Below are 55,209 nucleotides of genomic sequence, written 5' to 3' on the forward strand. Positions count from 1 at the left end.
ACACCCAGACAACAAAAACAGACGATCACCCAGCCAATCAGCCAGATCATCCATCCACTCGCTGCCAGAAAAGACAACAACGCCAGCCCGCCGAACCGAAGTCCCCGCTGGCCGCCGCCGATGAACAGCGATATACGGACCGATAGATCAGACGTCAACCGCGAAAATCGAGGGATGTCGGGTTTCCGAGCCGGCTCGCCATGTCGTCTCCCCTCCCCTGCCGTGTCTCTTGACCGGTATCGCCCTTCGGGTCCGGCGGGTCGGCTGGTCCCTCAGCGTCGGCTGGCGAACCGACGCCTTGCCCATTCGCGCAGAAGCTCGCGTTCATAAGGGAAGCTGCCCGACTGCGCGGCCCGGGCGCCGAGCAGGAAGTTGATATCGCTCACCCGCTCCTCGTTCGACGCAAGGCGCTGCCCCCGCTGGTTCAGCAGCGTGTAACGCAGGCGAAAGGAGGGTGGGGTCGCATCGGTGACGACCCGCAGGCCGTAGGGGAAATTGGCGCCCGGATTGGCAAATCCCGCCAGGTCCACGTCCAAGACGTCGACGACCAGACGCTCGCCGGGGGCAAGGAAAGGCGCCGCCGCCTGCTCCATCAGCCGGCGCAGCTCGGCCAGGGTCGCCTCAGGTCCGATGCTCGAACCGAACCGGTTGTTGGCGTCGACGTAACGGTCGGGCTCGATGAAGCGGACCTCCACCGATCCGACGGGCGCGGCGATCGCGGAGCCGGCAAAACCGACGAGGACGAGGGCGAGCTTCGGGATCGACGCGCGCAAGGCTCAGTACCCCCGTTTCACATCCGCCAGGGCACGCGTCAGTCCCTCGGCGATCCGCTCGCGGACGGGGGGCGATGCATCGCGGGCCACGACAACGAATTCCCGGCGCGAGACCAGAGTCAGGGTCTGGAGCCCGTATTCCTCGTCCTCGACCCTGGTCAGTTTCGTCCAGAGGGGATTGAAGCGCCATTCGCGCCGCTCGCCGCGATGGGTGACGCGCGCCAGCATCACCTCGATGGGCGAGATCATGACTTCCTCGAAGGAGCGCCCGCGCTTCAGGCTTGTCGTCAGCGCCACGTAGAGGGCGATCATGTCGAGGCCGAAGAAGCCCGCCACCGGCCAGAACCCCGCCCGGACGCACGCGATCGAGGTCACCAGCGAAACGGCGCCGCAGCCGATCATGACGTTCCGGAAACCATGATGGGTCAGCGATTGATGCGGACGGATGGTCGCCTGAAACACCGGGACATCGATGCTGTTCGGGTCGAGCCCGTCGGGATGGGATGGGATCATATCGCGAACCGTGTTGCCGCTCTCCATGGGACACATATAACCCACCGATGAAGACCCGACAGTCGAAGCCCCGCAAGAAGTCCGCGACCGCGACGACATCGCCCGCGCCGAAGGTTCCCCGGGCGGCGAGGATCGGCGCCACCGTCGCCGCCCCCCTCGTCGCCGGAGTGGCGACGGCCCCCTCCCCGGTGGATGAAGCCACGCTCGCCGAGATTTTTTCGCGATTGCGTGCCGCCAACCCGGAGCCGAGGGCGGAACTCGACTACCTAAACCCGTTCACGCTCCTCGTGGCGGTGGTGCTGTCGGCCCAGGCCACCGACAAGAGCGTGAACCTCGCCACCGCCCCTCTCTTTGCCATCGCCGATACGCCGGCGGCGATGCTGGAACTGGGCGAGGAGCGGGTCCGCGGCTTCATCCGCACCATCGGCCTGTTCAACACCAAGGCGAAGAACGTCATCGCGCTCTCCCGCATCCTGGTGGAGGAGCATGGCGGCGAGGTGCCGGCCTCGCGCCCGCATCTCGAAATCCTGCCGGGCGTCGGCACCAAGACCGCGAGCGTGGTGATGAACGTCGCCTTCGGCGTGCCCACCATCGCCGTCGACACCCACATCTTCCGGGTCTCGAACCGCATCCCCCTCGTGGTCGCGCCGACCACGGACAAGGTCCAGGCGGGGCTGGAAGCCATCGTGCCGGAGCAGTTCCGCCTGAACGCCCACCACTGGCTGATCCTGTTCGGCCGCTACGTGTGCAAGGCGCGACGGCCGGAATGCCCGACCTGCCTCATCGCCGACCTCTGCCGCTATCCGCACAAGACCGTCGCGGCCTGAGCGGACCTCCCGCCACCCGCCATGCATATCCGACCCGTCCCGCACGGCCGGGCTGCGGGCGGGTGCGTTGTACTGCAAACCCGCTTCGGGTAGTTTGCGCCACGGTCGTCGAGGCTTTCGACAAACGATGTGTTCTCGCGGCCCGGTCTCATCGAGGCCGCCACGCCGCGGATTCCGCACATCGACTGTCCGAAGGAGTCACGGCCCATGGACTTCCTCAAACCACGGTATACGCCTATGAACCGCCGCCGTCGCATCTACGAGGGCAAGGCGAAGGTCCTGTACGAGGGACCCGAGCCGGGAACGCTCATCCAGCATTTCAAGGATGATGCCACCGCCTTCAACGCGCAGAAGCACGAGGTCATCGACGGCAAGGGTGTGCTGAACAACCGGATCTCCGAGTTCGTTTTCCAGCACCTCAACGATATCGGCGTGCCGACCCACTTCATCCGCCGCCTCAACATGCGCGAGCAGCTGATCCGCGAAGTCGAGATCATCCCCCTCGAGGTGGTGGTGCGCAACGTCGCCGCCGGCTCCCTCGCGACGCGCCTCGGCCTCGAGGAAGGCACGCAGCTGCCGCGCTCGATCATCGAGTTCTACTACAAGAACGACGCGCTCAACGACCCGATGGTGTCGGAAGAGCACATCACCGCCTTCGGCTGGGCGACCCCCCAGGAGATCGACGACATCATGGCGCTCGCCATCCGCGTCAACGATTTCCTGTCGGGCCTCTTCCTCGGCGTCGGCATCCGTCTCGTGGACTTCAAGATCGAGACCGGCCGTCTCTGGGAAGGCGACCTGATGCGGATCGTCGTCGCCGACGAGATCTCCCCGGATTCGTGCCGCCTGTGGGACATCAAGAGCCAGGACAAGCTCGACAAGGACCGCTTCCGCAAGGATCTCGGCGGCCTGATCGAGGCCTATACGGAAGTGGCCAAGCGTCTCGGCATCATGTCCGAGAACGAGAAGGTCCAGTCCGGCGGCCCGCGCCTGGTCCAGTAGCCGACATCACCGGGACGCCATGAAAAAGGGGCCCCGCGCGAGCGGAGGCCCCTTTTTCATGCGCCGTCGATCCTGCGTTCGTGGCCGACCGCTATTGCGCAGCCTCGGGGGCCGCCTCGGCGGGGGCGGCCGCACTTGCCGCAGCGGGCTTGCGTCTGCGCTTCACCGCGGCCTTGCCGGGCGCCCCGTGCAGCGAGACGCCGATCTCGTAGCTCTCGCTCAGGGGGCGCGGCACCACGAGGTTCTCCTCGATCACCGTGAACAGGCCCTGTGCCTCGCCCGGTCCGATCGACACCGCCACCTTGCGCGCCCGCGTCGCGATGATCTGATCACCGGCCTTGATCGTGAAATGGACCGGAGCCTCGAACCGTCCGGGCCGTCCCTGGGGTCCGAGGAGAACCTGCCCCTCGACGCCGACCTTTACGCTCACCGAGCCATCGGCCAGGCGCGCACATTCGCGGGCGAGACGCCCGAGGGTGATCTGGCTGCGCAGGCTGGCATTGTCGTCGGCCCGGCCGCCGTAGCTGCGCAAAGCGGCGCCGTTTTCCGCGACATCGACGGTGGGGCAGTAGACCTCGCCGAGATCGGGGGGCTGCGACGGCGGAACCGTGGTCCCGCCGTATTTCAGCATGTTGGTGAACCAGTTGCCGTCCTCGGCCGAGGCCGCCCGGGGCATCATGGCCGCCACGGGCAGGAATCCCGCTACCAGGGCGATTCCGACCGTCATCGCGCGTGTCCGCATCGTCAGATCCCGCTGAACCTCCGGCACGGGGCGCCGGAACAGGTCTATTTCAGGCTGGCGAACCCGTCGCCGAAGCCCTTCATCGAGAGGGGAATGCCGACTCCCTCCTCCGGTGTCTGGAACACGATGAACGTGGCCTGCACCCCGGCGCTGAACTGCTTGATAAGGTTGTCGTCCATGACCACCTCGGCGACGCAGCCCGTGGTGAGGCAGCGCACGAACCCGGCCCGGCCGACATCGGTCTTGTCGATCTTGAGGCCGAGGCCGGAGGGCAGAAGCACGCCGAGCGGCGCCACCACGCGCAGCAGGTAGCCGCGATTGTCCGCCGTCTTGAGGACGATGACGACGAGGGTGAGGTTGGGCCGGTCCTCGGCGGCGAGGTACTGGACCAGGGCGCATTGCTCGGCTTTGGCACCCGCCGGCGTCTCGCAGCGGAGCTGCCAGTCCCCGAAGGTGTTGCGCACCATGCCCTGCGCCTCGGCGCGCCCGCCCCCGGCGAGTCCTACGCCGACAAGTGCGGCGAGGCAGACCAGGCCGATCCGCGCCGGGCGCCCGAGAGAGGTCGCCCGATCCTCGGCGACCCGCATCGCACGCCTCAGCATTGCTCGAAAACCCACGCGCCGATCCCTCTCGCCCCACCCCTCATGGCAAGGGGCACCCGATGAAACCCGCGGTGTTCCGACCATGCGCGGCTATTCTGTGTCAAGCGTGACCACTAGTTTACCCTCACGGACTATCGTTACCCGGAATGACGCCCTAATTCAGAGGGCAAAGCTTCCTGCGCCAACGGACCGAGCCCATGCGATTCCATGCCACCGCCGCGTTCCTGATCCTCGCCGGGATCGTTCCCGCCACGGCCGAGTCCCTGCCCGTCGACCAGACGACCTATGTGGAGCGGTCGCTCAACCGCGACGGGCCGCTGGTGATCGAACACCGGCCGATCCGGCGCATGCCGGGGGGGCGGATCAATTCCAATTCGGCCGAGATCGCCGGGTTCTGCCGCGACGGCGGATATGTCCGCCGTCTCGACGAGTTCGGCAACCCGACGATCCTGCGTCAGCGCGAAGTCTGCGACAGCGTCGCGCCCCGTACCTTGCGGCCAGGCGATGTGGATGCCCGTCCGACCTGGCCGGTCGAGCGGGTGTCGCGGGAGCGCGTCCTGCGCGCCCGCGGGTAAGGCGGACAGAGCCGAACCCAGCCTCATCCGTAGCGGTGGAGGCTGGCGCCGTTGCGCTTGAGCCAGCGCTCTGCCTCGTCCACATGCGGGCACAGGGATTCCACCAGGGACCAGAACCGCTGGGAATGGTTCATCTCGCGCAGATGCGCCATCTCGTGCGCCACGAGGTAATCGAGCACCAGGGGCGGCGCGAGGATCAGGCGCCAGGAGAAATTCAGTTCGCCGCGCGCGGTGCAGGAGCCCCAGCGCGAGCGGGTATCGCGGATGGTGATCCGTTTCGGTCCCTGACCCAGCTTCTCCGTATAGACCGCAACCGCCCGGGCGAGATCCTTGCGGACCTCCCGCTCCAGGAAGTCCCTGACCCGGCGCGGCAGGTGGGGCGCCTCGCACGCCACGGAGAGCGCCGGACCGCCCTCCTCCTCCGTCACCAGGGTCACGCCGCCCCGCTCGCTGCGATGGACGATGCGATGGCCGACACCGCGCAGGGGGAGTTCGGCCCCCGCCTCGAACGCCACGCGATCGGGAACCTTGGCGAGCCGCATGGCGATCCAGCCGCCATGGCTCACCGCGAAGGTGCGGGCGACCGCCAGGGACGTCCGCGCAGGCAGCGTCATCACCACCTCGCCGGTGGCGCTCGACACGCGCAGGGTCAGCCTGCGGGCCGCCGGGCGGCGGCGCAGGGCGACATGGAGCTTCACGCCCTCGTGGAGGATGTCGATATGGTCGGGATCGGACCCGCGCAGCAGGGCGACTCTCATCACGCCAGCTTAGCCGCAGCCTCCCGCCACCGCCATCGGCGCAGAGGTCACGTCCAGAACTTTCGCGGGGTCGCCCCCCCGCATCACGCCGCCGGGCGCTGCTCGATGGCCGGCAGAGCCTGCATCTCGCGGATGAAGGACGCGATCCGCGGGGCGATGACCGTGCGATAGCGCGAGCCGTTGAACACCCCGTAATGCCCGACGCGCTCCTGCAGGTGATAGGCCTTGCGCTCAGGCGGCAGGTTCGGGGTCAGGTCGAGGGAGGCCTTCGTCTGCCCGACGCCGGAGATGTCGTCGTTCTCGCCCTCGATGGCGAGGATCGCGCAGGTCCGGATCGCCGCAAGGTCCACCCGCTCGCCGCGATGGAGCATCTCGCCCTTCGGCAGGGCGTGGTCGACGAAGACGGTCTTGATCGTCTGCAGGTAGAATTCCGCCGTGAGATCCATCACCGCGAGGTACTCGTCGTAGAATTCCCGGTGCTTCTCGGCGGAATCGCCGTCGCCGGTGACGAGGTGGTCGAACATCTCGGTATGGGCGTTGACGTGGCGATCGAGATTCATCGCCATGAACCCGCCGAGCTGGAAGAAGCCCGGATAGACGCTGCGCAGGGCACCGGGATACGCCAGCGGGACGATGGTGATGCAGTTCCGCTCGAACCATGCGGTGCCGCGCTCTTGCGCCAAGCAATTGACGGCGGTGGGCGAGCGACGGGTATCGATGGGACCGCCCATCAGGGTCATGGAGCGCGGCACCGGCGCCGTGCCCCGCGCTTCCATCAACGCCACGGTGGCCAGCACCGGCACGGCCGGCTGGCACACGGCCATGACGTGAAGGTCCGGACCGAGGGCGACGAAGATCTCCTCGAGGTAGTCGATATAGGTGTCGAGATCGAACCGCCCGTCCGTGATCGGCACGAGGCGCGCATCGGACCAGTCGGTGATGAAGACCTGATGGTTGGGGAGCATGGCCTCCACGGTGCCGCGCAGGAGCGTGGCGTAGTGCCCCGACATCGGCGCCACGATCAGGAGCTTGGGCTGCGGCTCGGAGGGGCCGCGCGCGAAGGAGCGGTCGAAGGTCACGACCCGGCAGAACGGCTTCTCCCACACCACCCGTTCGCTCACCGGCACGCTCGCCCCGTCGATCCAGGTTCCGGTGAAGCCGAAGGCCGGCTTGGCGTAGCGCCGGGTTCCGCGCTCGAACATCTCGCAGGCGGCAGCCATGGACTTCGCATAGGGCGAATAGGCGAGGGGATTGGCCGGATTCTGCAGGCTGTGCTTGACCATGTCCGCAGCGAGGCGCGCCGGCGCCGTCATCATGCGACCGAACTCGTACCAGGTGTAGGCCAAGCTCATATCCGCCCCTCCCTCGTGGTCCCGCGCCTCTGCCGTCCCGCGCGATCGGGCGCGGTAGAGAACGCCGCGCCTCGTGAAACGTTCGGTTCGGGAGATTCGTAAGGGTGCGGAGTGCGCAGGGTTGGGCGCAATCGGCGGGCGAATCATGGATTCCGGCCCGCCGAGCGCTATCGTTGAGCGGACATGATCGACATGAGCACGAATGGCTTCGTTCGCGATGCCCGGCATCTCCGCCTCGACACCTTCGTGCGCCTTCGCTGGCTCGCGATCACCGGGCAGAGCGCGGCTGTCGTCGGCGCGCAGTTCGGCCTCGGCCTGCCCCTGCCCTTCGGCTGGTGCTTCCTCGTCATCGCGGCGTCGTCCTGGCTGAACCTGGCCCTGCGGATCCGGTTTCCCGCGAGCTACCGCCTCAGCGACGATTCGGCGGCCCTGCTCCTCGCCTTCGACATCATCCAGCTCGCCGCGCTGCTCTTCCTCACCGGGGGCCTGCAGAACCCGTTCTCCCTGCTCTTCCTCGCCCCCGTGCTGATCTCGGCCACGGCCCTGCCCCCGGAGCGGACCCTGGCGCTGGGGCTCCTGGCGGTGGGACTCGCGACCATGCTGGCGCTGATCCACCGGCCGCTGCCGTGGTTCGCGGACGGGCGGCTCGAACTGCCGTTCCTCTATGTCTCGGGGGTGTGGACGGCGATCCTCCTCGGCACCGCCTTCACCGGCGTCTATGCCTGGAAGGTCGCGGAAGAAACGCGGCAACTCGCCCAGGCTCTGGCGGCCACGGAACTCGTGCTGGCGCGCGAGCAGCACCTGTCGCAGCTCGACGGGCTGGCGGCGGCGGCGGCGCATGAACTCGGCACGCCTCTCGGCACGATCATGCTCGTCACCAAGGAACTCACGCGCCAGCTCGCCCCCACGGCCTCGCCCGCCGTGAAGGACGACCTCGACCTCCTGCGCGACCAGGTGGACCGCTGCCGCGGCATCCTGTCGAAGCTGACCTCCCTCGACGGCGACGAGGCCGGCATCCTCCAGACCGTGACCCTGAGCCATCTCGTGGAGGAACTGGTGGCGCCCCAGCGCGCCATGGGCATCGAGCTCGACGTCACCAGCCGCGGCGACGGCGTCGAGCCGGCCTGCCGGCGCAATCCGGGGGTGCTGTTCGGCCTTGCCAACATCGTCGACAACGCCGTGGACTTCGCCATCAGCCGTGTCGTCATCGAGGCGCGCTGGACCGCCGAGCGGGTCTCCCTTGAGATCAGCGACGACGGCCCGGGCTTCTCCAGCGAGATCCTGCTGCGGGCGGGCGAGCCCTACGTCACCACCCGAAGCCCCGACAAAACGCGCGGCGGGAACAGCGTCGGCGCCGGCCTCGGCCTCGGTCTCTTCATCGCGAAGACCCTGATCGAGCGCTCCGGCGCCCAGCTTACGCTCTCCAACGTGTCAGGCCACCAAGCAACCGGAGCCGTCGTCCGCGTATCCTGGGCGCGCCACATCTTCGAACGGGACACGCTTCCCAGGCGCGGTACGCAATTCAACGCCGAGGTGCCCCTGATCGAACGCGGTCCGGCTCCTATATAAGTTACCAACAACTCGATTTTGGAAAATGGAGGAGCGTCGGATGCTGACGCAGAGTGGAAGTCCGGCGCCTGCCGCCGACGTACTGCAGACGTCGGACTCCGACCCGCTTGCGGCCTATGCCGACCGCACGCTTCTGATCGTGGACGACGACCGTCCCTTCTCCACCCGCCTGGCGCGGGCGATGGAAGCGCGCGGCTACGAGGTCCAGGTGGCCGAGAGCGTGGCCGAGGGCGTGTCCCTGGTGGAGACCCGCGCGCCGGCCTTCGCCGTCATCGACATGCGCCTCGGCGACGGCAACGGCCTCGACGTGATTGCGCGGCTGAAGGAGAAGCGCCCGGAAGCGCGGGGCGTCATCCTCACCGGATACGGCAACATCGCCACCGCGGTCACCGCCGTGAAGCTCGGCGCGTTCGACTACCTCGCCAAGCCCGCCGATGCCGACGAGATCCACGGCACGCTGATGGCGCAACCGGGCGAGCGGGCGGACCCACCCGAGAACCCGATGTCGGCCGACCGCGTGCGGTGGGAGCATATCCAGCGGGTTTACGAATTGTGCAGCCGCAACGTCTCGGAGACGGCACGCCGTCTCAACATGCACCGGCGCACGCTCCAGCGCATCCTCGCCAAGCGCGCACCGCGCTGACCTGTCCCTGACGACCCCGGCGGCGCGATGTTGCACGGAACCGGACCGGCGCTGTAAAGCTCCGCCCGCCCGTCGCAATCGCTGCACCGGGGCCGACGGAGAAGCATCCCCGTGAACACGCGCAACCTGATCACGATCGTCAGCATGATGGTGCTGGTGGGCACCGAAGTCTTCGCCGTCGCCATCGCCGCCGGCTGGGCGCTCGCCGGCCTGTTCGATCTCGGCGATACAGTGGGCCATGTGCTCATGGTGCTGTTCAGCGCGATCGCCGTCTGGATCATGGTCCAGCTCTGGCGCCGGGCGGTGAGCATCGAACCGATCCGCGACGCCGCGCCGGCCGCCCGTCGCTGATTCGGGGGTAGGATCGCGGATTGCGCTTGCGCCCGACGAAGGCGGATCGGGCAGGGAGACATCCCCGCCGCGATGGGGCCGCCGCGTTGCAAGCCCGGCATTTCCCGACTATCGCCTGACGGGCCGAGCCACAGCATCGAGTCCGAGCCCATGAAAGCCCGTATCATCGTCACCCTGAAGACCGGCGTGCTCGACCCGCAGGGTAAGGCCATCGAATCCGCCCTCTCCTCTTTCGGCATCTCCGGCATCGAGGGTGTCCGCCAGGGCAAGGTGTTCGACCTCGAGATCGCCGATACCGACCCCGCCAGCGCCGAAGCGACTCTGAAGAACGCCTGCGAGAAATTGCTCGCGAACACCGTGGTCGAGAACTACGCGATCGAGATCGTCTGATGCGCGCCGCGATCGTCGTCTTCCCCGGCTCCAACCGCGACGGCGACGTCGCTCGCGCCCTGCGCCTCGCCGGCGCGGACGTGGTCAAGGTCTGGCACACCGACACGTCACTCCCCGCCGGCACGGATCTCGCGGTTCTGCCCGGCGGCTTCTCCTACGGCGACTATCTCCGCTGCGGCGCCATCGCCGGCCGCGCTGCCGCCATGGACGCCGTCCGCGACCATGCCGCCCGCGGCGGTCTGGTGCTCGGCATCTGCAACGGCTTCCAGATCCTGTGCGAATCCGGCCTCCTGCCGGGCGTGCTGATGCGCAACGTCGACCGGCGCTTCATCTGCCACCGGCAGCTGCTCCGGGTGGAGCGTGCCGATACCCGCTTCACCTCGGCCTATGCCGAGGGACAGGTGATCGACGTCTGCGTGGCCCATGGCGAGGGCAATTACTTCGCCGATGCCGAGACGGTCGCCCGCCTCGAAGGCGACGCCCGCGTGGCCTTCCGCTATTCCGACGCGTCGGGCGAGCTCACCGTGGACGCCAACCGGAACGGCTCTCTGAACTCCATCGCCGGCATCTACAGCGAGAACCTCAACGTGCTCGGGATGATGCCCCATCCGGAGAACTTCGTCGAAGGCCTCATCGGCGGGGTCGACGGGCGCGGGCTGTTCGAAAGCCTGGCGGCTTAGTGCATGTAAACCCTCTCCCACGTGCGGGAGAGGGTGCCTGCGGAGCGGGTGGGAGAGGAAACCACCTCTCCGGATGATGGCGTTGTTCTCATTCGCCCCGCGGATGCGGGCCACCTGCTCCCGCAAAGGGGTGAAGCAAGCGCCGCGCCCTCAATGCCCGTCGAATTCCATCAGGGTCCGCACCGGCACGTCGAGGTCGCGCAGCTTCTGTGCCCCGCCGATCTCGGGCAGATCGATGACGAAGCAGGCCGCCACCACCTCGGCGCCGATCTGGCGCAGGAGGTTCACCGCCGCGCAGGCGGTGCCGCCGGTGGCGATGAGGTCGTCCACCAGCAGCACCTTGTCGCCCGGCTTGATGGCGTCCACGTGGATTTCCATCTCGTCGGTGCCGTATTCGAGCGCGTAGGCGATGGAGACGGTCTTGTGGGGCAGCTTGCCCTTCTTGCGGATCGGCACGAAGCCCGATGAGAGCTGGTGCGCCACCGCGCCGCCGAGGATGAAGCCCCGCGCCTCGATGCCCGCCACCTGGTCGATCCGCCCGCCCGCGAAGGGGTGGACCAGGGAATCCACCGCCCGGCGGAACGCACGCGGGTCGCTCAGCAGCGTGGTGATGTCGCGAAAGACGATTCCGGGCTTCGGGTAATCCGGAATCGAGCGGATCGAATCCTTCAGCGCGGAGTGGCGGCGGGCTTCCATGCGGGCGGCTCTCTTCAGCAAATTCTGTCGCGGCTTAGATCAGATGCGGTGCCCCGGGACCAGGGGGTCATGCCTGCCCGGTCGCCGATCCCGGCGCCGCGTGGCGTAATCGCGATCCTACTCCGAGATCGCCGGCCGGATTGCCCATGGGGAATGCACGGATGGCGTCTCCCCGCCCTCGGCAACCCCTTCTCGTGGACGGTCGGAACGGCTTAGGATACGCGAGCGAGGTGAACCATGACGGATTTGCTGGAGAAAGCGGTCGAGGCGGTCCGGCGGATGCCGCCCGCCGATCAGGACACGATCGCGCAGGCCATGATCGGCATGACGGAGATCGGGAGCGCCGGCGATATCGACCCGGATCATCTCCAGGACGTGCTGGATGCCATGGCGGAGATCGAACGCGGTGAATACGCCTCGGCAGAGGAGGTGTCGGCGGCTTTTCGAAGCTTCGAACGGTGAAGCTCCTCGTCTCCGCAACGGCCACGCGGAGGCTGCGAGAAATCGCCGAATATATCCATGACCGTCATCCCGCTGCCGCGCGTAGCGTGGGTCGGACGATCGAGGATGCGTTCGACCTCGTCGCCCGCTATCCCGAGGTGGGGCGGCGTCTGCCGAAGCGCGTGCGTCGGTTCGCGGTGCCGCGCCTGCCTTACCTGATATATTACACCGTCGACGAGCGCGCGGACGCGGTCATCATTCTGACAGTCAGACATGGAGCCCGGCGCCCGAGCTCCTGACCCGTTGACGACTGCGCAGCCTCAGGCGTTGGCGCGGCGCAGGAGCTTCACGAGGTCGCCGTGCAGGCTCTCGTTGCCGGCGGCCACCGAGCGGGCGGCCAGGGGTTCCGCGCCGCCATCGGCGCTGGTGACGAAGCCGCCGGCCTCGCGGACGAGGATGATGCCGGCCGCGATGTCCCAGGTCTGGAGGTCGCGCTCCCAGTAGAGATCCGAGCGGCCGCAGGCGACGTAGGCGAGGTCGAGGGCGGCCGAGCCGAAGCGGCGGGCGCCGCCGGTGACGGCCATCACCGCCGCGACCTCGCGCAGGAGCTTCGGGTGGTCGCCGCGGCCGAGATAGGGCGAGCCATAGGCGACGAGGGCGTCGGCGAGATCGGTCCGGCCGGAGACGCGCAGGCGGCGGTTGTTGAGATAGGCGCCCTTGCCGCGCTCGGCCACGAACAGCTCGTCCTTGGCCGGATCGTAGATGACGCCGGCGACGATCTGGCCGTCGCGTTCGAGACCCACCGAGATCGCGAAATGCGGGATGCCGTGGAGGAAGTTGGTGGTGCCGTCGAGGGGGTCGACGTGCCAGGTATGGCTCTTGTCCTGCCCCTCGATGTTCCCGGATTCCTCGAGAATCAGGCCGTAACCGGGGCGCGCCTTCATCAGGGCGTCGCGCAGAACCTCCTCCGCCTTGCGGTCGGCGGCGGAAACGAAGTTGCCGGGGCCCTTGCGCGAGACCTGGAGGTTCTCGATCTCGCCATAGTCACGCTTGAGGCCACGGGCGGCCTTGCGGACGGCGTCGACCATGACGGTCATGAGGGGTGAGCTGATCATCGATGCAAAGGTCCGGGTCGATTCAAAGAACGGTCTCGCGCGGCCATAGCATGTTTGCCGCCCGCCTCACCCCTCGCCGATGCGGGGCAGAGGAGAAACGCGCGCAGGCGTCCAGGGATGCCGCCCGCGTGACGCGGGCGGACGACGATGTGTCCTCCTCCTCGTCGTCCGGTCTCACTCCACCTTCATCCGCGCCTCGGCCAGACGCTCGGCCCGGCTGCGCTCCTCGGCGGTGAGGCCGGCGAGGGTCTCGTCGAGCTTGGGGTCGGAGCGTCCCTGGGCGGCGGCGGCGAGGTTCCAGGCCGCCGCCTCCACGAGGTTCTTCTGCATCCCCCGTCCGAGGGCGTAGAGGATGGCCACGCGATTCTGCGCGATGGCGTTGCCGCGCGACGCGGCGTGCAGGAAATAGCGGGCCGCGCGGGCCTCGTCCTTCTCGACGCCGATGCCGTTGAACAGCAGGATCGCGAACTCGACCTCGCCGGCGAGATCGCCGTTATCGGCGGCGCGGCGAAACCACTCGGCCGCCTGTTTGGGATCCTTCTGCACCCCCCTCCCCTGGAGGTAGAGCACGCCGAGATCGTGCTGGGCGGGGCCGATCTCGCCCTCGGCCGCCTTGCGGAACAGGACGGCGGCCTTCACCTCGTCCGGCTCGGTTCCCGTCCCGATCAGGATCAGGGCGAGGTTGTAGGCGGCCGTCGTGTCGCCCTTGGCGGAGGCCTGTTCGAGCCAGGCGCGCCCGGCCTTCGGATCCTTCGTGCCGCCGCGGCCATCGATCGACATCAGGCCGAGGGAGGCCATGGCGTGGGTGTCGCCCTGGTTGGCGGCCAGACGATACCATTCGGCCGCCTTCACCGGGTCCTGCTTCACCCCGAGGCCCTGGTTGTAGAGCTCGCCGAGCAGCGTCATCGCCGCGGCGTCCTTGTTGTCGGCGGCGATCCGCTTCGTCGCCTCGCGGAAGGCGGTGGTGTACTGGCCGCGCTGATAGGCGCCGAAGGCCACATCCGGCTCGGACTTCGAGCGGGGCGGCACGGCGCCGATCGCGCCGACGGAATACGGGGTCGGAAGGTCCCGCATCTGCCCCTGCAGCATCTCCTTGGGACGCGACGTCACGGACTGGGGCACGGCCGGATCGGTCGGCATCACCTTCGGCGCCTCGGCCAGTGCGGGGAACACCAGGCCCTCCGCCACGGCGAGGGCGAGGGCGAGGGCGAGGGCGGCCCGGCGGACCCGCCTCACGTATCCGCCTCCGAGGCCGAGACCGAGGCCTGGATGGCGGCGACATCGGCCCCCTCACCCATCCAGAGGGCGCTCTCCAGCCCGAGGAATTCCGCCCCCGTCGCCAGAAGCCCTTCCACCTGGGCCACGTCATGGGCGACGGCGATGCACGGGGTCTCGAAGATCTCCACCCACCATTCCGCGCGCTCGCGCACGGTATCGGCGTCGGGGGCGACCCCATCGGCGTAGAGGCCGCCGAACATCACGTAATCGACGCCGGCCTCGCCGGCCTCCATGGCCGCGTGCTTCTGCTCGTAGCCACCGGTCCCGAGGATACGGCCGTCGTCGAGGCGCTCCCGGAAATCCTTCAGAACTCCATCCCGCGCCTTGTCCACATGGACGCCGTCCGCCCCGCCTCGCGCGGCGACGCTGACGAGGTCGCCGGAGAAATCGGACACGGTGACGACGAGGGCGGCACCGGTGGCCTGCGCCGCCGGGGCCAAGCGCTTGACGAGGTTCACGAGGCTGCGCTCATCCGCTGCTGCGAGGCGCAGGATGACGGCCGCCACGTCCCCCGCCGCGCAGGCGGCATTCAGCGCCTCGGCGAGGGCATCGGCCTGATGGGCCTCGACCCTGTGGGGGGACAGGAGGGCGAGGCGGGTACGGGGTTCGGCCATTCTTCTCGTCCTAACAGCATCATCCCGAGACGCGGGCTTCGCATCTCGGGGACAGACGATGCGAGATCACCGCGTCACGCATGGTTCCGGATTCGATCCGGAACCATGAAGCAGGGGCTCAGGCAGCACCGATCTTGGGATCGAGAGAGCCGTTGGCGTAGCGCTTGGCCATCTCGGAGACCGAGATCGGGCGGATCTTGGAGCCCTGGCCGGCGGTGCCGAATTCCTCGAAACGCTGGCGACAGAGCTTCGTCATCGCGTCCATGGCGGGCTTCAGGTACTTGCGCGGGTCGAACTCGGCCGGGTTCTCGGTGAGCACCTTCCGGATCTGGCCGGTCATCGCCATGCGGTTGTCGGTGTCGATGTTGATCTTGCGCACGCCGTGCTTGATGCCGCGCTGGATCTCGGCCACCGGCACGCCCCAGGTGGGCTTCATCTGGCCGCCATAGGAATTGATGATGTCCTGCAGGTCCTGCGGCACCGAGGAGGAGCCGTGCATGACGAGGTGGGTCGTCGGCAGGCGGCGGTGGATCTCCTCGATCACGTTCATGGCGAGCACGTCGCCGTCGGGCTGGCGGGTGAACTTGTAGGCGCCGTGGCTGGTGCCCATGGCGACGGCCAGCGCATCGACCTTGGTGGCGGTGACGAACTTCACGGCCTCTTCCGGGTCGGTGAGGAGCTGGTCGTGGCTGAGCACGCCCTCGGCGCCGTGGCCGTCCTCGGCCTCGCCCTGGCCGCTTTCCAGCGAACCGAGCACGCCGAGTTCGCCTTCCACCGAGACGCCGGCCCAATGGGCCATGCGGGTGACGTTGCCGGTGATCTCGACGTTGTAGGCGTAGTCGGCCGGGGTCTTGCCGTCGCTTTTCAGCGATCCGTCCATCATCACCGAGGTGAAGCCGTACTGGATCGCCGTGGCGCAGGTGGCTTCGTTGTTGCCGTGGTCGAGATGCATGCAGACGGGGATGTGGGGGTAGATCTCCACGAGGCCGTCGATCAGCTTGGCGAGCACCACGTCGTTGGCATAGGCGCGTGCGCCCTTGCTCGCCTGCAGGATCACCGGCGAATCGGTGGCATCGGCCGCCGCCATGATGGCGAGCCCCTGCTCCATGTTGTTCAGGTTGAAGGCCGGCACGCCGTATTCGTATTCGGCGGCGTGATCCAGGAGCTGCCTCAGGGTGATACGTGCCATTGGTGTCTCCTCAGAACGATGGGGCCGGCCCGATGGGCCGAATACGCTGAAATTCGTCTGCCTTGTCGGACCTTACCGGGTCCATCGCAACTCGAAATGGGAGGGGCCGCCAGTGGTTCCTCACCATTTCCCATCCCCTCACCTCATCCCGAAGTGCCGGAGCGGTGCGAGGGCCTCGAAGGAGCCTCCTCCGAGGCCCGCCGAGGCGGGCGCCTCAGGGCGAGGCGGTGGGACGGGTGACGGAACCGGTCACCCCCTGACGCGCAGGGCCTCGACACCGGGCAGGACCTTGCCCTCCAGCCATTCGAGGAATGCTCCGCCGGCGGTGGACACGTAGGAGAAATCGTCGGCGACGCCGGCATGGTTGAGGGCGGCCACCGTGTCGCCGCCGCCGGCCACCGAAACGAGCTTGCCGGCCCTGGTGCGCTCAGCCGCGTGGCGGGCCGCCGCCACCGTGGCGGCGTCGAAGGGGGTCAGTTCGAAGGCGCCGAGAGGGCCGTTCCAGACCAGGGTGGCGGCCTCGTCGATGGCGGCATCGATCTCGGCCACCGAGGCCGGGCCGGCATCGAGAATCATGCCGGTCTCCGACACGGCGTCGACACTCACCGTCTCGTGCGCCGCGTTGGCCTTGAACGCGGAGGCGACCACCGCGTCGACGGGCAGGATGATGCGGCACTTGGCGGAAGCGGCGGCGTCGAGGATGCGCAGCGCCGTCTCGGCGAGATCCTTCTCGCACAACGACTTGCCGACGGCTTTCCCCTGCGCGTGCAGGAAGGTGTTGGCCATGCCGCCGCCGATGACGAGCATGTCCACCTTGGCGACGAGGTTCTGCAGGAGGTCGATCTTCGAGGATACCTTGGCACCGCCGACGAGGGCGATGACCGGGCGGCTCGGCGCCTCCAGCCCCTTGGTGAGCGCGTCGAGCTCGGCCTGCATCAGCCGGCCGGCATAGGCCGGAAGCACGTGGGCGAGGCCCTCCGTCGAGGCATGGGCGCGGTGGGCGGCGGAGAAAGCCTCGTTGACGAAGACGTCGCCGTTGGCGGCGAGGTCCGCCACGAAACCGGCCTCGTTCTTTTCCTCGCCCGCGTGGAAGCGGGTATTCTCCAGGAGGAGCACGTCGCCGTCCTTCAGGGCCGAGACGGCCGAGGATGCGGCCTCGCCGATGCAATCCTCGGCGAAGGCGACCGGACGGCCGAGATGGTCGGACAGGGTGGCCACCACCTGCCTCAGCGAATCGGCCGCCACCGGCTTACCCTTGGGGCGGCCGAAATGCGCCAGCAGCACCACGCGCCCGCCGCCATCGGCGATCTCGCGGATCGTCGGGACGATCCTCTCGATGCGGGTGGCGTCGGTGACGCGCTCCCCCTCCATCGGCACGTTCAGGTCGACGCGGAGAAGCACGCGCTTGCCCTGGAGGGAGCCGGCATCGTCGAGGGTGCGGAAAGCGGTCATCCTGGCCTTCAGTGTCGTCGAGAGAAATGTCAGCGCGGGGTGATGAGGCCGTCGAGATGGAAGCGCTGGGCGGCAATGGTCAGCACCACGGTGAGCACGGCCGTGATGATCGCCGTCAGAACCAGGGCCCCGGAGCCGGGCAGCCGGCGCGTGCGGTCGGCGACGGCGCGGACTTCGCTGCGCAGGGCGGCGAGGTCGGACTGGCGGGCCGCCTCGCTCATGCGGGTGGTCGCCCCCTCGATCTTCTCCTCGACGCGGGAGAGCAGGGCCTCGGAGCGGGCGTACTTGTCCTCGATCCGCGCGCACTTGTCCTCGATGCGAGCGAGCTGGTCGCTGCCGGGCGAGGATGGGGACAAGGGCTCGGCCTTGCCGACCGCGAGCGGCGGTGCCGCCTTCTGGTTGGCGATCGCCTGGGTCTCGGGCACCGGCGACGGCGCCGTTCCCGCAAGATCCGGCGTCTTGCTCTCAGACATCTTGGCGCCCGGGATGAAGCTGGTTCCGGTCGACGGGGTCGGCGAAGGCTCGGTCATGTCGGACGCACCATTGCTGGTCGATCACAGGGTGTCGTTCACGGGGCAGTGCGGGCGGCCCTCGGGCCGCCCGGAAACGTCGCTCTCAGAGCAGCTTTCCCATCGCCACGGCGGTGTCCGCCATGCGGTTCGAGAAGCCCCACTCGTTGTCGTACCAGGACAGGATACGCACGAACGTGCCGTCCATCACCTTGGTCTGGTCGAGGTGGAAGGTGGACGAATGGGGATCGTGGTTGAAGTCGATGGAGACGTTGGGCTGGTCGGTATAGGCGAGCACGCCCTTCAGCGGGCCGTCGGCGGCGGCGCGGATGGCGTTGTTGATCTCCTCGACGGACGTCTGGCGCTTGGCCGTGAAGACGAGATCGACGGCCGAGACGTTGGGCGTCGGCACACGGATCGAGGTTCCGTCGAGCTTGCCCTTCAACTCCGGCAGGACGAGGCCGACGGCCTTGGCCGCGCCCGTGGAGGTCGGGATCATCGACAGGGCGGCGGCGCGGGCCCGGTAGAGGTCCTTGTGCATCTGGTCCAGCGAGGGCTGGTCGTTGGTGTAGGAGTGGATCGTCGTCATGAAGCCGCGCTCGATCCCGACGAGATCATTGAGCACCTTGGCCACCGGCACGAGGCAGTTGGTGGTGCAGGAGGCGTTCGAGATGACGAGGTGGTCGGCGGTCAGCTTGTCGTGGTTGACGCCGTAGACCACGGTGAGGTCGGCGCCGTCGGCGGGGGCCGAGACGATGACGCGCTTGGCGCCGGCGTCGAGATGGGCCTTGGCCTTGTCCTTCGAGGTGAAGATGCCGGTGCATTCCAGGGCGATGTCGACGCCGAGCTCGCGGTGCGGCAGCTCGGCCGGGTTGCGCACGGCGGTGACCTTGATGCGCTGACCGTCGACGACGATGAACTCGCCGTCCACCTCGACCTTGGCGTTGAAGCGGCCGTGGATCGAGTCGAAGCGCAGCAGGTGGGCGTTGGTCTCGACGGGGCCGAGATCGTTGATCGCGACGACCTCGATGTCCTTGCGGCCGGACTCGTGGATGGCGCGCAGGATGTTGCGGCCGATGCGTCCGAACCCGTTGATGGCAACCTTCACCGACACGGCGTGAATCCTTCTATGTACCGGGCGCCGACCTCGCGGAACCCGTGAGCAGCAAGAGCGAGACAGCGGGCCGGAGGGGCGGAGCCGCCATTCGGCATCGCTGTGTCATGTGCACCGTTGAACGTCAGATGAACCGCATGGTCCATCCTCGGACCCTCATGTGTCCGCGAACGGACCGATGCGGGATCGATGGTCGAACGGGTCACGGGCTCGAATTCCCAATCTGGCGGTCGGTTCGAGGAGCGCGCGGTCTCTAACATGGGGGAAACCGCTGGCAAAGGTTTTGCCCGATCGATTCGTTTCCCTCCCCCGCATATGATGGCAAAGCGTCGATTTCGCGCGCGGATCGGTCGAGGTTTGGCTACAAATCCGCTGTTCCGAAACAGATGCGCCAGCCCCTTCATGATCCGGCGGACCCTAGAACGATGAGCCAGACGCCAGACCGGCCGAACGTGGACCATGCCCTTGCTCGGCTCGATACGGTGCTGACCCGCCTCGAAGCCTCGGTGGCCCATCGCCTCGAGGCCGAGCGCGAACCCGGCGACCTGGAGACGGAACTCGCGATCATGGCGGAGGATCGCGCGCGCCTCGCGGCGGAACTCGACGCCGCCAGCGCGCGCCTCGCCACGGTGGAAGCGACCACGAGCGATGTCGGCCACCGCCTGGGGCGGGCGATCGAAGCGGTGGAGGGCGTACTGGCCCGTCCCCCCGCCTCACGCTAATCTGACACCTCTCACACCAGCCCTGTCGGACATGCCCCAGATCAGCGTCACCATCGACGGCAAGAGCTACCGGATGGCCTGCGCCGAAGGCGAGGAGGCGCATCTTTCGGCGCTGGCCGCGGAGCTCGACACCCGCGTCACCGAGATGCGGACATCCTTCGGCGAGATCGGCGACATGCGCCTGCACGTGATGGCGGCGCTGCTGCAGGCCGACGAACTCGACGAGACCCGGCGCCGCCTCGCCGCCCTGGAGACGGAGACCGCCGCCCTGCGTGCACAGGTAGAGACCGCCGATGCCACCCGCGCCGCGGAGGAGGCCCGCATCGCCGCCGGCCTCGGCCGTTGCGCCGACCGGATCGAGCGCCTGGCCGGGGCGCTGGCGGCCGGATGAACTGAACGGCGCCCCGGTCCGGGCGTTCCGTCGTCAGGCCGCGCGCAGGCCGGTGAGAAGATCTTCCAGTTCCCGCCGCAACTCGCCGGCGCCTTCCGACAGGGCCCGCGCCGAGTCGACCACGTCCCCGGCCACGTGACCGGTTTCACCGGCCCGCACCTGGACCTGCGCGATGCTGGCGCTGACCACACCCGTCCCCGTGGCGGCCTCGGCCACGTGGCGCACCACCTCCTGCATCGTCGCCTGCTGCTGCTCGATGGCGGCACCGACGGCGGCCGTCGTCGCGCTCACCCGGTCGAGGGTGCCGCTGATGCCGCCGATCGCGGCGACGGAATCCTGCGTCGCCCGACGGATCTGTGCCACCTGCACGCCGATCTCGTCCGTCGCTTTGGCGGTCTGACCGGCGAGTTCCTTCACCTCGGCGGCGACCACGGCGAAGCCGCGCCCGGCCTCGCCCGCCCTGGCCGCCTCGATGGTGGCGTTGAGGGCGAGCAGGTTGGTCTGGCTGGCAATGGCGTGGATCATCGCCATCACGTCGCCGATCCTCTCCGCTCCCGACGACAGACCCTGGACGGTGGCGTCGGCCATGCGGGCGTCGGCGACCGCGGCCCCGACGAGATCGGCCGTGAGGGCGGTCTGGTTGCCGATCTCGCGGCCGGACGCGATCATCTCCTCGGACGCCGCCGCGACGGTGGCGACGTTGCCGGAGGTCTGCCGCGCATTGGCCGCGACGGTGAGGGCGCGTTCATTCGTGTCCTGGGCCGCCTGCGCCATGGTGGCGGCACGGGCTTCGAGGGAGGTGGCGGCCTCGGCGAGGGTGGTGACGAAACGGCCGAGGCGATTCTCGAAATCGTCGGCGAGACCCGCCGTGGCGGCGCGGCGCTGGGTCTCGACGCCGGCGCGGGCGAGGCCGGCTTCACGCATGAGATCGGCGTTGTGCACGAGACCGGCCTTGAACACGGCCAGGGCTCCCGCCATGGCCCCGATCTCGTCGCTGCGGTTCTCGTAAGGGATGGCGACGGTGAGTTCGCCACCGGCCAGACGGACCATGCTGGCGGTCATCCCACCGAGCGGACGCAGCAGCCGATAGATCACCATCGTGCTGGCACCGGCCGCGAGGACAACCGCAACTACGAGGAGGCCCGCATTCCAGGCGAGGTCCCAGCGGGCCTCTTCCAATCTTGCGAGGGCGGCGGCTTCGAGTTCCGCGACGGCGGCCAGGGGGACTTCCGCGATCATGTCGAGGGCGGGGGTCGATTGCCTGCGCGATTCGAGGACGGTGGGACGCGGCTGGCCGGGATCGGACAGACCCGCGACGAGCGTGCGGGTGCGCTCGGCGAAGGGACCGGTGAAGTAGCCCGCCAGCGCCGCGTCGATGGCGCGCTGCAACGCGGGCGGGGCCTGGCCCGAGAAGGCACCCTGCACCATGCCGAAGGTGAAATCGGCCTGACGGGTCCAGGCGGCGAAATCCTGCATCTCGGCCGGTGTGATCGCCCGGTTCTGCCCCAGCACGGCGTTGATGATCGTATGCGAGTTGCCGGCGAAGCTCCGTGCCGACCAACTCATCGACCGGGTCAGGATCAGCTTGCTCAGGGTCGTGTCGATAAGGCCGATCTCCGCCTCGGTGGCGGCCATTCCCGCTTCGAAGGCGGCGATGAGGGCCTCGCCCGTGCCGTTGATCCGCGCAGCCAGAACCCTGTCCCGCGCCGCCGCCGGCTGAAGCATCGCGGCATCGAAGGCCTCCCTGGTCTGGCGCCAGGCATCATAGCTCTGCGTCAGGGCTTTGCCGGCCTTGGCGAGGATGGGCACCGCCGGGTCGGCCAATCCGGACAGGCCCGCAGGCATCATCTGCTCCATGGCGGCGCGGCGCTTGGCAACGTCCTTGAGGTTCGCCGCGGCGGCCTCCCTGTCGAGGGATACCACCGACAGGGCCGCACCGCGCTCGAACCGCAACTCGGCCAGCGCTCTGAGCAGGGACCGATCCACGGAACTCAGGTCTGCGACGCGCTGCGCCGCCGCGGCGGTCGACCACGCGACGTAGACGTTCCGCCCACACAGGGCGATGACGATGATTCCCAGGGTGAGGATGACGGAGATCAGCCACCGCTTGATCGGCATGAACGTTTCCTGGAAAGACAGATGAGACAGCACTCCGTCTTCCACGACAGCGCCGATAGACAATCTAGCAGGAGACAAATTGAAGATCAGTTACTCCTTTGTCCGGGAGTGACTGTAAAAGCGCCGCCGTATCGGCAATGATGGGGGTGAGCCGTCCGGGGCGCGTGTATCGGGATTCGCGCCCGCCCCCCTGGCGCGGACATCGCAGCGACGCTACATGAGGGGTGCGGTGCTGCGGGGTTCGTCAGGAGTACTTTTCCCCGGGGCCTTATCGACTCCCCAGGGAGCTGTCCCTGGCCCTGTCCCTGGACTTGGCCAACACGGCGCCCACCTACACTGTAGGTTTCCCGGGATCGCAACTCCAACGGCTCACGTGGCTCCGCACTCTGACTTCCCCGCCCTGAAAGCCGAGCTTCGCAAGCAGGCCCTCGCCCGCCGCGACGGTCTCGCCCCCGAGACCCGCCGGGCCGGCGGCCTGCGGATCGCGCAGAGCGTGATGCGGATCGGGCCGCTGTCCGACGCCGCCATCGTCGGCGCCTTCTGGGCGATCCGCAGCGAAGTCGACCCCCTCCCCCTCATCGAGATGCTGTTCGCCCGTGGACAGCGGGTCGCCCTGCCCAAGGTGACGCCGGACGGCCTCGTCTTCCGCGAATGGCGGGCGGGTGAGGCACTGGTTCCGGGCTCGTTCGGCCTCAGCGAACCGCGCGACGACCTCCCGCCCCTCGATCCCACCGCCCTCATCGTGCCCCTCGCCGCCTTCGACCGGCGCGGGCATCGCATCGGCTACGGGCGCGGCTATTACGATCAGGCCATCGAGCGGCTCTCCCGCAACGGCCCGGTCCTGACGATCGGCATCGCCTTCTCCGTCCAGGAGGTCGAGACCGTGCCGTCCGAGCCGCACGACCAGCCCCTCGACCACCTCATCACCGAAGCGGGGCCGGTCCCGCTCGTCCGGGACTGACAGCGACACATGCGACTTCTCTTCCTCGGCGATGTGGTGGGCCGCCCCGGCCGCAACGTGGTGATGGACCGGCTGCCGAAGTTGCGCGAGCGCTGGCGCCTCGATTGCGTGGTCATCAACGGCGAGAACGCGGCCGGCGGCTTCGGCATCACCGAGGCCATCTGCGACGAGCTCCTGCAGGCGGGGGCCGATGCGGTGACGCTGGGCAACCATTCCTTCGACCAGCGCGAAGCCCTCGTCTTCATCCAGCGCCAATCCCGCCTCGTGCGGCCGGCGAACTACCCGCCCGGCACGCCGGGGCGGGGCGCCACCGTGGTGGAGACGCGGGGCGGCGCGCGCGTCCTCGTCCTCAACGTCATGGGCCGCATCTACATGGATGCGCTGGACGATCCCTTCGCCTCCGCCGAGCGCGAACTCTCCGCCTGCCCCCTCGGCGAGGTGGCGGACGCCGTCATCGTCGACGTCCATGCCGAGGCGACCAGCGAGAAGCAGGCGTTCGGGCATTTCCTCGACGGCCGCGCCAGCCTCGTCGTCGGCACCCATACGCACACCCCCACCGCCGACCACCGCATCCTCCCCGGCGGCACCGCCTACCTGTCCGATGCCGGCATGTGCGGCGATTACGAGTCGATCCTCGGCATGCAGAAGGACGAGCCCCTGCGCCGCTTCCTGCAGAAGACCCCCGGTGCGCGCCTGGAAGCGGCCCAAGGCAAGGGCACCCTGTGCGGGATCGCCGTGGAGACCGACGACTCCACGGGGCTCGCCACCATGGTCTCTGCCGTGCGCCTCGGCCCGCATCTCGAGGAAACCTGGCCGCGCGCCTGGGATTAGGCGACGCGCGCGGACGCAACGCGTTTCCACCTCATTCTTCGCGTTCGTGCCTTCGCGACTACCTTGACGAGCAGCCCGCCCTCAAACACAACTTGAAGGAGTTATTTCTCGGATCTCTTCGGGAGGTTGTAAACTTGGCCGAGCCTGACTTTTCTCGCATCAATGCAGCGATCCGGCGCGCGGGTGCCCAGTGGGATTCGGGGCCGACGGCTCTGAGCGCATTCTACGATGTGACTGGGCCCGCGACCGAGCGGTTTGGACTGTCCTTCGATCCGGAACGCGCGAAGCGAGACGTCCTTGAGACACGAAACGCCGAATCGGCGCTGTTCAAAGTGGTCGCTCCTCCCCCGTCGCATCTCGACTGGCGTAACATGAGCGGGAAAAACTACGTCACGCCCATCAAGGATCAATCGAATTGCGGCTCTTGCGTCGCCTTTGCGACATGCGCCTCCATCGAGAGCCGCATTCTGATCGGCACCGGTCGTCCCGACAGTTCCATCGATCTGTCCGAAGCACACCTGTTCTATTGCGGCGCGCCGAATTCTTGTGATCTGGGCTGGTTCTACACCAAGGCCCTGGCCTTCGCGAAGAAGCCGGGAATCGGCCTGGAAGTCGATTTTCCTTACGTGCCGGGCAACCAGCCGTGCCGCAACATCCGGCCCGTGGCGACTGTCCCACGCTATCAGACAGCAGCATCTCAAATCGCCCGCAAGCAGGCGCTTCAGAAGGGCCCGGTCATCGGAGGTTTCCGCGTCTATCAGGATTTCTATACCTACCGCAGCGGCATCTACACCCATGTCACCGGCGAGGTCCTCGGTTGGCATGCCGTCTGTATCATCGGCTACGATGACATTCAGCAATGCTGGATCGCGAAGAACAGCTGGGGAACGGGTTGGGGTGAGCAGGGATTCTTCCGCATCGGTTTCGGTGAATGCGGCATTGATTCCGATGTCCTGTTCTACGATCCCGAGATCGCTCTTCTCAGAACCGGCACCGCGGCACCGAAACCGCCTCGGCGCCGTTCGAGGGTCTCCTCATGAAGACCGGGGCTGAGGCCTCCGGCTCGAACGAGGGACTTGTCTGCGGGCAAGCCGGTACGCGATAAGGGATCGCACTGGAGTGAAGCTTTATGGAGCTTGAACGGCGCGTCCCCATCAAGGCGTGCTCTGGCGAGACGATCGAGGTGTCCGCCCCCGGTGAGGGAATCGGCGGTTTTCTCTGGCATGCCGAGGTTTCGCAGCAGGCGGCGACGATCGTGAGCGAAGCCTTGGGACCGGCGGGAGAAGGCGTCGGGGCGACACGGGAGAAAGTCTTTCGCGTTCGCCTGGAGCAGCCCGGTGACACGACCGTCCGCCTCGTCCAAAAGCGTCCCTGGGAATCGACCCCGAGCCGCATCATCGAGGTGCCGATTCGGTGTGCCTAACGACCCGATCGCCCGATCGGGATGAACTGTGGGATCATCGACCCGGTTCGCCACGGTGGATCCCGTGTCCCGCCTCGTCTATTCCGTGCATAGGCCCCATTCGATCGATCCGGGGAAGTCGTGCCGCTTGATCGCGGACGGCGATGCGTCGAATGTGTGTGTCGCTCAGCTTGAGCGCACGCCCGGTGATTTTCGTTTCCGCAGTTCGACGCATGGTCCGAGACCGGCGTCTTCAGAGTCCCCGACAGCCCATGGCGACCCGCTCCGCGACTGCCCCCCTGAGCCGCCCGGGCATCTACCTGGTCCGGATGCTGGTCTTCCTGACCCTCGTCGGGTTTCTCGCCTTCGTCCTATACCGGCAGATCACGCCGGCCTTCCTCGCCAATGCCGGGTTGAACGGGCTGATCCTCGGCGTCCTCCTCATCGCCATCCTGCTCGCCTTCGGGCAGGTGATCCGCCTCTTCCGCGAGGTCGCTTACGTGAATGCGGTCGCGGCCGGCGAGGGATCGGCGAAGCCGCCCTCGCTCCTGGCACCCCTCTCCCCGGCGATCCTGGCGCGGCGCGAGTGTACGACGCAGGCCGGCATCCGCTCCTATCTCGACACGGTGGCCGCACGCCTCGACGAGGGGCGCGAAATCCTGCGCTACATCGCCGGTCTGCTGATCCTGCTGGGCCTGCTCGGCACCTTCTGGGGCCTCATCGACACGCTGAGTGCGGTGGGGAGCGTGATCCAGAGCATGCGCGGCGGCGGCGAGGCCAGCGCGATGTTCGACGAGTTGAAGAACGGCCTCGCCAAGCCGCTCTCCGGCATCGGCCTCGCCTTCTCGGCCTCGCTGTTCGGCCTGTCGAGCTCGCTCGTGACCGGTTTCCTCGACCTCCAGGCGGGCCAGGCCCATGCCCGCTTCCACAACGAGTTGGAGGATTGGCTGGTCTCCGGCGAGGAGCAGACCGCGGCGGCGCGCCCCGTCGCGGTGCAGGAGCCGGCCTCCGCCCGCGAACTCACCGAGGCGGTGGATCGGCTCTCGGCCATCGTCTCGGAGGGGGCCAACGGCCGCGTGGCGACCCAGGCGATGACCAACCTCGCCGAGGGTATCCAGGGCCTCGTCCAGCATATGCGGGCCGAGCAGCAGATGATCCGCGACTGGGTCGAGGCGCAGGCGACGCGCGAGCGTGAACTCAAGCAGGTGCTCGACCGGCTCGGCCGCGAGAAGACCTGATGGCCTCGCTGCGCACGCGCCGGGACCGGAGCCTCAACGTCTGGCCGGGCTATGTCGACGCCCTGGCGACGCTGCTGCTGGCCGTCGTCTTCCTGCTGACGATCTTCGTCGTCGGTCAGTTCTTCCTGTCGCAGGAAATCACCGGCCGCGATTCGGTGCTGAACCGGCTCAACCGGCAGATCGCCGACCTCACGGACCTTCTCGCCCTGGAACGCTCCAATCGGCGGGCGCAGGAGGAGAAGGCCTCGAACCTGCGCACCACGCTCCTGGGCACCGAGGCCGAGCGCGACAAGCTGAAGGAACAGGCCGGCGTCGCCGCGAGCGGAAACGACCGCCAGGGCGAGCTCGACAAGCAGTTGGTGGCCGAGCGCGCCACCAACGCCCGCGCGGCGTCGCAGATCGATCTCCTCAACGAGCAGATCGGCGCCATGCGCCGCCAGCTCGCCGCCCTCGAGGACGCGCTCGCCGCGAGCGAGAGCCGTGACCGGGAGAGCCAGGCCCGGATCGCCGATCTCGGCAGCCGCCTCAACGTGGCCCTCGCCCAGAAGGTGCAGGAACTGGCGCGCTACCGCTCCGACTTCTTCGGCCGCCTGCGCCAGATCCTCGGCAACCGCAGCGACATCCGTGTGGTCGGCGACCGGTTCGTCCTGCAGTCGGAGGTTCTGTTCCCGGTGGGCTCGGCGAGCCTGAAGCCCGAGGCGGCGCCGGAGCTCGACCGGATCGCCACGGCCATCCTCGATCTCTCGAAGCAGATCCCGTCGGACATTCCCTGGGTGCTGCGTGTCGACGGGCATACCGATGCCCGTCCCATCGCCAGTTCGCAATTTCCGTCGAACTGGTCGCTCTCGGCGGCCCGCGCCATCGCCGTGGTGCAGTACATGGCGGGCAGGGGGATTCCGCCCCAGCGCCTGCTCGCTGCCGCCTTCGGCGAGTTCCAGCCCATCGAGGCCGGCACCAGCGAGGACGTCTACGCCCGCAACCGCCGCATCGAGCTGAAGCTCACCGAACGTTAAGAGTCTCTCACGAGACTCCCGGTTACGGTCGGTTCTCGCCACACGCACGGCGGTGCAGGGGGAGTATCGTGAGAGCCACTCAGGCTGGCCCCCTACCGCAACGGTGCCAGCGCCACCGCCCAGACGACGAACGCACCGGAGAGCAACCCGAAGGCCATGAATTCCACCGCGCCGGTCAGGATCATCCGCTTGAGCATTGTGATCGCCTCTCGTTGACGCGACGATCTTTGTTCTTGTTTTGTTCTTTGTAAAGCGGGCATTTCCCACGCTGCAAGACGCGGTTAGCGAGCGGTTAACATGCAGGCGGGACGCAGCGCCCACCCGACGCGTCGAGCCTCGACGCTCCCGTCCGCCTCCTTGAAAGCTTCCTCAAATTGCTGGCGCGAGGTCGTTGCGATCGATCCGCGAGCTTCGTTTGAAAACGGACAAATAGTCGTCCCCGCGCAACCCGATTGACCCGAGAGCAATTGACAGGGCAATCAGGGCGAAGAACCGCGGATCACGTTCCATTCTTGGCCAATTTCGCTATCCTATGTGAATGGTCGAATGCGAATACATCTCGTCGCCATCGGCTCCCATGGCGACGTCCTCCCGTTTCTCGCCATCGGCGCTGAATTTCTTCGTCGCGGACAAGATGTGATCCTGGCAGCCCCCGCCCCCTTCGCGGATCACGCGGCACGGATCGGCCTGCCCTTCCATTCCCTCGGAGACGATTGCGACTACCGTCGCATCACCGCCGACCCCGAACTCTGGCATCCGCGCAGGGGGGCCGCCGCCTTGTTCGGGACCATGGCCGCCTCCACCGAGCAGACCTATCGCTGGATCGCCGCGAACGCGCGCAAGGGCCACTCCATCGTGGTCGCCTCGACCCTGGCCTTCGGGGCGCGGGTGGCGCAGGAAAAGCTGCGCCTGCCCGTCATCACGATCCACGCGATGCCCCTGCTGATGGAGAGCCGCTACGCTTCCCCGATCCTGCCGGGCGTGCCGCTGCCCTCTTGGGTTCCATCCCGCCTTCGGCACTGGGTCGGTCGGGGCGCCGACAAATACGTCATCGGACCGGCGGCCCTACCGACCATCAACGCGTTCCGGCAGGAGCTTGGCCTCAACCCCGTGCGTCGGCTGCGCTACTGGTGGAACAGCCCCTCCCGTGTCCTGCTGCTCTTTCCCGACTGGTTCGCGGCCTCTCAGCCGGACTGGCCCCGGCAGGCCATGCATGTGGGCTTTCCCATCGCGGATCGCTTCGGCGACACGGACCGCCTCGGGGCCCGCCTCACGCGGTTCATGCAGGGTAACGATCCCCCCCTGGTCTTCACCTACGGATCGGCCATGCGCCAGGCATCGGGCTTCTTCCGAACCGCCCTCGCCATCTGCGAGCGTCTGGGGCGGCGGGGCGTGCTGCTCGCTCCGGAGCACGGTCAGGTTCCCGAATCCCTGCCCGATACCCTGATCCACGTGCCCTATGCGCCGCTCAGCGTCCTGCTGCCCCGGTCGGCGGCGCTGATCCACCATGGCGGGATCGGCACCGTGGCGCAGGCCCTGGCCGCGGGTACGCCGCAGATGATCGTTCCGGTGGCGTTCGATCATTTCGACGAGGCGGCGCGCGTGAAGCGCCTCGGTGCGGGGCTGAGCCTGAGCCGGCGCCGCTTCACGCCCGCACGCGGCGCGCGCCGCCTTCGCCGCCTGCTGGCCTCGGCGGAGGTGGCGAGCGCCTGCAGAAATCTGAAGCGACGCCTTGACGGGCTGGACGGGGTCGCCGCCGCCTGCGACGCGATCGAGAAAATGGCGCCCCGCCGCCGCTGACGGAGGCAGGTCTCTCCGACAGGGCAGGCCGCCGGTCGGCCCTTACGGCAGTTGCTCGATCAACCCGTCCCGGATGGTGACGCGCCGGTCCATGCGGGCGGCGAGCTCCATGTTGTGGGTGGCCACGAGCGCGGCGAGGCCCGAAGCGCGCACCAGCGAGACCAGGATCCCGAAGACATGCGCCGCCGTATGCGGATCGAGGTTGCCGGTGGGCTCGTCGGCGAGCAGCAGGCGCGGGCCGTTGGCGACGGCCCGCGCGATGGCGACACGCTGCTGCTCGCCGCCCGACAACTCGGCCGGGCGGTGGACGAGACGCTCCTTGAGACCGAGGAAGCTCAGGAGCTCGGTGGCGCGCGCGTTGGCTTCCTTGGCCCCGAGGCCACGGATGAGCTGGGGCATCACCACGTTCTCCAGGGCCGAGAATTCCGGCAGGAGGTGGTGGAACTGATAGACGAAGCCCATCTCCTCGCGGCGGAAGCGGGTGCGCTCGGAATCGGGCATGGCCGCCGTGGGCTGGCCGCCGATATAGACCTCGCCCCCATCAGGCCGCTCCAGCAGGCCGGCGAGATGCAGAAGCGTGGATTTGCCCGCCCCCGAGGGTGCCACGAGCGCCACGAGTTCGCCCGGCCAGATCGCGAGATCGGCCCCCCGCAGGATATCGAGGGCCCCCGACCCCTGCGTGTAGCGGCGTTCGACCTTGGCGAAGAACAGGGCCGGGACCGGCTGCGCGCCGGCCTCGTCGGCAGAGGTGGTCATGATGGTTGAATCTCCCCTCAGCCGTAACGCAGGGCCTGCACCGGATCGAGCCGGGCGGCGCGCCAGGAGGGATAGAGCGTCGCCACGAGCGACAGGGCGATGGAGGTTAGGACCACCACCGTGATCTCGCCGGAATTCATCTCGGCCGGGATCTCCGCCAGGAACCGCACGGTGGGGTCCCAGGCCGAGGGAAACAGCACCCGCTGGATCGGCTTGATGTTGAGGGTGATGAGCGTGCCCAGAGCCAGCCCGCCCAGGGTGCCGACCACGCCGATCAGCGCCCCGTTGATGAGGAAGACCCGCATCACGGTACCGGGCGTGGCGCCCATCGTCCGCAGGATCGCGATGTCGCTCGACTTGTCGCGCACCAGCAGGATCAGGCCGGAGACGATGTTGAGGGTCGCCACCACGACGATGAGGCTGAGGATGAGGAACATCACGTTCCGCTCCACCTCCAACGCCCCGAAAAAGGTTCGGTTGCGCTGACGCCAGTCGGTGAGGAGAACGGGCCGCTCGGCCGCCATTTCGAGGTCGGGCCGCACTTGCGCCACGGCATCGGCATTGTCGAGATAGACCTCGATCAGGCTGACGTCGCCTTCCCGGTTGAAGAAGGCCTGGGATTCGGCCAGCGGCATGAAGACGAAGGTGGCGTCGAACTCGGTCATGCCGATCTCGAAGATCGCCTTGACCGTATAGGCCTTGGTGCGCGGCGCGGTACCGAACGGGGTCGTCGCCCCCTTCGGCGTGGACAGGGTGATCTGGTCGCCGGCCTGGAGGCCGAGGGATTCCGCGAGCCGCCGGCCGATGGCGACGCCCGTCCCGTCGTCGAACCCGTCGAGGGTGCCGCCCCGGATGGTCTTGGCGATGGAGCCGATGGAATCGATGTCCTCGCCGCGGATGCCGCGCACGAGCACGCCGCTGCCGCCATAGGGCGACGAGGCGAAGGCCTGACCTTCCACCAGGGGAATCGCCGAGCGCACGCCGGCGACCTTGGAGAGGCGGTCGGAGAGATCGACGTAATCGGTGAACAGCTTGTCGATGGGCGTGACGAAGACGTGGCCGTTGATGCCGACGATCTTCGACAGCAGTTCGGTGCGGAAGCCGTTCATCACCGAGAGGACGATGATGAGGGTGGCGACCCCGAGGGTGATGCCGAGGACCGAGAAGAAGGCGACGACGGAGACGCCGCCGCCGCGCCGCCGGGCCCGGAGATAGCGCCCGGCGATGATCCATTCGAAGGCCGCGAAGGGCGGCGTGCTGCCGCGCTTGAACAGGCCGGGGAGACCCGCCAGCCGTTCCTTCACCGTCTCTGCCAGAGCCATGCGGGCCTCAGCTCCGCTTCAGGCGCGAGATCAGGTCGATGGGAGCCACGCTCTCGCGCTCGCCGCCGGAGCGCCGCTTGATCTCGACCTTGCCCTCGGCGAGGCCGCGCGGCCCGACCACCACCTGCCAGGGCAGGCCGATGAGGTCGGCGGTGGCGAACTTGGCGCCGGGACGCTCGTCGCGGTCGTCGTAGAGGACCGTGAGGCCGTTGGCCTCGAGGTTCGACTGGATCTCGGCGCAGGCCGCGTCGGTGGCCGCGTCGCCGGTCTTGAGGTTGATGAGGGCGACGTCGAACGGCGCCACGGAATCCGGCCAGATGATGCCGGCCTCGTCGTGCGAGGCCTCGATGATCGCCGCCACTAGACGGCTCGGGCCGATGCCGTAGGAGCCCATATGCACGGGACGGTCGACACCATCCGGCCCGGTGACCTTGGCGCCCATGGCCTCGGAATACTTGGTGCCGAAATAGAAGATGTGGCCGACCTCGATGCCGCGCGCGGCCATCTGCTTGTCCTCGCCGACCTCGGCGAAGGCGGCGGGCTCGTGCATCTCGGAGGTGGCGGCGTAGAGCGAGGTCCAGCGGTCAACGGTGCCCTGGAGGCCGGCGACGTCGTCGAAATCGGTGGTCACCGGCGGGACGTCGAAATCGAGATACTGCCTGTCGCAGAACACCTCGCTCTCGCCCGTCTGGGCCAGGATGATGAATTCGTGGCTGAGGTCGCCGCCGATCGGGCCGGTATCGGCGCGCATGGGGATCGCCTTGAGGCCGAGGCCGGCGAAGGTGCGGAGATACGCCACGAACATCTTGTTGTAGGCGTGCCGGGCCGTCGCCTGATCGATATCGAAGGAGTAGGCGTCCTTCATCAGGAACTCGCGCGAGCGCATGGTGCCGAAACGCGGTCGCACCTCGTCGCGGAACTTCCAGGAGATCTGGTAGAGGTTCTTCGGCAGGTCCTTGTAGGAGCGCACGCTGCCGCGGAAGATCTCGGTGATGACCTCCTCGGCGGTGGGGCCGAACAGCATCTCGCGGTCGTGCCGGTCGGAAATGCGCAGCATCTCCTTGCCGTAGGCCTCGTAGCGACCGGATTCCTTCCACAACTCCGCCGACTGGATCGACGGCATCAGCAGCTCGATGGCGCCGGACCGGTCCTGCTCCTCGCGGATCACCGCGCAGACCCTGTTGAGCACGCGCAGGCCGAGGGGCAGCCAGGCATAGATGCCCGCCGCTTCCTGGCGGATCAGGCCGGCCCGCAGCATGAGGCGGTGGGAGACGATCTCCGCCTCCTTGGGCGTCTCGCGCAGGGTCGGCAGGAAGTAGCGGGAGAGACGCATCGGGAACCTTGGATCGGTTTGGAGCGCGATCGTACCGCGCATCGTTGCGGGGCACACAACACATTGCACCGAGAAAAGACAAGCGCCGTGCGGGCTCCAGGAAAGCCCCGCGTGGTCAGGCAACTACGTCGCAGACGGAAATGGAGCCGAAACCCGCAAACTCTTGCAAAAAAACGCCAGGAATCATCTCCGGAGGCGTGACAATGCGCAATCCAGTTCCTATAAGCGCCACCGTGATGGTCGCGACGCCCGGAGAGGCAGCGCGAGGTCCGAGTCTCGGGAGGAAATTTCAGCCGCCACGCCGTCAGAAATGCGTGAGATAAAATAGGCTGACACGTCATCTGCCGTCTCAAAAGCAAGGCTCGCGCCTTGCTTTTTTTATGGTCGATAAGCGTCCCGGATACGGGCGGTGGACGATCCGACATCTTGCCGGATCGCCGCGCTAGAGCATTTCCCGCAATCTCCGGATCACGGACAATGCTCTAACCTGCTGTGTGGTCGCATTGTCTTCACGCGAGCCGGCATCCGCCTCGCTTGAAAATGCTCTAAAGCCCCGACAGCTCGAAGATCGGGATGACGACGAGAAAGACGAGGCTGGCGAGCAAGGTCGTCCAGATCGCCTTCTCGAGCAGGCGCGGCGACGCCGGCGCCCCCGGATCCTGTCCCGGCACGATCAGCGACGGGTCGGTCTCGACGTGGTTGCGCAGCGGCAGGATGACGAAGAGCAGCGTCCACCAGACCACGAAGTACAGGGCGAAGGCCCCGAAGACCGTGAGCTTGAACAGCACCACGGCGAGGGCCGCCACGGCCGAGACGATGACGACCATGGTGGCCAGCGTCCGCCAGATCGTGGCCGAGACGGTCTGGACCAGGGCGCTCACGCCACTCACACCTGCTCCAACTCGACGAGGGTGCCGAGGAAGTCCTTGGGATGCAGGAACAGCACCGGCTTGCCGTGGGCGCCGATCTTCGGCTCGCCGGTGCCGAGGACGCGGGCGCCCTGGGCCTTCAGCTTGTCGCGGGCGGCGATGATGTCGTCGACCTCGTAGCAGACATGGTGCACGCCGCCGTTCGGGTTGCGCTCCACGAAGCTCTCGATGGGCGAGCCCTCGCCCAGGGGCGACATCAACTCGACCTTGCTGTTGGGCAGGTTCACGAACACTACCGTCACGCCGTGCTCGGGCTGCGGCAGGGGCTCGGTGACCGTGGCACCCAGCGTATCGCGATAGATGGCACAGGCCGCGTCGAGGTCGCGCACGGCGATGGCCACGTGGTTCAGGCGTCCGATCATGGTTTGCTCCCCTCCTTGATGACCCGCTGCGCGAAACATCCCTCTTCCCTCTGCGGGAGAGGGTGGCCCGCGAATGCGGGTCGGGAGAGGTGTTCCCTATCCGGAGAGGTCGTCCCCTCTCCCGGTCGCTCCGCGACCACCCTCCCCCGCGAAGGGGGAGGGTCAAAGCGCACTCACACCTCCACCACCTGCACGTGGCAGGCGGGCTTCTTGCCCCAGGCTTCGTTGACGGCCGAGCGGATCGCCCGGTCGACGGCCTTCTCCACGGCCTCGGCATCCTTGCGCTTCTGCTTCGACAGGCCGCTGAGGGTGCGCGTCACCGCCTCGACGGCGACGTCGAGCATGGGCTGGCCGTTCTTGCCGCGATTGGGCAGGCCCATGATGTCGATGGCCGGTTCACCGAGGACCTCGCCCTGAACGTCGATGGCGATGGCCACCGAGACGACGCCGGCCTGTGAGAGCTTGCGCCGCTCGGGAATGGCGCGATCCTTGGCGTCGATCAGGATGTTGCCATCCTTGAACAGGCGCCCGGCCTTCACGTGATTGACGATCTCCGGCGTGCCGGGAGCGAGGCGCACGACGCTGCCGTTGCGGGCCTTGACCACGTTGCCGACGCCCTGGGCCAGGGCGAAGCGGGCGTGCTCGTCGAGATGCAGCGCCTCGCCGTGGACGGGGATCGCGGTCCTCGGCCGGGTCCAGGCATACATCTCCGCCATCTCGTCGCGGCGGGGATGGCCGGAGACGTGGACGAGCTTCGTCCGGTCGGTGACCACCTCGATGCCGGCATTGATCAGGTCGTTGATGATGGCGCCCACCGCCCGCTCGTTGCCGGGAATGGCGCGCGACGAGAAGATCACGCGGTCGCCGGCGGCCAGCGTCACGTCGGGATGATCGTCGCGGGAGACACGGGCCAGGGCCGCACGCTCCTCGCCCTGCGAGCCGGTGAGCAGGCAGACCACCTTGTCGCGGGGCAGGTAGCCGTAGGCGTCGGCCGAGCGGAAGTCCGGAAGACCGTCGAGGAAGCCGCATTCACGGGCGACGCCGATGACCCGGTCCATGGCCCGGCCGACGGCCACGACCTCGCGGCCGCAATCGCGCGCCGCCTCGGCCACCGCCCGCATGCGGGCGACGTTGGAGGCGAAGGTGGTGACGGCGACCCGGTGAGGCGCCTCGGCGATGAGTTCCCGCAGGGTGGCGGCGACCTCCGCCTCGCTCGGGCTGCGGCCCTCGCGCACGACGTTGGTCGAATCGCTGATCATGGCGAGGATGCCCTCGTCGCCGAGCTTGCGGAACGAGGCTTCCGAGGTGACGTCGCCGAGGATCGGCGTGGCGTCGAGCTTCCAGTCGCCCGTATGCAGGACGAGTCCGTGCGCGGTGCGGATGGCGACCGCGTTCGATTCCGGGATCGAGTGCGAGACGGGGACGTACTCGATCTCGAACGGCCCCACCGTCACGGGTTTATGTGCCGCGATCTCGCGCAGGATCACCTTCGGAGCGCCCGGCTCGCTGAGGCGACGCGCCTCGAGCAGGTTCTTGGCGAAGCGCGTGGCGTAGACCGGTGCCTTCAGCTTGGGCCACAGCTCACCGATGGCGCCGATATGATCCTCGTGCGCATGGGTGATGAAGATGGCGAGGAGGTCGTCCTTGCGCTCCTCGATGAAGCTCAGATCGGGAAACATCAGGTCGATGCCCGGGAAGCCCTCTTCCCCGGCAAAGCCCATTCCGCAATCGACCATGATCCATTTCCGGCGCTTCTCCGGCCCGAAGCCATAGAGCGCCGCATTCATGCCGATCTCGCCCACGCCGCCGAGCGGCACGAAGACGAGTTCGTCTTGCCCTGTCGTCATCACTGTAAAACCTCAAGCCGCCGTCGCGGCCGAACCCAAATGCACCTCGCCCGCCGTCACGGTCCGTCGCGTCCCATCATCCGATCGGACGACGAGCCGCCCCGCCTCGTCGATCGTCTCGAAAATTCCATGCACGATCTCGCCGCCGATCCGCACCGAGACCGGTGCGCCGATCCCGGCGGCGTCGTCGAGCCAAAGCCGGCGGATCGATGAGAACCCGCCGCCCCGGCTCCAAAGTCGCGCAGCAGCGACGAACTCGTCCGACACATGGTCGAACAAATCCTCGGCGCGCGTTTCGTACGAACTCTGACTGAGGCTTGTCGCGGGATAAGGCAAGTCCTGCGGTGACGCGGCGACGTTGACGCCAAAGCCGATGACCGCCGATCTGCGCCCGCCGGGATGGGTCTCCGCCTCTAGAAGCAGGCCCGCGAGCTTCGCTCCGGCGACCAGGACGTCGTTGGGCCATTTCAGGCGGAACGGACTGATCCGACCTTCACCCTCATCCCGAGGGGCCGCACCGGACGCTTCGACGAACGGCACCGACACCTCAGGATGAGGGAGGTCGACGCTTCCCTCGGCGTGGGACGGTCCGATCGTACGCTTCAGGGCCGCGATCAGCGCGACGCCGGCGACGAAGCCGAGGCCCGGCACATGGACCGGATCGACGTCCGAGACCGGCCAGAGAAGGCTGGCGGTGAGGTTGCCGGGCAGGGACGCCCAGGTGCTCCCCCTGCGGCCGCGCCCCGCTTCCTGCCTGAGCGCGACGACCCAGAGCGGCCCCCGTTCCCCCTGGCGCGCGAGGTCCATCGCCTGGGTGTTGGTGGAGCCGAGGCTCTCGTGAACGTGAAGCCGATGCCCGGCGGCCTTGGCCGCCGCGCCGAGTCGATACCCCGACACAATCCTAGAACAGCGACTTGGCCGCGGCCCCCGCCGCGCTGACGAGGGGTGACGGGACGAGGAAGAACAGCACCACCACCGCGCTCGACAGGCCGAGCACGATGCGCAGGCCCGGTGTCATGGTCTCGTACGGGGCCTGGGGCTCGTCGAAATACATCACCTTGACGAGACGCAGGTAATAGAACGCGCCGACGACGCTCGTGACGACACCGATCACCGCGAGACCGACGAGATCGGCCTTTATCGCGGCGGCGAAGACGTAGAACTTGCCGAAGAACCCGGCCAGGGGCGGAATGCCGGCCAGCGAGAACATCATCGCGGCAAGGCAGAAGGCCAGGACCGGATGCGTACGCGAGAGGCCGGACAGGTCGTCCACCGTCTCGAACATCTGCCCGCCGCGACGCAGGGACAGGAGCACGGCGAAGGCGCCCAGCGTCATGGCGAGATAGATGATCATGTAGATCACCACGCCGCGGATCCCCTCCTCCGAAGCGGCGGCCAGCCCGATCAGGGCGTAGCCGACATTGCCGATGGAGGAATAGGCCATCAGGCGCTTGATCGAGCGCTGGCCGATGGCCGCGAACGAGCCGAGGGTCATGGAGGCGATGGCGACGAAAACGATGATCTGCTGCCAGATCGCCGTCACGTCCGGGAAGGCGCCGATGAAGACCCGCACGGTCATGGCGACGGCGGCCATCTTCGGGGCGGAGGCGAAGAACGCCGTCACTGGGGTCGGCGAGCCCTCGTAGACGTCGGGCGTCCACATGTGGAACGGCACGGCCGACATCTTGAAGGCGACGCCGGCGGCCACGAACACGATGCCGAGCACGATGCCGATACCGGCATTGTCGTTGAGCGCGGAGACGATGCCGGGGAAGGAGACCGTCCCGGTGAAGCCGTAGACCAGCGACGAACCATAGAGCAGCATGCCGGAGGACAAGGCGCCGAGGACGAAATACTTCAGCCCGGCTTCCGTCGATTTCAGGTTGTCGCGGTGGAAGGCGGCGATGACGTAGGCCGCCAGCGACTGCAGTTCGAGGCCGAGATAAAGGGCGATCAGGTCGTTGGCCGAGGCCATCACCATCATGCCGATGGTGCACAGCACGATCAGGATGGGGAACTCGAACCGGTCGATGCGCTCGCGCTGGAAATAGTCCCGCGAAAGCAGGATCGTGGCGGCCGAGCCGAGCAGGATCAGCGCCTTCATCACCTTAGAGAAATTGTCGACGATGAACGACCCGTTGAGGGTCGTGACCTTCGCGCCCGACTGCGACACGACCACGAAGAAGGCGAGGATCAGCAGGATGAGCGCGCCGACATTGACGCTCTCGGCCGAGCGCTCGCCCCGGAAGGCGCCGTAGAGGATCAGCCCCAGCACGCCGATCGCGAGGATCAGCTCCGGCATCACCGGCGAGAGCGAGGGCAGGACGGCCTGGATAGCGGTCATCTGGCGTAGACCTTCAGCGCGCCACCGGCGGGATCACCGCCGCGGTCTGCGTGTTCGAGAGCGCGGTCTTCATGCTCTGCATCAGCGCCTCCGTGGAGGGGGCGAAGGTGTCGAGGATGGGCGCGGGGTGCACGCCGTAATAGATCGTCAGGGCGACGAGCGGCGCGATGATGATTTTCTCCCGCAGGTCGAGATCGAGGATGCCCTGCAGGTTGGGCTTCTCGAGCTTGCCGTAGATCACGCGGGCGTAGAGCCACAGGGCGTAGCCGGCCGAGAGGATGATGCCGAAGACGGAGAAGAAGGCGACGGTGGGGTTGGCCTTGAAGGCCCCCATCATGGCCAGGAACTCGCCCACGAAGCCCGACGTGCCCGGCAGGCCGACATTGGCCATGGTGAACACCATCATGGCCGCCGCGTAGAGCGGCATGCGCTTCACGAGGCCGCCATAGGCCGCGATCTCGCGGGTATGCATCCGGTCGTAGACCACGCCGACGCAGAGGAAGAGCGCGCCCGAGACGATGCCGTGCGAAATCATCAGGAACAGGGCGCCCTGGATGCCCTGTTCGTTGAGGGTGAACAGGCCGAGCGTCACGAAGCCCATATGCGCCACCGACGAATAGGCGATGAGCTTCTTGATGTCGGTCTGCATCAAGGCGATCAGCGAGGTGAAGATGATCGCGATGACCGAGAGGGCGAAGACGAACGGCGCGAAATAGGCCGACGCATCCGGGAACATCGGCAGCGAGATCCGGATGAAACCGTAACCGCCCATCTTGAGCAGGATGCCGGCGAGGATCACCGAACCGGCGGTGGGCGCTTCCACGTGGGCGTCGGGCAGCCAGGTATGGACCGGCCACATCGGCATCTTCACCGCGAAGGAGGCGAAGAAGGCGAGCCACAGCCAGTATTGTAGGCCGACGGGGAAGCGGGTGTGGAGCAGGGTTGGGATGTCGGTGGTGCCGGCATGCCAGTACATCGCCATGACGGCCAGCAGCATCAGCACCGAGCCGAGCAGGGTGTAGAGGAAGAACTTGAAGCTCGCGTAGATCCGGCGCTTGCCGCCCCAGATACCGATGATGAGGAACATCGGAATCAGGCCGGCCTCGAAGAACAGGTAGAACAACACCAGGTCGAGGGCCTGGAACACGCCGATCATCGTCGTCTCGAGGACGAGGAAGGCGACGAAATACTCCTTCACCCGGGTGTTCACCGAGAGCCACGACGCCCCGATGCAGAACGGCATCAGGAACGTGGTGAGAAGGATCAGCGGCATCGAGAAACCGTCGACGCCGAGCTTGAACTTGATCGTCTCCGCGAGCCAGCCATGGGTCTCCACGAGCTGGAAGCTCGACGTCGACGGATCGAACCGGCCCCAGGCCACGAGGCTGAGGAGGAAGGTGACGATGGTGGTCGCGAGCGCGGCCCAGCGGGCGTTGCGCTTCACGCTCTCGGATTCATCGCCGAGGGTCAGGATGAAGGCCGCGCCGCAGAGCGGCACGATCAGCAGGCCTGAGAGAATGCCGAGGCCGAACATCTAGCGGGCACTCCGATACGGGTTGGCGACCGTCATTGCGCGAGACATCAGTGTCCGACCTTCGGCAGGCCGGTGAGCATGTACCAGCTGATGATGGCGGCAACGCCGATGAGCATGACGAAGGCGTAGTGGTAGACGTAGCCGGTCTGGAGCCGAACCACGCCGCGGGTGACGTCGAGCACGCGGGTGGCGATGCCATCCGGGCCGAGCCCGTCGATGACGCGCCCGTCGCCCTCCTTCCAGAGGAACTTGCCGAAGTTCTTGGCCGGCCGGACGAAGATCCGGTCGTAGAGCTCGTCGAAATACCACTTGTTGAGGAGGAACCGGTACAGGCTCGGCTGCTGCGCGGCGAGCTGGCCCGGCAGTTCAGGCCGGCGGATATACATCCAGAAGGCCAGGAGGAAGCCGATCACCAGCATGATGAAGGGCGAGTAGGCCACGAGCGCCGGCACCGAATGGATGTCGTGCATGATGTGGTTGTCGGGGCCATGGCCGAGGGCATGCCCCCAGAACGTCTCCATGCCCTCACCGATGAAGCGGTTCTTGAAGATCAGGCCGGCGAAGAGCGCACCGAAGGCGAGGATCGCCAGGGGTATCGTCATCACCAGCGGGCTCTCATGCGGCGTGTGCGCATGGTCGTGGTGCTCGATGGCGCTGTGCGAGGCCGGCTCGACGTCGTGGCCCTTGTCGTCATGGGCGACGCCCTCGTGGTGGCCCGGCGCGCCGTCCGCCTGGACGGCGGCGTGGCCATGCGCGGCGGCCGGTGCGGCATGGTGGTCGTCGTGATGAGCCGCATCATGGCTGGCCCAGCGCGCCGGGCCCTCGAAGGTCATGAAGAACAGGCGCCAGGAATAGAACGAGGTCATCAGCGCGGCGATGACGGTGGCCAGGAAGGCGAGCGTGTGGCCCGGCCGCGTCGAGGCATAGGCCGCCTCGATGATCGCGTCCTTGGAGTAGTAGCCGGCGGTGAAGGGGAACCCGATCAGCGCCAGGGTGCCGATGGTCATCATCGCCGACGTGAAGGGGATGTAGCGGCGCAGAGCCCCCATGTTCCGCATGTCCTGCTCGTGGTGCATCGCGTGGATGACCGAGCCGGCGCCGAGGAACAGCAGCGCCTTGAAGAAGGCGTGGGTGAAGAGGTGGAACACGGCGGCCGAATAGGCGCCGACGCCGAGCGCCACGAACATGTAGCCGAGTTGCGAACAGGTCGAGTAGGCGATGACCCGCTTGATGTCGTTCTGCACCATGCCGATCGTGGCCGCGAAGAACGCCGTGATGCCGCCGATGACGGTGACGACGATGAGGGCGTTGGGGGCCACCTCGAACAGGGGCGACAGGCGGGCCACCATGAAGACGCCGGCGGTGACCATGGTTGCCGCATGGATCAGGGCGGAGACCGGAGTCGGTCCCTCCATGGCGTCGGGAAGCCAGGTGTGGAGCAGGAACTGCGCCGACTTGCCCATGGCGCCCATGAACAGGAGCAGGCACGCCAGGGTCATGGCGTTCCAGTCGTAGCCGAGGAAGTGGAACGTGGCGTCCTTGAACTCGGCGGCGCGCGGCAGGATGCCGTCGAAGGCCACGGAACCGAACAGGACGAAGACGAGGAAGATGCCGAGGGAGAAGCCGAAATCGCCGACACGATTGACGATGAAGGCCTTCATCGCCGCCGCGTTGGCCGAGGGCTTCTCGTACCAGAAGCCGATCAGCAGATAGGAGGCGAGGCCGACGCCCTCCCAGCCGAAGAACATCTGCACGAGGTTGTCGGCCGTCACCAGCATCAGCATGGCGAAGGTGAACAGCGACAGGTAGGCGAAGAAGCGCGGCCGGTGCGGATCCTCCGCCATGTAGCCCACGGAGTAGAGGTGGACGAGGGTCGAGACCGTCGTCACCACCACCAGCATCACCACGGTGAGCGTGTCGATGCGGAAGGCCCAGTCGACGACGAGATCGCCGGCGGTAAACCAGGTCGCCACCTGAACGCGGGTGGCGTGGTCCGAGCCCGGCACCTCGAAGAAGGCACCCCAGGACAGGAGGGCGGAGAAGGCGAGGAAGCCGGTGGTGATGTACTCGCACACGCGGGGGCCGAGCTGGCGGCCGAACAGGCCGGCGAGCAGGGCGCCGATGAGCGGGAAGAAGACGATCGCGTGATACATCGCTGGCTGGCCCGGCCTCCGGAAGCGCGCCGGACGACCGGCCTCGCTCCATTCTCGTCAATGGGATCGCGCGGGGTGCCGCGCGGCTCGGCTTGGGTGAAGATCAGCCCTTCATCATGTTCACGTCCTCCACCGCGATGGAGCCGCGGTTTCGGAAGAAGACGACGAGGATGGCGAGCCCGATGGCCGCCTCCGCCGCCGCCACCGTGAGCACGAACAGGGCGAAGACCTGGCCGGTGATGTCGTTGAGATGGGTGGAGAACGCCACGAGGTTGATGTTCACCGCGAGCAGGATGAGCTCCACCGACATCAGGATGACGATGATGTTCTTGCGGTTCACGAAGATGCCGAGCACGCCGAGCGTGAACAGGATCGCCGCCACCGTGAGGTAATGGCTCAAGCCGATCATGAGCGCTGATCCTTATCTGGAGCCGACATCAGACCTCGACACCCTGGCGCGAGGGCACCTTGCGGGTCTCCACCGCCATCTCCTGCGTCCGCGCGTTCTGCACGGAGATGTTCTGGCGCTTCACGCCGGGCCGGTCGCGCAGGGTGAGGACGATGGCACCGATCATCGCCACCAGCAGGATGAGCCCGGCCAGCTGGAAGTAGAAGACGTAGTCGGTGTAGAGCACGCGCCCGAGCATCTGGGTGTTGGTGACGCCCTCGACATTGGCGAGGGGGCCGAGCGGCGCCTGCATCATGCCGGGATCGATGGTCCAGGAGCCCACCACGAGCAGGAGCTCGATGAGGAAGATCGCGCCGATCAGCGCGCCGATCGGCAGATATTGCTGGAAGCCCTGACGCAGCTGCGCGAAATCCACGTCGAGCATCATCACGACGAAGAGGAACAGCACGGCGACGGCGCCGACATAGACCACCACGAGGATCATCGCGAGGAACTCGGCGCCCATCAGGACGAACAGGCCCGCCGCGTTGACGAAGGTCAGGATGAGGAAGAGCACCGACGCGACCGGATTGCGCGAGGTGATGACCATGAACGCGGACGCGATCGCGATGCCGGCGAACAGGTAGAAGAAGGCTGCGGCTGCACTCATGCGACTATGGAGATCAGCCGTCCCGAGGACGGCCCCTTCTGCCGAAATTCAAACCAGCCCGTGCAGGCCGCCCGTCTATAGAACCCACCCCTGCGGTGCACAACCGCCGGGGCTCCCCTCATCACCGGTATGGCGCGTCCACCGTGATGTTGCGCGCGATCTCGCGCTCCCAGCGGTCGCCGTTCAGGAGCAGCTTGTCCTTGTCGTAGAGAAGCTCTTCGCGGGTCTCCACGGAGAATTCGAGATTCGGCCCCTCGACGATGGCATCGACCGGGCAGGCCTCCTGGCACATGCCGCAATAGATGCACTTCACCATGTCGATGTCGTAGCGCGTGGTGCGCCGCGTGCCGTCGTTGCGGCGCGGGCCGGCCTCGATGGTGATGGCCTGAGCCGGGCAGATCGCCTCGCACAGCTTGCAGGCGATGCACCGCTCTTCCCCGTTGGGATAGCGGCGCAGTGCATGCTCGCCGCGGAAGCGCGGCCCGCGATGCCCCATCTCGAAGGGGTAGTTGATCGTGGCCTTGGGCTTGAAGAAGTAGCGCATGGCGAGGGCGAACCCCGACACGAACTCCTTCAGCAGCAGACCCTTGGCGACCTGATCGAGCTTCATGGCGCGATCTCCCTTATGCGTTGCATCATGCCCCCGGCGCGAGGCCGGTGAGCTTGAGGACGAAGGCGACGACGACGACCGAGACGAGGGAGAGCGGAAGGAACACCTTCCAGCCCAGCCGCATGAGCTGGTCGTAACGGTAGCGCGGCACCATGGCCTTCACCATGGCGATCATGAAGAACAGGAAGCTCGCCTTGAGGGCGAACCAGATCAGCCCCGGCACCCAGGTGAAGGGCGCGAACGGGATCGGCGAGAGCCAGCCGCCGAGGAACAGCACCGTTCCGAGCGCGCACATGGTCATGATCGCCACGTACTCGCCGAGCATGAAGAGCAGGTACGGCGTCGAGGAATACTCCACCATGTACCCCGCCACGAGCTCCGATTCGGCCTCCGGCAGATCGAAGGGCGGGCGGTTGGTCTCGGCGAGCGCCGAGATAAAGAACACTACGAACATCGGGAACAGCCAGAGCCAGTACCAGCCGAGGATGCCCAGCGAGGTATCCTGGGCCATGACGATACGCGAGAGGTTGAGCGAGCCGGCGCAGAGCAGGACGCAGATGATGACGAAGCCGAGGCTGACTTCGTAGGAGATCATCTGCGCGGCGGATCGCAGCGCGCCCAGGAACGCGTATTTCGAGTTCGAGGCCCAGCCGCCCATCAGCACGCCGTAGACGCCGAGGGACGAGATCGCGAAGATATAGGTGATGCCGACATTAAGGTCGGCGATGGCCCAGCCTTCCGCCAGCGGGATCACCGCCCAACCCGCCAGGGCCAGGGTGGCGAAGACGAGGGGCGCCAGCAGGAACAGCACCTTGTTGGCGCCCGCCGGGATCACCGGCTCCTTCAACACGAATTTCAGAAGATCGGCGAAGGATTGCAACAGGCCCCAGGGCCCGACCACATTGGGGCCGCGCCGCAGCTGCACCGCCGCCCAGATCTTGCGATCGGCCAGCAGCGCGTAGGCGATGAAGACGAGAAGCAGGGCCAGGAGCACGAAGCTCTTGAGCACCAGCAGCAGGACGGTGCCGACGATTTCCAGCATGGTCGGCAGCCCCTATTCCGCCGCTTCGAGGCCGCGCGTCCGCGCGAGGCTCGAACATTCGGCCAGCACGCGCGAGGCGCGGGCGATGGCGTTGGTGAGATAGAAGTCCGGCACCGCGGAGACGAAGGCCGAGCGGTTCGCCTCGCCGCCGAGGCCGGCCAGGGTCTCCACCGTGCCGGCGACGTCGCCCGGCGCCACCGCGTCGAGGGCGGCGAAATGCGGATACTCGGCATAGAGCGCACGCCGCAGGGCGCCGAGGGAATCGAAGGCCAGGCGCTTGCCGAGCACGTCCGAGAGTGCGCGCAGGATCGCCCAATCCTCGCGGGCGTCCCCCGGCGGGAAGCCCGCGCGATTGGTGGTCTGCACCCGGCCCTCGAGATTGACGAAGGTGGCGTTCTTCTCGGTATAGGCGGCCCCCGGCAGGATCACGTCGGCGCGGGTGGCGCCGCGGTCGCCGTGGGTGCCCTGGTAGATCACGAAGGCACCGGCACCGATCTCGACCTCGTCGGCACCGAGGTTGAACAGCACGTCAACCGCACCCGGCTCGACCATCGCGGCGACATCGAGCCCCCCCTCCCCCGGTACGAAACCGAGATCGAGGGCGCCGACGCGGGCGGCGGCGGTCTGGAGCACGGCAAAACCGTTCCATTCCGGCGTGACCGCCCCGACATCCCTGGCGAGGGCCGCCGCCGCCGCCAGGATAGCGGTCCCGTCCGGCCGCGACAGTGCCCCGGTCCCGACGATGACGAGGGGGCGGCTCGCGCCCTTCAGCACCTCGGCGAAGCTGTGCCGGCCAGCGGCGATGTCGGCCAGGGTCTCGGGGCCGGCACCGAGATAGGTATGGGGATAGGTGAGGTCCACCGCCTCGCCGATGAGGCCCACCGCGAGCGGCGCCATGCGCCAGCGCTTGCGGATGCGCACGTTGAGGAGAGAGGCTTCGAGGCGCGGGTTGGTCCCGACCAGGAGGATCGCGTCCGCATCCTCGATCCCCGGGATGGTGGGGTTGAAGGTGTAGGCGGCCCGGCCCCAGGCGGGGTCGATCGCCTCGCCGGCCTGACGGCAATCGAGGTTGGTCACGCCGAGCGACCCCATCAGGGTCTTCAGGGCATAGATTTCCTCCACCGCGGCGAGATCGCCGACGATGGCGCCGACGCGCTTCGGGTCGGCGGATGTCGTCTTCGCGGCGATGGCGGCGAAGGCCTCGCCCCAGGAGGCCGGACGCAGGCGGCCGTTCTCGCGCAGATACGGACGGTCGAGGCGCTGAGCGCGAAGGCCATCCACCGCGTGGCGGGTCTTGTCGGAGATCCACTCCTCGTTGATGTCCTCGTTGACGCGCGGCTCGATCTGCATGACCTCCCGGCCACGGGCATCGACACGGATGGCGCAGCCGACCGCATCCATCACGTCGATGGATTCGGTCTTCGACAGCTCCCAGGGCCGCACCTCGTAGCTCTGCGGCTTGTGGACGAGGGCGCCCACGGGGCAGAGATCGGCGACGTTGCCCTGAAGCTCGGAGCCCATGGCGCTCTCGAGATAGCTCGTGATCTCCATGTCCTCGCCGCGCCCGATGGCGCCGAGATCCGGCACGCCGGCCACTTCCGCCAGGAAGCGGACGCAGCGGGTGCAGTGGATGCAGCGGTTCATGGCGGTCCGCACCAGCGGGCCGATATACTTCTCCTCGACGGCGCGCTTGTTCTCGCCGTAGCGGGTCGAGTCCACGCCGTAGGCCATGGCCTGATCCTGCAGGTCGCAATGGCCGCCCTGGTCGCAGATCGGGCAATCCAGCGGGTGGTTGATGAGGAGGAACTCCATCACCCCCTCGCGGGCCTTCTTCGTGGTTCCCGACCGCGTGAGGATCTCCGGCGGCTCGCCATTGGGGCCGGGGCGACAATCCTTCACCGCGTAGGCACAGGAGGCGACGGGCTTCGGTGCGCCCTTCAGCTCCACCAGACACATGCGGCAATTGCCGGCGATGGACAGCCGCTCGTGAAAGCAGAAGCGCGGGATCTCCGCGCCCGCGACTTCGCAGGCCTGCAGCAGGGTGTACTCGGCCGGGACATCGACCTCGGTGCCGTCGACGATGAGCTTGGTCATGCGTGCTTCTCGGTGTCGAATTTCGGTCCGAAAGACATGGCGATCACTCCGCCGCGATCCGCACAGGGTCGCTGTGCGGGTTGGCGCTGTAGCGGTCGATGCGCTTCTCGATCTCGGGGCGGAAGTGGCGGATGAGGCCCTGGATCGGCCAGGCCGCCGCGTCGCCCAGCGCGCAGATCGTGTGGCCCTCGATCTGCTTCGTCACGTCGAGGAGCATGTCGATCTCGCGGCGTTGGGCGCGGCCCTCCGCCATCCGCAGCATCACGCGCCACATCCAGCCGGTGCCCTCGCGGCACGGGGTACACTGGCCGCAGGACTCGTGCTTGTAGAAATAGGCGATGCGGGCGATGGCGGCGACGATGTCGGTGGAGCGGTCGAGGACGATCACCGCCGCCGTGCCGAGGCCGGAGCCGAGGCCGCGCAGGGTGTCGAAATCCATCTTGGCGTCGATGATCTGCTCGGCCGGCACCAGGGGCACCGAGGAGCCGCCGGGGATCGAGCAGAGCAGGTTGTCCCAGCCGCCGCGCATGCCGCCGCAATGCTTGTCGATGAGCTCGCGGAAGGTGATGCCGAGCTCTTCCTCGACGTTGCAGGGCTTGTTCACGTGGCCCGACACGCAGAACAGCTTGGTGCCGGTGTTGTTCTTGCCGCCGAGACCGGCGAACCAGGCTCCGCCCCGGCGCAGGATGGTGCCCGCCACGGCGATGGACTCGACGTTGTTCACCGTCGTCGGGCAACCGTAGAGGCCCATATTGGCCGGGAAAGGCGGCTTCAGGCGCGGCATCCCCTTCTTGCCTTCGAGGCTCTCGAGGAGGGCCGTCTCCTCGCCGCAGATATAGGCGCCGGCGCCGTGATGGACGTAGATGTCGAACGGGTAGCCGTGGACATTGTCCTTGCCCACGAGGCGGGCCGCATAGGCCTCGTCCACCGCCTTCTGCAGGGCGTGCTTTTCGGCGACGTACTCGCCGCGGATGTAGATGTAGCAGGCATGGGCGGCCATCGAGAACGAGGCCAGCATGCAGCCCTCGATCAGGAGATGCGGATCGTGCCGCATGATCTCCCGGTCCTTGCAGGTGCCCGGCTCCGATTCGTCGGCATTGACGACGAGGTAGTGCGGACGCCCATCCGACTTCTTGGGCATGAACGACCATTTCAGGCCGGTGGGGAAGCCGGCGCCGCCGCGACCGCGCAGGCCGGACGCCTTCATCTCGTCGATGATCCAGTCGCGGCCCATTTCCAACAGGAACTTGGTGCCGTCCCATGCGCCACGCTTCCTGGCCTCTTCGAGACCGGGGGAATGCAGGCCGTACAGATTGGTGAAGATGCGATCCTGATCGGAGAGCATGTCAGTTCCCCTCCGTCTTCGGAGCGCCGGCCGCGGGAGTCGACGGCTTCCGCTCGTCGGCCGCTGGCGACGTCGCGTCGTCCGGCCCCAGATCGTCACTGGCACCGGAGGCGAGGGGCTGCGGCGGCGGCTCGTCCCGGGGCAGATCCGATTGCGTTCCCGCCTCGGCACCGGCGGCTTCGGCGCGCGCCACCGTCACGCCGGCATCGGCCGTGGGGTGACCCGGCTGTGCCTTAGAATCCTTTGCATCCGCAGCATCCGACTTGTCGCCGTCCTTGACCGGCTCTTCGCCTCCGGCCGAGCGCTGGGCGGGGCCGTCCGAGGCGGACGAGGCGGCGGCGCGTCCGGCATCGGGCTTGGCGGGCTTCGGATCGGTGGCGGCGCGCTGCTCCGAGGACGCCGCCTCGGATTTGCCCTCTGCCGTGGTGTCGTCGGCCGCATGCTCCTCGAACCGCTTGCGCCAGGCGCCGACGCGGGAACCGTCGAACAGGGTCGTATCGGTGAGGGTGTCGGCGCCGCCCTTCGGCTCGGACGAGGTCCGGCCCACCTGCGAGCCGACCTTGACCGGACGGCCGGCGGCTAGGTCGTCCATCAACGCGCCGAGGAGATCCGGGGTCAGGTCCTCGTAGTAATCCTGATTGATCTGCGCCATCGGCGCGTTGCAGCAGGCACCGAGACACTCGACTTCGAGCCAGGAGAAGTTGCCGTCGGCGCTCACATGGCCGGGCGCGCCGAGACGCTCGTGGAGATAGTCCTTCAGCTCGCGCGCACCGCAGGAATCGCACGGCACCGTGCCGCAGAGCTGGATCCAGAACCGGCCCACCGGCTCGAGGGCGAACATCGTGTAGAACGTCGCCACTTCGAGCACGCGGATGTGCGGCATGCCGAGTTCGGCGGCCACCGCCTCGATGGCCGCGCGCGGCAGCCAGCCGCCATTCTGCTCCTGCGCCTTCCACAGGAGCGGGATCACGGCGGAGGCCTGACGCCCTTCCGGGTATTTATCGATCTGCCCTTTGGCCCAATCGGCGTTCTCGGGCGAGAAGGCGAAGGAGGCCGGCTGCTCGGAAGCGGGGGCGAGTCTGCGGTTGGCCATCAGTACGAAACCTCGAATACCGTCACCGGTCCACCTCGCCGAACACGATGTCGAGCGTGCCGAGCACGCAGGACACGTCGGCCAGCATGTGGCCACGGCACATCCAGTCCATGGCCTGGAGATGGGCGAAACCCGGAGCGCGGATCTTGCAGCGGTAGGGCTTGTTGGTGCCGTCGGCGACGAGATAGACGCCGAACTCGCCCTTGGGCGCCTCGACCGCGGCGTAGACCTCGCCGGCCGGCACGTGGAAGCCTTCGGTGTAGAGCTTGAAGTGGTGGATCAGCGCTTCCATCGAGCGCTTCATCTCCCGGCGCGGCGGCGGCGCGAACTTGCCGTCGGTGGCCGCGATCGGCCCCTGTCCGGCGGGCTCCCGCAGCTTCACGCAGCATTGCCGCATGATCTTGGCCGATTCCCGCATCTCTTCCATGCGGATGACCTGGCGGTCGTAGGTGTCCCCGTTACGGCCCACGGGGACGTCGAACTCCATTTCCTCGTAGCATTCGTAGGGCTGCGACTTGCGCAGGTCCCACGGGATGCCGGATCCGCGCACCATCACGCCGGAGAAGCCCCAGGCCATGGCCTCGTCCACGGTGACGATGCCGATGTCGACGTTGCGCTGCTTGAAGATGCGGTTACCCATGACGAGGTTGTCGAGGTCGTCCACCACCTGCAGGAACGGATCGATGAAGGCCTCGATGTCGTCGATCAGGGCAGGCGGCAGGTCCTGGTGAACGCCGCCGGGCCGGAAGTAATTGGCGTGAAGGCGAGCACCCGACGCGCGCTCGTAGAAGATCATCAGCTTCTCACGCTCCTCGAAGCCCCAGAGCGGCGGTGTCAGCGCGCCCACATCCATGGCCTGCGTGGTGACGTTGAGGAGGTGGGAGAGGATGCGGCCGATCTCGCAGAACAGCACGCGGATGAGCTGGGCCCGACGCGGCACCTGCAATCCCAGCAGCTTCTCGATGCCGAGGCAGAAGGCATGCTCCTGGTTCATCGGCGACACGTAATCGAGCCGGTCGAAATAGGGCGTGGCCTGGAGGTAGGTCTTGTGCTCGATCAGCTTTTCGGTGCCGCGATGGAGCAGGCCGATATGCGGATCGACCCGCTCGACGATCTCGCCATCGAGCTCCAGCACGAGGCGCAGCACACCGTGCGCCGCCGGGTGCTGCGGGCCGAAATTGATCGCGAAGTTGCGGATGTTGTGCTCGGTCATGGCCTCGCTCCGCCGTTCAAGCCGATTTTTTCTCGTCGCCCGGAAGCACGTAGTCGGTGCCTTCCCAAGGGGACAAGAAATCGAAGTTCCGGAATTCCTGCGCCAGCTTCACCGGCTCGTAGACCACGCGGGCCTCGTCCTGGTCGTAGCGGACCTCGACGAAGCCGGTGAGCGGGAAGTCCTTGCGCAGCGGATGCCCTTCGAACCCGTAATCGGTCAGGAGGCGGCGAAGGTCGGGATGTCCGGAGAAGAGGACGCCGTAGAGGTCGTAGGTCTCCCGCTCGAACCAGTTGGCGGCCGGGAACACGTCGATGACGGAGGGGACGGGGGTCTGGTCGTCGGTCTGCACCTTCACCCGGATGCGGGCGTTATGGCGCAGGGAGAGGAGGTGGTAGACCACGTCGAAGCGCTTCTCGCGGTTCGGGTAATCCGCGCCGCAGATGTCGATGAAGCAGCGGAAGGCGCAGGCCGGGTCGTCGCGCAGATAGGTCAGCGCATAGACGATGTCGCTCGCCTGCACGTTCAGGGTGAGCTCGCCGAAAGCGATGGTCCGCGAGACGATGGCGGGGCCGAGCGCCGCGCCGACATGGTCGCTGAGCGCCTGGAGCGAGCCGTCAGCCGGGGCCGCGGTATGGGCGAGGATCGAGATGCCGTTGCTCATGGCGGACCCTCAGCGCTCGATCGTGCCGGTGCGGCGGATCTTCTTCTGCAGGAGGAGCACGCCGTAGAGCAGCGCCTCCGCCGTAGGCGGGCAGCCGGGCACATAGATGTCCACCGGCACGACCCGATCGCAGCCGCGCACCACCGAATAGGAATAGTGGTAATAGCCGCCGCCATTGGCGCAGGAGCCCATGGAGATGACGTAGCGCGGCTCCGGCATCTGGTCGTAGACCTTGCGCAGGGCGGGCGCCATCTTGTTGGTCAGGGTGCCGGCGACGATCATCACGTCGGATTGGCGCGGCGAACCGCGGGGCGCGAAGCCGAAGCGCTCGCAATCATAGCGCGGCATCGACATCTGCATCATCTCGACCGCGCAGCAGGCGAGACCGAACGTCATCCACATCAGCGACCCGGTGCGGGCCCAGTTGATGAGGTCGTCCGTCGAGGTGATGAGGAAGCCGCGATCGGCGAGCTCGCTGTTGATCGACAGGAAGGTCGGATCGTCGGCGCCGATGGGGCGGCCGGTATTGGGGTCGATGATCCCCTTCGGCGCGGGTGCGACGGCGGGGATCCGGGTCATGTCGGGACTGAAGGCCATCGGTTTCTCGGGATCCGGCTTCGGGCAATGCGAGTGTCAGGTCGACGGGACGGCTAGTCCCATTCGAGGGCGCCCTTGCGCCACTCGTAGACGAACCCGACCGTGAGCACGCCGAGGAAGGCCATCATCGACCACATGCCGAACCAGCCGAGCTCGCCGAAGGTGATGGCCCAGGGGAACAGGAACGCGACTTCGAGGTCGAAGATGATGAACAGGATGGCGACGAGGTAGAACCGCACGTCGAACTTCATGCGGGCGTCGTCGAAGGCGTTGAAGCCGCACTCGTAGGCCGAGAGCTTCTCCGGGTCCGGGCTGTTGTAGGCCACGAGGAACGGCGCCACGAGCAGGGCCACGGCGATGAAGAGCGAAACGCCGATGAAGACGATGAGGGGCAGATAATCCGCCAGCAGGCTGGTCATGCGACACCTCTCGTGTTCGTGGCGGGCCAAGCGCCTCGCGAGCGCTCGAACGGTATGGAATTGCTCCAATGCCAGACTGCGCAGGCGCGAGGCTTAGACGACCCCCTTGAGCGAAACAAGGGCATCGTGCGTCGCACAAATCCGGCCATGACCAGGAAGTATGGGGCGGATCGCGGGCGGCAACACGACCGATCCGCGCAGCCCCCCCGGACAGGCGGTCCCGCGGTCGCGGCGGCGCCCCGATCTGGCCGGGTTCCTGCATGGCCCCGTCCCCGCTCGACCACCCGATCACACGGGCGGGGAGCAAGGATTCCGGGGACATCCGGGCGGGGGGAGATGGCGCGGAAGGACCCTCGTGGGGCACACGGAACCAGAACCTTGGCCGTGAGTTCCGTTCATGTCCCACTCAGGCCGGATGGCGTTAGGTCGTCGCAATATTCGACCTTACAGGAGACGTTTCGTGCGCATTGCCCAGATTGCTCCGCTCTCGGAGGCCGTGCCTCCGAAGTTCTACGGCGGCACCGAGCGCGTCGTATCGTGGATCACGGAGGAACTCGTCCGGCAGGGACATGACGTGACCCTGTTCGCCAGCGGCGATTCGGAGACATCCGCCAAGCTCGCCGCCTGCACACCCGAGGGCCTTCGCCTCCTCGGATACCGCGACCACACCGCGAGCCATCTGGCGATGCTGCACGCCGTCCACAAGCGGGCGCACGAGTTCGACGTGCTGCACTTCCACATCGACCTGCTGCAGTATCCGATGTTCGAGGACCTCTACCACAAGTGCGTGACGACCATGCACGGCCGCCTCGACGTGCCCGATTTCATGCCGGTCTACCGCACCTTCACGGGCATGCCCCTGGTGTCGATCTCCGACAACCAGCGTGAGCCGATGCCCTCCAGCTCGAACTGGCAGGCTACGATCCATCACGGCCTGCCGTCCGAGAACTGCCCGTATTATCCGGACGCCAAGGGTGGCTACCTTGCCTTCCTCGGCCGCATCTCCCCCGAGAAGCGCCCCGATCGCGCGATCCAGATGGCGATCCAGTCCGGCGTGAAGCTCAAGATCGCGGCGAAGGTCGACAAGGCCGACCAGGATTATTGGGACGAGGTCATCGAGCCGATGATCCACCACCCGCTCGTGGAGTTCATCGGCGAGATCAACGAGGAGCAGAAGAAGGACTTCCTCGGCAACGCCCTGGCCCTGGCCTTCCCCATCGACTGGCCGGAGCCTTTCGGTCTCGTGATGATCGAGGCGATGTCGGCCGGCACCCCGGTGATCGCGTTCCGCAACGGCTCCGTGCCGGAAGTCATCGCCGACGGCGTCAGCGGAGTCCTGTGCGACACGATGGACGATGCCATCGCGGCCGTGCACAAGGTCAAGACCATGAGCCGCGCCGGCGTGCGTCGCCACTTCGAGACGCAGTTCACCGCGGAGTGCATGGTAAAGAAGTATGTCGCGGTCTACGAGCAGCTGATCGAGAACGAACAGAACGTCATAACGATGCCGCGTGCGGGCGCCTTCACCCCGCATTACGGGGATCTCAACGGCTCGGCCCGCCCGTCGCTGTCCGCCGCCGCGATGCCTGCCTGAAAATCATGCGCACAGGCTGGTGCCTTCGGGCATCAGCCTTGCTACCCTTCTCCGCATCGGCGCCGTTTCGAGCGGGTCCGCCGAGACCGGTTCCAGAAGGCCGCCGAGTCGCCTGGTCGCGATCGGCGGCCTTTTGATTCGCCGGCCAAGATGGAGCGCATCGGGCGATAAGCGCATGGCCGCCTGTCATGCGGGCCCGAACTTAAACAATGATCTGCGGCATCAGGCCGGATATGGCTTCGCCCCGATGCTGCAGGTCCGGCAGCCCACTTCCCGGAGACGTTCAGGCATGGCGGCGAACACTTCCACGGCGACGACACAGGACGGTTCCAGCGCGAATGGCCTGGGACAAGGCTTCCAGGATGCCGACGCGGTGCTGCCGCAATATCATATCGAGGCGCAGACCTCCCTGGTGGAGCGCCCGTTACGCTCCCTGAAATACGGGGAGGCCTTTGCCGTCCTCGACAGCTACGGCGATATCGGCGTGCTCCCCGGTCCGGAAGGCCTGTATTTCCAGGATACGCGCTACCTCTCGCGCCTCGGCTTCACCATCGAGGACCAGCGCCCCCTGCTGCTCTCCTCGGTGATGCAGGACGACAACGGCGCGCTGAGCGTCGACATGACGACGCCGGATATCCGCATCGATGCCCATGACGAGACCACGATCCCGCGCGAGCTGATCGCCATCGAGCGCACCAAGTTCTTGTTCAAGGGCGCCTGCTACGACCGGATCGGCCTGCGCAACTACGATTCGCGCCACTGGAAGCTCAAGATCGGCGTGACCTTCGACGCGGATTACCGCGACCTGTTCGAGGTGCGCGGCATGGACCGGCCGGTCCGCGGCAAGCGCAGCGTGCAGGTGGCGAGCGAATCGGAGGTCCAGTTCCGCTATGTCGGCCTCGACGAGGTGGTGCGCACCACGAGCCTGCATTTTGGTCCGAAGCCGCACCATATCGAGCCGGGCCGCGCCGAATTCGAAGTCTCGCTGCCGCCGGGCGGCCGGACGTCGCTGTTCATCCGGGTCGTCTGCGAATCGCATCGCGCCTTCACCAGCGCCCCCGCCGCCGAGAAGGTCGGCGAGGACGCCGCCGCCGGCCTGTCGCAGGCGGCGGGAAGCGGCGCCGGCGCACGCCATCCCAAGGGCCTCGGCGAGGGCGTGATCTTCGCCCGCGCCTATCGCGACGCGCGCCGGGACCTGCGCCAGCTCACCGCCGGCATCACCACGATCATCTCGTCGAACGA

At 67.3% G+C, this 55,209-nt stretch carries 57 protein-coding genes and 1 other RNA gene (1 of these 58 only partly in view); 22 read left to right on the top strand and 36 right to left on the bottom strand.

The window, feature by feature from the left end; genetic code table 11:
- Positions 1-272: 272 nt before the first annotated feature.
- On the bottom strand, positions 273-773 hold the full coding sequence (locus MKK51_RS02300) for a DUF3016 domain-containing protein (protein WP_243974729.1): 501 nt from the start codon (positions 771-773) through the stop codon (positions 273-275).
- 3 nt (positions 774-776) lie between these two features.
- Positions 777-1,313: a DUF2244 domain-containing protein gene (locus MKK51_RS02305; protein ID WP_409565595.1), complete on the bottom strand. Its 537-nt coding sequence runs from the start codon at positions 1,311-1,313 to the stop codon at positions 777-779.
- A gap of 20 nt (positions 1,314-1,333) precedes the next feature.
- On the opposite strand from MKK51_RS02305, the gene nth reads away from it, so the two are divergent.
- Together nth and purC are read left to right on the top strand one after the other, a co-directional pair.
- A complete protein-coding gene (gene nth / locus MKK51_RS02310) occupies positions 1,334-2,113 on the top strand; it encodes an endonuclease III (protein ID WP_243974732.1) in 780 nt (259 codons plus the stop codon).
- Positions 2,114-2,320: 207 nt separating this feature from the next.
- A complete protein-coding gene (gene purC / locus MKK51_RS02315; protein WP_026175628.1) occupies positions 2,321-3,115 on the top strand; it encodes a phosphoribosylaminoimidazolesuccinocarboxamide synthase in 795 nt (264 codons plus the stop codon).
- Positions 3,116-3,206: 91 nt separating this feature from the next.
- Here the strand turns inward: purC and MKK51_RS02320 are convergent, their stop codons facing one another.
- Both MKK51_RS02320 and MKK51_RS02325 read right to left on the bottom strand, forming a co-directional pair.
- Positions 3,207-3,842, bottom strand: coding sequence for a hypothetical protein (locus tag MKK51_RS02320; protein WP_243974733.1), 636 nt, complete (start codon positions 3,840-3,842; stop codon positions 3,207-3,209).
- Between the two features lie 59 nt (positions 3,843-3,901).
- The gene (locus tag MKK51_RS02325) at positions 3,902-4,444 is read right to left on the bottom strand and encodes an invasion associated locus B family protein (protein WP_409565598.1); all 543 of its coding nucleotides are present in this window, start codon (positions 4,442-4,444) and stop codon (positions 3,902-3,904) included.
- A gap of 212 nt (positions 4,445-4,656) precedes the next feature.
- Here MKK51_RS02325 and MKK51_RS02330 point away from each other — a divergent pair, with 212 nt between their 5' ends.
- Positions 4,657-5,034: a hypothetical protein gene (locus tag MKK51_RS02330; RefSeq protein WP_243974735.1), complete on the top strand. Its 378-nt coding sequence runs from the start codon at positions 4,657-4,659 to the stop codon at positions 5,032-5,034.
- Between the two features lie 23 nt (positions 5,035-5,057).
- Here the strand turns inward: MKK51_RS02330 and MKK51_RS02335 are convergent, their stop codons facing one another.
- Entirely contained in the window at positions 5,058-5,792 is a 735-nt protein-coding gene (locus tag MKK51_RS02335) for a M48 family metallopeptidase (RefSeq protein ID WP_243974736.1), read from the bottom strand.
- An 83-nt stretch (positions 5,793-5,875) separates the two neighbouring features.
- Positions 5,876-7,144 (bottom strand): polyhydroxyalkanoate depolymerase, encoded by a 1,269-nt coding sequence (locus tag MKK51_RS02340; RefSeq protein WP_243974737.1) that lies wholly within the window; start codon positions 7,142-7,144, stop codon positions 5,876-5,878.
- A gap of 183 nt (positions 7,145-7,327) precedes the next feature.
- Between MKK51_RS02340 and MKK51_RS02345 the strand changes: the two genes are divergently transcribed.
- From MKK51_RS02345 to purQ, 5 genes are all read left to right on the top strand, one after another.
- A complete protein-coding gene (locus MKK51_RS02345) occupies positions 7,328-8,713 on the top strand; it encodes an ActS/PrrB/RegB family redox-sensitive histidine kinase (RefSeq protein ID WP_243974738.1) in 1,386 nt (461 codons plus the stop codon).
- A 40-nt stretch (positions 8,714-8,753) separates the two neighbouring features.
- On the top strand, positions 8,754-9,356 hold the full coding sequence (locus tag MKK51_RS02350; protein WP_243974739.1) for an ActR/PrrA/RegA family redox response regulator transcription factor: 603 nt from the start codon (positions 8,754-8,756) through the stop codon (positions 9,354-9,356).
- Between the two features lie 111 nt (positions 9,357-9,467).
- Complete coding sequence (locus MKK51_RS02355; RefSeq protein WP_243974740.1) at positions 9,468-9,707, top strand: hypothetical protein; 240 nt, start codon at positions 9,468-9,470, stop codon at positions 9,705-9,707.
- Between the two features lie 150 nt (positions 9,708-9,857).
- Positions 9,858-10,097 carry a phosphoribosylformylglycinamidine synthase subunit PurS gene (gene purS, locus MKK51_RS02360; protein WP_243974741.1) on the top strand — a complete coding sequence of 80 codons (240 nt, stop codon included), beginning with the start codon at positions 9,858-9,860 and terminating at the stop codon, positions 10,095-10,097.
- The gene (gene purQ, locus MKK51_RS02365; protein ID WP_243974742.1) at positions 10,097-10,777 is read left to right on the top strand and encodes a phosphoribosylformylglycinamidine synthase subunit PurQ; all 681 of its coding nucleotides are present in this window, start codon (positions 10,097-10,099) and stop codon (positions 10,775-10,777) included. Before purS ends, purQ begins: the two co-directional genes overlap by 1 nt.
- A gap of 150 nt (positions 10,778-10,927) precedes the next feature.
- On the opposite strand, the gene MKK51_RS02370 is transcribed toward purQ, so the two are convergent.
- The gene (locus tag MKK51_RS02370; protein WP_027170828.1) at positions 10,928-11,473 is read right to left on the bottom strand and encodes an adenine phosphoribosyltransferase; all 546 of its coding nucleotides are present in this window, start codon (positions 11,471-11,473) and stop codon (positions 10,928-10,930) included.
- 237 nt (positions 11,474-11,710) lie between these two features.
- Here MKK51_RS02370 and MKK51_RS02375 point away from each other — a divergent pair, with 237 nt between their 5' ends.
- Together MKK51_RS02375 and MKK51_RS02380 are read left to right on the top strand one after the other, a co-directional pair.
- A complete protein-coding gene (locus tag MKK51_RS02375) occupies positions 11,711-11,935 on the top strand; it encodes a hypothetical protein (RefSeq protein WP_243974743.1) in 225 nt (74 codons plus the stop codon).
- Positions 11,932-12,213, top strand: a complete 282-nt coding sequence (locus tag MKK51_RS02380) for a type II toxin-antitoxin system RelE/ParE family toxin (protein ID WP_243974744.1) — start codon at positions 11,932-11,934, stop codon at positions 12,211-12,213. Before MKK51_RS02375 ends, MKK51_RS02380 begins: the two co-directional genes overlap by 4 nt.
- Before the next feature lie 21 nt (positions 12,214-12,234).
- On the opposite strand, the gene MKK51_RS02385 is transcribed toward MKK51_RS02380, so the two are convergent.
- The 7 genes from MKK51_RS02385 to gap all read right to left on the bottom strand — a co-directional run bounded on the left by MKK51_RS02385 (position 12,235) and on the right by gap (position 19,185).
- Entirely contained in the window at positions 12,235-13,029 is a 795-nt protein-coding gene (locus tag MKK51_RS02385) for an inositol monophosphatase family protein (RefSeq protein WP_243974745.1), read from the bottom strand.
- A gap of 174 nt (positions 13,030-13,203) precedes the next feature.
- Complete coding sequence (locus MKK51_RS02390; RefSeq protein ID WP_243974746.1) at positions 13,204-14,265, bottom strand: tetratricopeptide repeat protein; 1,062 nt, start codon at positions 14,263-14,265, stop codon at positions 13,204-13,206.
- Positions 14,262-14,921, bottom strand: coding sequence for a thiamine phosphate synthase (locus tag MKK51_RS02395; RefSeq protein WP_243974747.1), 660 nt, complete (start codon positions 14,919-14,921; stop codon positions 14,262-14,264). The genes MKK51_RS02390 and MKK51_RS02395 overlap by 4 nt, the downstream gene beginning before the upstream one ends.
- 118 nt (positions 14,922-15,039) lie before the next feature.
- The gene (fba, locus tag MKK51_RS02400; protein ID WP_243974749.1) at positions 15,040-16,110 is read right to left on the bottom strand and encodes a class II fructose-bisphosphate aldolase; all 1,071 of its coding nucleotides are present in this window, start codon (positions 16,108-16,110) and stop codon (positions 15,040-15,042) included.
- 249 nt (positions 16,111-16,359) lie between these two features.
- Positions 16,360-17,562, bottom strand: coding sequence for a phosphoglycerate kinase (locus MKK51_RS02405; RefSeq protein ID WP_243974750.1), 1,203 nt, complete (start codon positions 17,560-17,562; stop codon positions 16,360-16,362).
- A 29-nt stretch (positions 17,563-17,591) separates the two neighbouring features.
- Positions 17,592-18,092 (bottom strand): hypothetical protein, encoded by a 501-nt coding sequence (locus tag MKK51_RS02410; RefSeq protein ID WP_243974751.1) that lies wholly within the window; start codon positions 18,090-18,092, stop codon positions 17,592-17,594.
- Between the two features lie 85 nt (positions 18,093-18,177).
- Positions 18,178-19,185, bottom strand: coding sequence for a type I glyceraldehyde-3-phosphate dehydrogenase (gene gap, locus MKK51_RS02415; protein WP_243974752.1), 1,008 nt, complete (start codon positions 19,183-19,185; stop codon positions 18,178-18,180).
- A 425-nt stretch (positions 19,186-19,610) separates the two neighbouring features.
- Here gap and MKK51_RS02420 point away from each other — a divergent pair, with 425 nt between their 5' ends.
- A complete protein-coding gene (locus MKK51_RS02420; RefSeq protein ID WP_243974753.1) occupies positions 19,611-19,907 on the top strand; it encodes a DUF4164 domain-containing protein in 297 nt (98 codons plus the stop codon).
- A gap of 31 nt (positions 19,908-19,938) precedes the next feature.
- Positions 19,939-20,298: a cell division protein ZapA gene (locus tag MKK51_RS02425; RefSeq protein WP_243974754.1), complete on the top strand. Its 360-nt coding sequence runs from the start codon at positions 19,939-19,941 to the stop codon at positions 20,296-20,298.
- Between the two features lie 33 nt (positions 20,299-20,331).
- On the opposite strand, the gene MKK51_RS27090 is transcribed toward MKK51_RS02425, so the two are convergent.
- Entirely contained in the window at positions 20,332-22,416 is a 2,085-nt protein-coding gene (locus MKK51_RS27090; protein ID WP_279600932.1) for a methyl-accepting chemotaxis protein, read from the bottom strand.
- Positions 22,417-22,642: 226 nt separating this feature from the next.
- Here MKK51_RS27090 and ssrS point away from each other — a divergent pair.
- From ssrS to MKK51_RS02475, 8 genes are all read left to right on the top strand, one after another.
- Positions 22,643-22,800, top strand: a non-coding RNA gene (gene ssrS / locus MKK51_RS02440) — 6S RNA.
- Positions 22,790-23,377, top strand: a complete 588-nt coding sequence (locus MKK51_RS02445) for a 5-formyltetrahydrofolate cyclo-ligase (protein WP_243974755.1) — start codon at positions 22,790-22,792, stop codon at positions 23,375-23,377. The genes ssrS and MKK51_RS02445 overlap by 11 nt, the downstream gene beginning before the upstream one ends.
- A 9-nt stretch (positions 23,378-23,386) precedes the next feature.
- Positions 23,387-24,208, top strand: coding sequence for a TIGR00282 family metallophosphoesterase (locus MKK51_RS02450; protein WP_243974756.1), 822 nt, complete (start codon positions 23,387-23,389; stop codon positions 24,206-24,208).
- A 134-nt stretch (positions 24,209-24,342) separates the two neighbouring features.
- Positions 24,343-25,248, top strand: a complete 906-nt coding sequence (locus MKK51_RS02455) for a C1 family peptidase (RefSeq protein WP_243974757.1) — start codon at positions 24,343-24,345, stop codon at positions 25,246-25,248.
- A gap of 89 nt (positions 25,249-25,337) precedes the next feature.
- Complete coding sequence (locus MKK51_RS02460; protein ID WP_243974758.1) at positions 25,338-25,631, top strand: protease inhibitor I42 family protein; 294 nt, start codon at positions 25,338-25,340, stop codon at positions 25,629-25,631.
- Between the two features lie 251 nt (positions 25,632-25,882).
- The gene (locus tag MKK51_RS02465) at positions 25,883-26,848 is read left to right on the top strand and encodes a MotA/TolQ/ExbB proton channel family protein (RefSeq protein ID WP_243974760.1); all 966 of its coding nucleotides are present in this window, start codon (positions 25,883-25,885) and stop codon (positions 26,846-26,848) included.
- A complete protein-coding gene (locus MKK51_RS02470; RefSeq protein WP_243974761.1) occupies positions 26,848-27,861 on the top strand; it encodes a peptidoglycan -binding protein in 1,014 nt (337 codons plus the stop codon). Before MKK51_RS02465 ends, MKK51_RS02470 begins: the two co-directional genes overlap by 1 nt.
- Positions 27,862-28,407: 546 nt before the next feature.
- The gene (locus tag MKK51_RS02475; RefSeq protein WP_243974762.1) at positions 28,408-29,661 is read left to right on the top strand and encodes a glycosyltransferase; all 1,254 of its coding nucleotides are present in this window, start codon (positions 28,408-28,410) and stop codon (positions 29,659-29,661) included.
- Between the two features lie 42 nt (positions 29,662-29,703).
- On the opposite strand, the gene MKK51_RS02480 is transcribed toward MKK51_RS02475, so the two are convergent.
- The 21 genes from MKK51_RS02480 to MKK51_RS02580 all read right to left on the bottom strand — a co-directional run bounded on the left by MKK51_RS02480 (position 29,704) and on the right by MKK51_RS02580 (position 52,373).
- Positions 29,704-30,417 (bottom strand): ABC transporter ATP-binding protein, encoded by a 714-nt coding sequence (locus MKK51_RS02480; RefSeq protein ID WP_243974763.1) that lies wholly within the window; start codon positions 30,415-30,417, stop codon positions 29,704-29,706.
- Positions 30,418-30,434: 17 nt separating this feature from the next.
- Positions 30,435-31,739 (bottom strand): lipoprotein-releasing ABC transporter permease subunit, encoded by a 1,305-nt coding sequence (locus MKK51_RS02485; RefSeq protein ID WP_243974764.1) that lies wholly within the window; start codon positions 31,737-31,739, stop codon positions 30,435-30,437.
- A gap of 7 nt (positions 31,740-31,746) precedes the next feature.
- A complete protein-coding gene (gene proS / locus MKK51_RS02490; RefSeq protein ID WP_243974765.1) occupies positions 31,747-33,072 on the bottom strand; it encodes a proline--tRNA ligase in 1,326 nt (441 codons plus the stop codon).
- Positions 33,073-33,617: 545 nt separating this feature from the next.
- The gene (locus tag MKK51_RS02495) at positions 33,618-33,962 is read right to left on the bottom strand and encodes a DUF1467 family protein (RefSeq protein WP_243974766.1); all 345 of its coding nucleotides are present in this window, start codon (positions 33,960-33,962) and stop codon (positions 33,618-33,620) included.
- Entirely contained in the window at positions 33,959-34,363 is a 405-nt protein-coding gene (gene mce / locus MKK51_RS02500; protein WP_018042032.1) for a methylmalonyl-CoA epimerase, read from the bottom strand. The genes MKK51_RS02495 and mce overlap by 4 nt, the downstream gene beginning before the upstream one ends.
- A gap of 173 nt (positions 34,364-34,536) precedes the next feature.
- Entirely contained in the window at positions 34,537-36,210 is a 1,674-nt protein-coding gene (locus MKK51_RS02505; protein ID WP_243974767.1) for a ribonuclease J, read from the bottom strand.
- A 12-nt stretch (positions 36,211-36,222) separates the two neighbouring features.
- Positions 36,223-37,017 (bottom strand): biotin--[acetyl-CoA-carboxylase] ligase, encoded by a 795-nt coding sequence (locus tag MKK51_RS02510; RefSeq protein WP_243974840.1) that lies wholly within the window; start codon positions 37,015-37,017, stop codon positions 36,223-36,225.
- Positions 37,018-37,111: 94 nt separating this feature from the next.
- Complete coding sequence (gene nuoN / locus MKK51_RS02515) at positions 37,112-38,554, bottom strand: NADH-quinone oxidoreductase subunit NuoN (protein ID WP_243974769.1); 1,443 nt, start codon at positions 38,552-38,554, stop codon at positions 37,112-37,114.
- 13 nt (positions 38,555-38,567) lie between these two features.
- Complete coding sequence (locus tag MKK51_RS02520; RefSeq protein ID WP_243974770.1) at positions 38,568-40,088, bottom strand: NADH-quinone oxidoreductase subunit M; 1,521 nt, start codon at positions 40,086-40,088, stop codon at positions 38,568-38,570.
- Positions 40,089-40,135: 47 nt separating this feature from the next.
- A complete protein-coding gene (gene nuoL / locus MKK51_RS02525; protein WP_243974772.1) occupies positions 40,136-42,241 on the bottom strand; it encodes an NADH-quinone oxidoreductase subunit L in 2,106 nt (701 codons plus the stop codon).
- A 103-nt stretch (positions 42,242-42,344) separates the two neighbouring features.
- Positions 42,345-42,650, bottom strand: coding sequence for an NADH-quinone oxidoreductase subunit NuoK (gene nuoK, locus MKK51_RS02530; RefSeq protein ID WP_018042026.1), 306 nt, complete (start codon positions 42,648-42,650; stop codon positions 42,345-42,347).
- 28 nt (positions 42,651-42,678) lie between these two features.
- On the bottom strand, positions 42,679-43,299 hold the full coding sequence (locus MKK51_RS02535; protein ID WP_243974774.1) for an NADH-quinone oxidoreductase subunit J: 621 nt from the start codon (positions 43,297-43,299) through the stop codon (positions 42,679-42,681).
- A gap of 121 nt (positions 43,300-43,420) precedes the next feature.
- Positions 43,421-43,909: an NADH-quinone oxidoreductase subunit NuoI gene (gene nuoI / locus MKK51_RS02540; RefSeq protein WP_243974776.1), complete on the bottom strand. Its 489-nt coding sequence runs from the start codon at positions 43,907-43,909 to the stop codon at positions 43,421-43,423.
- A gap of 25 nt (positions 43,910-43,934) precedes the next feature.
- Entirely contained in the window at positions 43,935-44,951 is a 1,017-nt protein-coding gene (nuoH, locus tag MKK51_RS02545; protein WP_036265872.1) for an NADH-quinone oxidoreductase subunit NuoH, read from the bottom strand.
- Positions 44,952-44,963: 12 nt separating this feature from the next.
- Complete coding sequence (gene nuoG / locus MKK51_RS02550) at positions 44,964-47,045, bottom strand: NADH-quinone oxidoreductase subunit NuoG (protein WP_243974778.1); 2,082 nt, start codon at positions 47,043-47,045, stop codon at positions 44,964-44,966.
- Between the two features lie 43 nt (positions 47,046-47,088).
- Complete coding sequence (nuoF, locus tag MKK51_RS02555) at positions 47,089-48,390, bottom strand: NADH-quinone oxidoreductase subunit NuoF (RefSeq protein WP_243974780.1); 1,302 nt, start codon at positions 48,388-48,390, stop codon at positions 47,089-47,091.
- Between the two features lies 1 nt (position 48,391).
- A complete protein-coding gene (gene nuoE, locus MKK51_RS02560) occupies positions 48,392-49,483 on the bottom strand; it encodes an NADH-quinone oxidoreductase subunit NuoE (RefSeq protein ID WP_243974781.1) in 1,092 nt (363 codons plus the stop codon).
- Between the two features lie 22 nt (positions 49,484-49,505).
- On the bottom strand, positions 49,506-50,696 hold the full coding sequence (locus MKK51_RS02565) for an NADH-quinone oxidoreductase subunit D (RefSeq protein WP_018042019.1): 1,191 nt from the start codon (positions 50,694-50,696) through the stop codon (positions 49,506-49,508).
- A 16-nt stretch (positions 50,697-50,712) separates the two neighbouring features.
- On the bottom strand, positions 50,713-51,357 hold the full coding sequence (locus MKK51_RS02570) for an NADH-quinone oxidoreductase subunit C (RefSeq protein WP_243974782.1): 645 nt from the start codon (positions 51,355-51,357) through the stop codon (positions 50,713-50,715).
- 9 nt (positions 51,358-51,366) lie between these two features.
- Positions 51,367-51,954: a NuoB/complex I 20 kDa subunit family protein gene (locus MKK51_RS02575; protein ID WP_018042017.1), complete on the bottom strand. Its 588-nt coding sequence runs from the start codon at positions 51,952-51,954 to the stop codon at positions 51,367-51,369.
- Between the two features lie 53 nt (positions 51,955-52,007).
- The gene (locus MKK51_RS02580) at positions 52,008-52,373 is read right to left on the bottom strand and encodes an NADH-quinone oxidoreductase subunit A (RefSeq protein WP_018042016.1); all 366 of its coding nucleotides are present in this window, start codon (positions 52,371-52,373) and stop codon (positions 52,008-52,010) included.
- 460 nt (positions 52,374-52,833) lie between these two features.
- Between MKK51_RS02580 and MKK51_RS02585 the strand changes: the two genes are divergently transcribed.
- On the top strand, positions 52,834-53,967 hold the full coding sequence (locus tag MKK51_RS02585; protein WP_243974783.1) for a glycosyltransferase family 4 protein: 1,134 nt from the start codon (positions 52,834-52,836) through the stop codon (positions 53,965-53,967).
- Between the two features lie 289 nt (positions 53,968-54,256).
- Positions 54,257-55,209, top strand: the start of a protein-coding gene (locus tag MKK51_RS02590) for a glycogen debranching N-terminal domain-containing protein (RefSeq protein WP_243974784.1). It continues 1,381 nt past the right edge of the window; only the first 953 of its 2,334 coding nucleotides appear in the window; its start codon is at positions 54,257-54,259; its stop codon lies beyond the right edge, outside the window.

The sequence above is a fragment of the Methylobacterium sp. E-045 genome, assembly GCF_022829685.1.
Classification (GTDB): domain Bacteria; phylum Pseudomonadota; class Alphaproteobacteria; order Rhizobiales; family Beijerinckiaceae; genus Methylobacterium.

What these genes read in the sequence shown, in the direction of transcription:
- mce (WP_018042032.1), bottom strand. Translation starts at nt 34,363, where the DNA reads ATGATCGGACGCCTGAACCACGTGGCCATCGCCGTGCGCGACCTCGAC.
- fba (WP_243974749.1), bottom strand. Translation starts at nt 16,110, where the DNA reads ATGGCACGTATCACCCTGAGGCAGCTCCTGGATCACGCCGCCGAATAC.
- MKK51_RS02565 (WP_018042019.1), bottom strand. Translation starts at nt 50,696, where the DNA reads ATGACCGAGCACAACATCCGCAACTTCGCGATCAATTTCGGCCCGCAG.
- MKK51_RS02505 (WP_243974767.1), bottom strand. Translation starts at nt 36,210, where the DNA reads ATGACGACAGGGCAAGACGAACTCGTCTTCGTGCCGCTCGGCGGCGTG.
- MKK51_RS02480 (WP_243974763.1), bottom strand. Translation starts at nt 30,417, where the DNA reads ATGACCACCTCTGCCGACGAGGCCGGCGCGCAGCCGGTCCCGGCCCTG.
- MKK51_RS02405 (WP_243974750.1), bottom strand. Translation starts at nt 17,562, where the DNA reads ATGACCGCTTTCCGCACCCTCGACGATGCCGGCTCCCTCCAGGGCAAG.
- MKK51_RS02335 (WP_243974736.1), bottom strand. Translation starts at nt 5,792, where the DNA reads ATGAGAGTCGCCCTGCTGCGCGGGTCCGATCCCGACCATATCGACATC.
- MKK51_RS02420 (WP_243974753.1), top strand. Translation starts at nt 19,611, where the DNA reads ATGAGCCAGACGCCAGACCGGCCGAACGTGGACCATGCCCTTGCTCGG.
- nuoG (WP_243974778.1), bottom strand. Translation starts at nt 47,045, where the DNA reads ATGACCAAGCTCATCGTCGACGGCACCGAGGTCGATGTCCCGGCCGAG.
- MKK51_RS02385 (WP_243974745.1), bottom strand. Translation starts at nt 13,029, where the DNA reads ATGATCAGCTCACCCCTCATGACCGTCATGGTCGACGCCGTCCGCAAG.
- MKK51_RS02575 (WP_018042017.1), bottom strand. Translation starts at nt 51,954, where the DNA reads ATGGCCTTCAGTCCCGACATGACCCGGATCCCCGCCGTCGCACCCGCG.
- MKK51_RS02375 (WP_243974743.1), top strand. Translation starts at nt 11,711, where the DNA reads ATGACGGATTTGCTGGAGAAAGCGGTCGAGGCGGTCCGGCGGATGCCG.
- MKK51_RS02410 (WP_243974751.1), bottom strand. Translation starts at nt 18,092, where the DNA reads ATGACCGAGCCTTCGCCGACCCCGTCGACCGGAACCAGCTTCATCCCG.
- purQ (WP_243974742.1), top strand. Translation starts at nt 10,097, where the DNA reads ATGCGCGCCGCGATCGTCGTCTTCCCCGGCTCCAACCGCGACGGCGAC.
- purC (WP_026175628.1), top strand. Translation starts at nt 2,321, where the DNA reads ATGGACTTCCTCAAACCACGGTATACGCCTATGAACCGCCGCCGTCGC.
- MKK51_RS02395 (WP_243974747.1), bottom strand. Translation starts at nt 14,921, where the DNA reads ATGGCCGAACCCCGTACCCGCCTCGCCCTCCTGTCCCCCCACAGGGTC.
- MKK51_RS02320 (WP_243974733.1), bottom strand. Translation starts at nt 3,842, where the DNA reads ATGACGGTCGGAATCGCCCTGGTAGCGGGATTCCTGCCCGTGGCGGCC.
- nuoI (WP_243974776.1), bottom strand. Translation starts at nt 43,909, where the DNA reads ATGAAGCTCGATCAGGTCGCCAAGGGTCTGCTGCTGAAGGAGTTCGTG.
- MKK51_RS02535 (WP_243974774.1), bottom strand. Translation starts at nt 43,299, where the DNA reads ATGAGTGCAGCCGCAGCCTTCTTCTACCTGTTCGCCGGCATCGCGATC.
- MKK51_RS02350 (WP_243974739.1), top strand. Translation starts at nt 8,754, where the DNA reads ATGCTGACGCAGAGTGGAAGTCCGGCGCCTGCCGCCGACGTACTGCAG.
- MKK51_RS02330 (WP_243974735.1), top strand. Translation starts at nt 4,657, where the DNA reads ATGCGATTCCATGCCACCGCCGCGTTCCTGATCCTCGCCGGGATCGTT.
- nuoH (WP_036265872.1), bottom strand. Translation starts at nt 44,951, where the DNA reads ATGCTGGAAATCGTCGGCACCGTCCTGCTGCTGGTGCTCAAGAGCTTC.
- MKK51_RS02520 (WP_243974770.1), bottom strand. Translation starts at nt 40,088, where the DNA reads ATGTTCGGCCTCGGCATTCTCTCAGGCCTGCTGATCGTGCCGCTCTGC.
- MKK51_RS02450 (WP_243974756.1), top strand. Translation starts at nt 23,387, where the DNA reads ATGCGACTTCTCTTCCTCGGCGATGTGGTGGGCCGCCCCGGCCGCAAC.
- MKK51_RS02460 (WP_243974758.1), top strand. Translation starts at nt 25,338, where the DNA reads ATGGAGCTTGAACGGCGCGTCCCCATCAAGGCGTGCTCTGGCGAGACG.
- nuoL (WP_243974772.1), bottom strand. Translation starts at nt 42,241, where the DNA reads ATGTATCACGCGATCGTCTTCTTCCCGCTCATCGGCGCCCTGCTCGCC.
- MKK51_RS02570 (WP_243974782.1), bottom strand. Translation starts at nt 51,357, where the DNA reads ATGAGCAACGGCATCTCGATCCTCGCCCATACCGCGGCCCCGGCTGAC.
- MKK51_RS02305 (WP_409565595.1), bottom strand. Translation starts at nt 1,313, where the DNA reads ATGGAGAGCGGCAACACGGTTCGCGATATGATCCCATCCCATCCCGAC.
- MKK51_RS27090 (WP_279600932.1), bottom strand. Translation starts at nt 22,416, where the DNA reads ATGCCGATCAAGCGGTGGCTGATCTCCGTCATCCTCACCCTGGGAATC.
- nth (WP_243974732.1), top strand. Translation starts at nt 1,334, where the DNA reads ATGAAGACCCGACAGTCGAAGCCCCGCAAGAAGTCCGCGACCGCGACG.
- nuoF (WP_243974780.1), bottom strand. Translation starts at nt 48,390, where the DNA reads ATGCTCTCCGATCAGGATCGCATCTTCACCAATCTGTACGGCCTGCAT.
- MKK51_RS02485 (WP_243974764.1), bottom strand. Translation starts at nt 31,739, where the DNA reads ATGGCTCTGGCAGAGACGGTGAAGGAACGGCTGGCGGGTCTCCCCGGC.
- MKK51_RS02510 (WP_243974840.1), bottom strand. Translation starts at nt 37,017, where the DNA reads ATGGACCTCGCGCGCCAGGGGGAACGGGGGCCGCTCTGGGTCGTCGCG.
- MKK51_RS02345 (WP_243974738.1), top strand. Translation starts at nt 7,328, where the DNA reads ATGATCGACATGAGCACGAATGGCTTCGTTCGCGATGCCCGGCATCTC.
- nuoK (WP_018042026.1), bottom strand. Translation starts at nt 42,650, where the DNA reads ATGATCGGCTTGAGCCATTACCTCACGGTGGCGGCGATCCTGTTCACG.
- purS (WP_243974741.1), top strand. Translation starts at nt 9,858, where the DNA reads ATGAAAGCCCGTATCATCGTCACCCTGAAGACCGGCGTGCTCGACCCG.
- MKK51_RS02580 (WP_018042016.1), bottom strand. Translation starts at nt 52,373, where the DNA reads ATGACCAGCCTGCTGGCGGATTATCTGCCCCTCATCGTCTTCATCGGC.
- MKK51_RS02470 (WP_243974761.1), top strand. Translation starts at nt 26,848, where the DNA reads ATGGCCTCGCTGCGCACGCGCCGGGACCGGAGCCTCAACGTCTGGCCG.
- MKK51_RS02465 (WP_243974760.1), top strand. Translation starts at nt 25,883, where the DNA reads ATGGCGACCCGCTCCGCGACTGCCCCCCTGAGCCGCCCGGGCATCTAC.
- MKK51_RS02370 (WP_027170828.1), bottom strand. Translation starts at nt 11,473, where the DNA reads ATGGAAGCCCGCCGCCACTCCGCGCTGAAGGATTCGATCCGCTCGATT.
- MKK51_RS02425 (WP_243974754.1), top strand. Translation starts at nt 19,939, where the DNA reads ATGCCCCAGATCAGCGTCACCATCGACGGCAAGAGCTACCGGATGGCC.
- nuoN (WP_243974769.1), bottom strand. Translation starts at nt 38,554, where the DNA reads ATGACCGCTATCCAGGCCGTCCTGCCCTCGCTCTCGCCGGTGATGCCG.
- MKK51_RS02325 (WP_409565598.1), bottom strand. Translation starts at nt 4,444, where the DNA reads ATGCGGGTCGCCGAGGATCGGGCGACCTCTCTCGGGCGCCCGGCGCGG.
- MKK51_RS02475 (WP_243974762.1), top strand. Translation starts at nt 28,408, where the DNA reads ATGCGAATACATCTCGTCGCCATCGGCTCCCATGGCGACGTCCTCCCG.
- MKK51_RS02340 (WP_243974737.1), bottom strand. Translation starts at nt 7,144, where the DNA reads ATGAGCTTGGCCTACACCTGGTACGAGTTCGGTCGCATGATGACGGCG.
- proS (WP_243974765.1), bottom strand. Translation starts at nt 33,072, where the DNA reads ATGCGTCTCTCCCGCTACTTCCTGCCGACCCTGCGCGAGACGCCCAAG.
- nuoE (WP_243974781.1), bottom strand. Translation starts at nt 49,483, where the DNA reads ATGGCCAACCGCAGACTCGCCCCCGCTTCCGAGCAGCCGGCCTCCTTC.